The organism is Lutibacter sp. (assembly GCF_021647475.1).
Classification (GTDB): Bacteria; Bacteroidota; Bacteroidia; order Flavobacteriales; family Flavobacteriaceae; genus Lutibacter.
In genome coordinates this window covers 1-57,671 of record NZ_JAKIUR010000009.1, presented here as the reverse complement: position 1 = coordinate 57,671, position 57,671 = coordinate 1, and the positions used below count along the sequence as shown (strand labels likewise).

Annotated in this window: 46 protein-coding genes and 1 pseudogene (1 of these 47 running past the window's edge); 29 read left to right on the top strand and 18 right to left on the bottom strand. The window is 29.3% G+C overall.

The genetic code is table 11. The features are described from left to right. Positions 1-1,654 carry the 5' portion of an endopeptidase La gene (lon, locus tag L3J60_RS03705; RefSeq protein ID WP_291974142.1) on the bottom strand. Its footprint begins 800 nt before the window's first position, so only the first 1,654 of its 2,454 coding nucleotides appear in the window; the start codon lies at positions 1,652-1,654; the stop codon falls past the left edge of the window. Between the two features lie 235 nt (positions 1,655-1,889). Between lon and L3J60_RS03700 the strand changes: the two genes are divergently transcribed. From L3J60_RS03700 to L3J60_RS03690, 3 genes are read left to right on the top strand one after another with little or no spacing between them, the layout of a single operon-like run. Next, the gene (locus L3J60_RS03700; RefSeq protein ID WP_291974141.1) at positions 1,890-2,438 is read left to right on the top strand and encodes an RNA polymerase sigma factor; all 549 of its coding nucleotides are present in this window, start codon (positions 1,890-1,892) and stop codon (positions 2,436-2,438) included. Then, positions 2,428-2,970 carry a hypothetical protein gene (locus L3J60_RS03695; RefSeq protein ID WP_291974140.1) on the top strand — a complete coding sequence of 181 codons (543 nt, stop codon included), beginning with the start codon at positions 2,428-2,430 and terminating at the stop codon, positions 2,968-2,970. Before L3J60_RS03700 ends, L3J60_RS03695 begins: the two co-directional genes overlap by 11 nt. Next, a complete protein-coding gene (locus L3J60_RS03690; protein WP_291974139.1) occupies positions 2,954-4,024 on the top strand; it encodes a hypothetical protein in 1,071 nt (356 codons plus the stop codon). The genes L3J60_RS03695 and L3J60_RS03690 overlap by 17 nt, the downstream gene beginning before the upstream one ends. A gap of 159 nt (positions 4,025-4,183) precedes the next feature. Here L3J60_RS03690 and L3J60_RS03685 read toward each other — a convergent pair whose 3' ends face one another. The 5 genes from L3J60_RS03685 to rpmH all read right to left on the bottom strand — a co-directional run bounded on the left by L3J60_RS03685 (position 4,184) and on the right by rpmH (position 12,913). Next, positions 4,184-5,359: a GlmU family protein gene (locus tag L3J60_RS03685; RefSeq protein ID WP_291974138.1), complete on the bottom strand. Its 1,176-nt coding sequence runs from the start codon at positions 5,357-5,359 to the stop codon at positions 4,184-4,186. Between the two features lie 68 nt (positions 5,360-5,427). Next, positions 5,428-5,802 carry a HEPN domain-containing protein gene (locus tag L3J60_RS03680; RefSeq protein WP_291974137.1) on the bottom strand — a complete coding sequence of 125 codons (375 nt, stop codon included), beginning with the start codon at positions 5,800-5,802 and terminating at the stop codon, positions 5,428-5,430. An 80-nt stretch (positions 5,803-5,882) separates the two neighbouring features. After that, positions 5,883-9,413 (bottom strand): pyruvate:ferredoxin (flavodoxin) oxidoreductase, encoded by a 3,531-nt coding sequence (gene nifJ, locus L3J60_RS03675; protein WP_291974136.1) that lies wholly within the window; start codon positions 9,411-9,413, stop codon positions 5,883-5,885. Between the two features lie 351 nt (positions 9,414-9,764). Beyond that, on the bottom strand, positions 9,765-12,614 hold the full coding sequence (gene carB / locus L3J60_RS03670) for a carbamoyl-phosphate synthase large subunit (RefSeq protein WP_291974135.1): 2,850 nt from the start codon (positions 12,612-12,614) through the stop codon (positions 9,765-9,767). 140 nt (positions 12,615-12,754) lie between these two features. Next, positions 12,755-12,913 (bottom strand): 50S ribosomal protein L34, encoded by a 159-nt coding sequence (gene rpmH / locus L3J60_RS03665; protein WP_291974134.1) that lies wholly within the window; start codon positions 12,911-12,913, stop codon positions 12,755-12,757. Between the two features lie 184 nt (positions 12,914-13,097). Between rpmH and L3J60_RS03660 the strand changes: the two genes are divergently transcribed. The 4 genes from L3J60_RS03660 to L3J60_RS03645 all read left to right on the top strand — a co-directional run bounded on the left by L3J60_RS03660 (position 13,098) and on the right by L3J60_RS03645 (position 20,453). After that, entirely contained in the window at positions 13,098-13,976 is an 879-nt protein-coding gene (locus L3J60_RS03660; protein WP_291974133.1) for an SDR family oxidoreductase, read from the top strand. Between the two features lie 108 nt (positions 13,977-14,084). Next, positions 14,085-15,701, top strand: a complete 1,617-nt coding sequence (locus L3J60_RS03655; RefSeq protein WP_291974132.1) for a CTP synthase — start codon at positions 14,085-14,087, stop codon at positions 15,699-15,701. A gap of 116 nt (positions 15,702-15,817) precedes the next feature. Further along, a complete protein-coding gene (gene yidC / locus L3J60_RS03650; protein WP_291974131.1) occupies positions 15,818-17,710 on the top strand; it encodes a membrane protein insertase YidC in 1,893 nt (630 codons plus the stop codon). Positions 17,711-18,575: 865 nt separating this feature from the next. Continuing rightward, a complete protein-coding gene (locus L3J60_RS03645) occupies positions 18,576-20,453 on the top strand; it encodes a potassium transporter Kup (RefSeq protein ID WP_291974130.1) in 1,878 nt (625 codons plus the stop codon). A gap of 52 nt (positions 20,454-20,505) precedes the next feature. Here L3J60_RS03645 and L3J60_RS03640 read toward each other — a convergent pair whose 3' ends face one another. Next, positions 20,506-22,074 (bottom strand): ABC transporter substrate-binding protein, encoded by a 1,569-nt coding sequence (locus tag L3J60_RS03640; RefSeq protein ID WP_291974160.1) that lies wholly within the window; start codon positions 22,072-22,074, stop codon positions 20,506-20,508. 186 nt (positions 22,075-22,260) lie between these two features. Between L3J60_RS03640 and mtaB the strand changes: the two genes are divergently transcribed. The 6 genes from mtaB to L3J60_RS03610 all read left to right on the top strand — a co-directional run bounded on the left by mtaB (position 22,261) and on the right by L3J60_RS03610 (position 26,587). Then, a complete protein-coding gene (gene mtaB / locus L3J60_RS03635) occupies positions 22,261-23,595 on the top strand; it encodes a tRNA (N(6)-L-threonylcarbamoyladenosine(37)-C(2))-methylthiotransferase MtaB (protein WP_291974129.1) in 1,335 nt (444 codons plus the stop codon). 19 nt (positions 23,596-23,614) lie between these two features. Continuing rightward, positions 23,615-24,256, top strand: a complete 642-nt coding sequence (locus tag L3J60_RS03630; RefSeq protein ID WP_291974128.1) for a MarC family protein — start codon at positions 23,615-23,617, stop codon at positions 24,254-24,256. Continuing rightward, positions 24,256-24,915 (top strand): alpha/beta hydrolase, encoded by a 660-nt coding sequence (locus L3J60_RS03625; RefSeq protein WP_291974127.1) that lies wholly within the window; start codon positions 24,256-24,258, stop codon positions 24,913-24,915. The genes L3J60_RS03630 and L3J60_RS03625 overlap by 1 nt, the downstream gene beginning before the upstream one ends. 71 nt (positions 24,916-24,986) lie before the next feature. After that, entirely contained in the window at positions 24,987-25,901 is a 915-nt protein-coding gene (locus L3J60_RS03620) for a lytic transglycosylase domain-containing protein (protein ID WP_291974126.1), read from the top strand. Between the two features lie 2 nt (positions 25,902-25,903). After that, a complete protein-coding gene (locus L3J60_RS03615; RefSeq protein ID WP_291974125.1) occupies positions 25,904-26,278 on the top strand; it encodes a sulfite exporter TauE/SafE family protein in 375 nt (124 codons plus the stop codon). 54 nt (positions 26,279-26,332) lie between these two features. Continuing rightward, on the top strand, positions 26,333-26,587 hold the full coding sequence (locus L3J60_RS03610; RefSeq protein WP_291974124.1) for a DUF1456 family protein: 255 nt from the start codon (positions 26,333-26,335) through the stop codon (positions 26,585-26,587). 11 nt (positions 26,588-26,598) lie between these two features. Here L3J60_RS03610 and L3J60_RS03605 read toward each other — a convergent pair whose 3' ends face one another. The 7 genes from L3J60_RS03605 to L3J60_RS03575 all read right to left on the bottom strand — a co-directional run bounded on the left by L3J60_RS03605 (position 26,599) and on the right by L3J60_RS03575 (position 33,527). Next, complete coding sequence (locus L3J60_RS03605; RefSeq protein WP_291974123.1) at positions 26,599-27,546, bottom strand: nitronate monooxygenase; 948 nt, start codon at positions 27,544-27,546, stop codon at positions 26,599-26,601. Continuing rightward, positions 27,546-29,171 carry a S8 family serine peptidase gene (locus L3J60_RS03600; RefSeq protein WP_291974122.1) on the bottom strand — a complete coding sequence of 542 codons (1,626 nt, stop codon included), beginning with the start codon at positions 29,169-29,171 and terminating at the stop codon, positions 27,546-27,548. Before L3J60_RS03600 ends, L3J60_RS03605 begins: the two co-directional genes overlap by 1 nt. A gap of 73 nt (positions 29,172-29,244) precedes the next feature. Next, the gene (gene mnmA / locus L3J60_RS03595; protein ID WP_291974121.1) at positions 29,245-30,432 is read right to left on the bottom strand and encodes a tRNA 2-thiouridine(34) synthase MnmA; all 1,188 of its coding nucleotides are present in this window, start codon (positions 30,430-30,432) and stop codon (positions 29,245-29,247) included. Positions 30,433-30,678: 246 nt separating this feature from the next. Next, positions 30,679-31,182 carry a GNAT family N-acetyltransferase gene (locus L3J60_RS03590; RefSeq protein ID WP_291974120.1) on the bottom strand — a complete coding sequence of 168 codons (504 nt, stop codon included), beginning with the start codon at positions 31,180-31,182 and terminating at the stop codon, positions 30,679-30,681. After that, positions 31,183-31,866, bottom strand: coding sequence for a toxin-antitoxin system YwqK family antitoxin (locus L3J60_RS03585; RefSeq protein WP_291974119.1), 684 nt, complete (start codon positions 31,864-31,866; stop codon positions 31,183-31,185). A 231-nt stretch (positions 31,867-32,097) separates the two neighbouring features. Continuing rightward, positions 32,098-32,538 carry a heme-binding domain-containing protein gene (locus L3J60_RS03580; protein ID WP_291974118.1) on the bottom strand — a complete coding sequence of 147 codons (441 nt, stop codon included), beginning with the start codon at positions 32,536-32,538 and terminating at the stop codon, positions 32,098-32,100. 2 nt (positions 32,539-32,540) lie between these two features. Next, positions 32,541-33,527, bottom strand: a complete 987-nt coding sequence (locus L3J60_RS03575; protein WP_291974117.1) for a DUF1028 domain-containing protein — start codon at positions 33,525-33,527, stop codon at positions 32,541-32,543. A 249-nt stretch (positions 33,528-33,776) separates the two neighbouring features. Between L3J60_RS03575 and purB the strand changes: the two genes are divergently transcribed. From purB to L3J60_RS03500, 15 genes and pseudogenes are all read left to right on the top strand, one after another. Next, positions 33,777-35,120, top strand: a complete 1,344-nt coding sequence (gene purB / locus L3J60_RS03570) for an adenylosuccinate lyase (protein WP_291974116.1) — start codon at positions 33,777-33,779, stop codon at positions 35,118-35,120. Next, on the top strand, positions 35,120-35,485 hold the full coding sequence (locus L3J60_RS03565; RefSeq protein WP_291974115.1) for a hypothetical protein: 366 nt from the start codon (positions 35,120-35,122) through the stop codon (positions 35,483-35,485). The genes purB and L3J60_RS03565 overlap by 1 nt, the downstream gene beginning before the upstream one ends. Positions 35,486-35,488: 3 nt before the next feature. Continuing rightward, a pseudogene (locus L3J60_RS03560) lies at positions 35,489-36,321 on the top strand (TerC family protein). 123 nt (positions 36,322-36,444) lie between these two features. Next, the gene (locus L3J60_RS03555) at positions 36,445-37,755 is read left to right on the top strand and encodes a TolC family protein (protein WP_291974114.1); all 1,311 of its coding nucleotides are present in this window, start codon (positions 36,445-36,447) and stop codon (positions 37,753-37,755) included. A 12-nt stretch (positions 37,756-37,767) separates the two neighbouring features. Continuing rightward, on the top strand, positions 37,768-38,850 hold the full coding sequence (locus L3J60_RS03550) for an efflux RND transporter periplasmic adaptor subunit (RefSeq protein WP_291974113.1): 1,083 nt from the start codon (positions 37,768-37,770) through the stop codon (positions 38,848-38,850). A 47-nt stretch (positions 38,851-38,897) separates the two neighbouring features. Continuing rightward, complete coding sequence (locus tag L3J60_RS03545) at positions 38,898-42,092, top strand: efflux RND transporter permease subunit (protein WP_291974112.1); 3,195 nt, start codon at positions 38,898-38,900, stop codon at positions 42,090-42,092. A 27-nt stretch (positions 42,093-42,119) separates the two neighbouring features. Then, a complete protein-coding gene (locus L3J60_RS03540; RefSeq protein ID WP_291974111.1) occupies positions 42,120-42,425 on the top strand; it encodes a hypothetical protein in 306 nt (101 codons plus the stop codon). 11 nt (positions 42,426-42,436) lie between these two features. Further along, on the top strand, positions 42,437-42,622 hold the full coding sequence (locus L3J60_RS03535; RefSeq protein WP_291974110.1) for a DUF2892 domain-containing protein: 186 nt from the start codon (positions 42,437-42,439) through the stop codon (positions 42,620-42,622). 67 nt (positions 42,623-42,689) lie between these two features. Beyond that, positions 42,690-42,977 (top strand): hypothetical protein, encoded by a 288-nt coding sequence (locus L3J60_RS03530; protein WP_291974109.1) that lies wholly within the window; start codon positions 42,690-42,692, stop codon positions 42,975-42,977. Positions 42,978-43,020: 43 nt separating this feature from the next. After that, entirely contained in the window at positions 43,021-45,237 is a 2,217-nt protein-coding gene (locus L3J60_RS03525; RefSeq protein ID WP_291974108.1) for a TonB-dependent receptor, read from the top strand. Positions 45,238-45,504: 267 nt separating this feature from the next. After that, complete coding sequence (locus tag L3J60_RS03520) at positions 45,505-47,229, top strand: NAD(P)H-dependent oxidoreductase subunit E (protein ID WP_291974107.1); 1,725 nt, start codon at positions 45,505-45,507, stop codon at positions 47,227-47,229. A gap of 17 nt (positions 47,230-47,246) precedes the next feature. Continuing rightward, positions 47,247-48,509, top strand: coding sequence for a 2Fe-2S iron-sulfur cluster-binding protein (locus L3J60_RS03515; RefSeq protein ID WP_291974106.1), 1,263 nt, complete (start codon positions 47,247-47,249; stop codon positions 48,507-48,509). 15 nt (positions 48,510-48,524) lie between these two features. Beyond that, the gene (locus tag L3J60_RS03510) at positions 48,525-49,976 is read left to right on the top strand and encodes a Ni/Fe hydrogenase subunit alpha (protein WP_291974105.1); all 1,452 of its coding nucleotides are present in this window, start codon (positions 48,525-48,527) and stop codon (positions 49,974-49,976) included. Further along, positions 49,945-50,403 carry a hydrogenase maturation protease gene (locus L3J60_RS03505; RefSeq protein WP_291974104.1) on the top strand — a complete coding sequence of 153 codons (459 nt, stop codon included), beginning with the start codon at positions 49,945-49,947 and terminating at the stop codon, positions 50,401-50,403. The genes L3J60_RS03510 and L3J60_RS03505 overlap by 32 nt, the downstream gene beginning before the upstream one ends. 103 nt (positions 50,404-50,506) lie before the next feature. Next, positions 50,507-52,138: a M1 family metallopeptidase gene (locus tag L3J60_RS03500; protein ID WP_291974103.1), complete on the top strand. Its 1,632-nt coding sequence runs from the start codon at positions 50,507-50,509 to the stop codon at positions 52,136-52,138. Here the strand turns inward: L3J60_RS03500 and L3J60_RS03495 are convergent. The 4 genes from L3J60_RS03495 to L3J60_RS03480 all read right to left on the bottom strand — a co-directional run bounded on the left by L3J60_RS03495 (position 52,135) and on the right by L3J60_RS03480 (position 56,402). Continuing rightward, positions 52,135-52,557 carry a secondary thiamine-phosphate synthase enzyme YjbQ gene (locus L3J60_RS03495; protein WP_291974102.1) on the bottom strand — a complete coding sequence of 141 codons (423 nt, stop codon included), beginning with the start codon at positions 52,555-52,557 and terminating at the stop codon, positions 52,135-52,137. The two genes, L3J60_RS03500 and L3J60_RS03495, sit on opposite strands and share 4 nt — an antisense overlap. Positions 52,558-53,009: 452 nt before the next feature. Continuing rightward, on the bottom strand, positions 53,010-54,212 hold the full coding sequence (gene lhgO, locus L3J60_RS03490) for an L-2-hydroxyglutarate oxidase (RefSeq protein WP_291974101.1): 1,203 nt from the start codon (positions 54,210-54,212) through the stop codon (positions 53,010-53,012). Beyond that, positions 54,202-55,512 carry an MFS transporter gene (locus tag L3J60_RS03485; protein WP_291974100.1) on the bottom strand — a complete coding sequence of 437 codons (1,311 nt, stop codon included), beginning with the start codon at positions 55,510-55,512 and terminating at the stop codon, positions 54,202-54,204. Before L3J60_RS03485 ends, lhgO begins: the two co-directional genes overlap by 11 nt. 68 nt (positions 55,513-55,580) lie before the next feature. After that, positions 55,581-56,402, bottom strand: a complete 822-nt coding sequence (locus L3J60_RS03480) for a M48 family metallopeptidase (protein ID WP_291974099.1) — start codon at positions 56,400-56,402, stop codon at positions 55,581-55,583. 66 nt (positions 56,403-56,468) lie between these two features. On the opposite strand from L3J60_RS03480, the gene L3J60_RS03475 reads away from it, so the two are divergent. After that, positions 56,469-57,341, top strand: a complete 873-nt coding sequence (locus L3J60_RS03475) for an alpha/beta hydrolase (protein WP_291974098.1) — start codon at positions 56,469-56,471, stop codon at positions 57,339-57,341. Positions 57,342-57,671 lie beyond the last annotated feature (330 nt).

Sequence of the window (57,671 nt, the reverse complement as noted above, 5' to 3'; positions counted from 1 at the left end):
CATGTTCTTTTAATTGTTTTGGCAATAAATGCCGTTTAGCAATTTCTACTTTTTCTTCAATGGTGTAACCTGAAACATTTATAATTTCCATTCTGTCACGCAATGCCCACGGAATTGTAGATAAACTATTTGCAGTAGCAATAAATAATACTTTAGATAAATCGTAATCCAACTCTAAATAATTATCATAAAAAGCAGTATTTTGCTCAGGATCAAGCACTTCTAACATTGCTGAAGAAGGATCTCCATTATGACTTGAAGATGCTAATTTATCGATTTCATCTAATACAAAAACTGGATTAGAAGTTCCTGCTTTTTTAATATCTTTTAAAATTCTACCTGGCATTGCTCCAATATATGTTTTTCTATGTCCACGGATTTCAGCTTCGTCACGTAAACCACCTAACGACATCCTAACATATTTTCTATCTAAAGATTCTGCAATAGATTTTCCTAAAGAAGTTTTACCAACACCTGGAGGTCCATACAAACAAATAATTGGAGATTTCATATCTCCTTTTAATTTTAAAACGGCTAAGTGTTCAATAATGCGTTCTTTCACTTTCTCTAATCCAAAATGATCTCTGTCAAGTATTTTTTGAGCTCGTTTTAAATCAAAATTATCTTTAGAATATTCTCCCCAAGGTAATTCTAATAACAAATCTAAATAATTTCGTTGTACGGAATATTCAGCCATTTGCGGATTCATCCGTTGCAAACGCCCCAATTCTTTATCAAAAGTTTCTTTCACTTCCTTATTCCATTTTTTAGACTTGGATTTTTCACGCATTTCTTCTAATTCTTCATCATAAGAAACACCACCTAATTCTTCTTGAATAGTTTTTAATTGTTGATGCAAATAATATTCACGTTGCTGTTGATCCATATCAGAACGCGTTTTAGAATGGATATCATTTTTCAATTCTAATTTCTGCAACTCAACATCCATTTTCTTCAAGGTAATTAAAGCTCTTTCCTTTAAATTATTAATTTGAAGTAACTCTTGTTTTTCAGCTACTTTCAAATTCATATTTGAAGAAACAAAATTGATTAAAAACGGACTACTTTCGATATTTTTAATAGCAAAAGTTGCTTCAGTTGGTAAATTAGGATTTTCTTTAATAATTTTCATAGCCATATCTTTAATAGATTCTACAATAGCTTCAAATTCAGGAGCTTTTTCATCGGATCTATCTTCTGAAAATGCTTTTGTAGTTGCTTGAAGATATGGCTTTTCTTGAACTACTTGATCAATTTCAAAACGCTTTTTACCTTGAATGATAACCGTAGTATTTCCATCAGGCATTTTAAGCATTCTTAAAATACGAGCAACAGTACCTACTTTATGAATATCATTTATGGTAGGATCTTCAATAGATTCATTTTTTTGAGCTACTACTCCAATTATCTTGTTTCCTTTATTTGCTTCTTTAATTAATTGAATAGATTTATCTCTACCTGCTGTAATTGGAATTACAACACCAGGAAATAAAACTGTGTTCCGTAAAGGTAATATGGGTAGAACATCTGGAACATCTTCTTTATTTATTTCTTCTTCATCTTCTGGCGTCATTAACGGAATTAAATCTGCATCTTCATCTAAAATATTTTGAAGTGACAATTTGTCTATATTTAAAAATTTTGATTTGCTCATACTATTATTTGGGTCATTTTGTCATTTATAGTTTTCATTATTTAAAAAACTAGATTACAAAATTAGTTTATATTTCTTACTATCAATTACTTACATTGATAATATTTTAATTAATCATTTATAAATTTCAATAGTTATGCCAAAAAAGTTTATAACAACAACATTTTTTTATGTATTTTCAGTATAAACTGTAACAATCAAATATTATCCATGTCTTTTGTATAGAATTTAATCATTGAATCTCGATAAACCACATACTAAACAACTTTTAATAAAGTGTAAAGCAGGAGATAAAAAAGCTCAATTTGCTATTTATAAGCAGTATTATAAAGTAATGTATAACTGTGCTTTAAGAATTGTGGTTGATAGCTTTGAAGCAGAAGATATTATGCAGGAAGCTTTTTTAGCAGCTTTTACAAAATTAAATTCTTATAGTGGTGAAGTAACCTTTGGTGCTTGGCTAAAGCGAATAGTAATAAATAAATGTTTAAGTAGTTTGAAAAAATTTGAAAAAATGGAAAAAGTTACCCTTGATAAAGTCCCTTTTGAAAGTTTTATTGATGAGGAAATTGATATTACCAATGTGGATGTAACCTATATTTTGAAACAAATAAAAAATCTTAAAACTAATTATAGAATTGCAATAACTTTAAATTTAATTGAAGGATATGATTGTGAAGAAATGGCTAAAATAATGAATATAAGTTATGGAAATAGTAGAACCATGATTTCTAGAGCAAAAAATAAATTAAGAGAATTATTAACACCTATTTATGAAAGATAATTTAGAAAATATATTCAAAAAGTTTGAAAATCAATTTGATTTAGAAGAACCTACTATTGAGCATTTTAATCGATTTGAAGCAAAACTTAATAAACCTAAGAAAAAGAACTATTTTAGATTGTTTAAAATTACAGGAATACTATCTATGGCAGCCTCTATACTTTTATTTTTTGGAATTTGGATAGGTTCAAATCAGAACAATTCAGGAGCAAAGTTATCGAGTGTATCTCCTAAAATGACTGAAACTGAAAATTACTTTATAACCACCATCAAAAACGAAATTCAACTTGTTGAAAAAGAAAAAAATAGTAGTAATCAACAATTAATAACTGATTCATTTAATCAATTAAAAAAATTAGAAAAAAATTATAAACTACTAGCAATTGACCTAAAAGAAAACAAATCGGATCCAAGAATTATCTATGCAATGATTGCAAATTATCAACAACGAATTATAGTTTTGCAAAGCTTAATTCAACAATTAAATGATATAAAACAATTAAAAACTCAAACTCATGAAAAATATGTTTAAACTCTTATTTATACTTTTTCTACTTCCATTAACTATTGCTGCTAACGGAAAAGAAGGAAAGTACACAAAAAACAAAATTATTAACAAGGAATTTAAAGTTGATAAAAATGCGACTTTAAAAGTTGATAATAAGTATGGGAATATTGAAGTAGTTACTTGGAACGAAAATAAAATTGTTATTAAAGTTACCATCACTACTTCAGGAAATGATGAAGAAAAGGTTCAAAAAAAATTAGATCAAATTAATGTGGAATTTAGTAATTCAGATTCAAAAGTTTCTGCAAAAACAATTATAGACAGAAACTCATCATGGAAACTATGGAGAAACAATAATAATGTAAATATGCAAATTAATTACTTAATTAAAATGCCCGTTACCAATAATGTAGTTTTAACTAACAACTATGGTTCAATTAATTTGGATAAATTAGAAGGAGTTTCTACAATTAATTGTGATTATGGTAGTATAAACATTGGTGAGTTAAGGAATTCTGACAATACCATAAATATTGATTATACTAACAATTCTTTTATAGATTTTATGAAAGATGGTAAAATTAATGCTGATTATTCAACACTATCTGTTAATCGTTCAGGAAGAACAACATTAAATGCAGATTACTCTCATATTACCTTTGGTCAAGTTATAGACTTAAAATACAATTGTGATTATGGAAGTTTAAAAATTGGAGATTCAGGGAATATTACAGGAGTTTGTGATTATATGCATACAACAATTGGAAAATTAAGAGGTAGAGGAGATTTTAATATTGAATATGGCTCATTAAAAATTAAAGAAATTCAAAATCAGTTTAAATCCCTCAAAGTAGTTTCATCTTATACACACTTAAAATTTGGAATTGCCCCTAACACATCATTTAATATATCGGCACATTTAAGTTATAGCGGATTAAAATATAATAATGATAAATTTAATTTTACAAAACAAGAAAACAATTTCTCTCAAAAAAAATATGAAGGATATTATAATGAAGATAATTCCGGAAAAATAATTACAATTAAATCAAGTTATGGAAGTGTAACTTTTTTATAAATGAATAGATAAAAGATAAAAAGAAGCTATCCGAAAATTAAAATTTCGTCAACCTGAACTCGTTTCAGGTTCTTATAACAACTGGTAGTCAGCAAGATGAGATTCTGAATTAAATTCAGAATGACAATTTTCAAGTCTTTTTAGATAGCCTCTTTTTTATTAATAATTTCTGTATTTTTCAGTTATTTCGAATACATGTTTTAGTATTCTTTCTTCCTTTTTATCAAATACTAAGTTTTTTCTTTTGTAAACTAATTTAGCAGTTTCTGATGCTTTATTTAATTGATACGTTGTAAATCCAGCAGCTCCTCCCCAACTAAATGAAGGAATAAAATTTCTCGGAAAATTACTTCCATAAATATTAGTGCTAACACCTATAATCGTACCAGTATTAAACATAGTATTTATAGCACATTTAGAATGATCGCCCATAATTAATCCGCAAAATTGCAATCCAGTTTTAGCAAAACTATCTGTTTCATAACTCCATAAACGAACTTCACTATAATTATTTTTTAAGTTTGAATTGTTAGAATCTGCACCAATATTACACCATTCGCCAAGTACAGAATTTCCTAAAAAGCCGTCATGCCCTTTATTGGAATAACCAGATAAAATTGAGTTATTAACTTCACCTCCCACTTTACAAAATGGTCCAATGGTAGTTCCTCCATATATTTTTGCACCCATTTTTACCACAGAATTATTACACATAGCAAAAGGTCCACGAATTAAGCTACCTTCCATAATATTTGTATTTTCACCTATATAAATAGGCCCGTCAATAGCATTTAATACACAAAAATTTAGGTTTGCTCCTTCTTCAATAAAAATATTTTCAGAGTTTAAGGTTTGTATGTTTTCTGGTATAGGTTGTGATTTTCTATTTTTTGTAAGCAATTCAAAATCTGCCTGTATAGCTTTATCATTATAAGAAAATAAATCCCAAGTATTTTTTATTTGAATGATTTCATCTTCAAATTCTATTTGGTAAAAATTATTAAAATCAATAGTTTCTTGAGACTCTTTACTATAAAAAGCAATAACCTCATCATTTTTAAAAATGGCTTGATTTTCTTTTAAATTTTTAATGGTATTTATCAAATTAGCAGTTGGCAAAAACGAAGCGTTAATCATTACATTTTCATCCATTTCAACCATTGGATATTTTTCTTCTAAATATTCTTCAGTTACCGTGGTTGTAGTAGTTTCTAACTGCTTCTCCCATTTTTCACGAATGGTTAAAATACCAATTCTTAAATCTGCAACAGGTTTTGTGTAAGTTAATGGTAATAATGCATTACGTACTGCTCCATCAAATAAAATATAATTCATAAATTTTATTTATTTTTACAAATGTACAGTAAGTTTTTTCTTTGTCAAATGAAATTGAAAGATGATACTTATATAATTTTGTTTTTTCTAAAATAAGTATCTAAGGCATCTGCGGTATCTAAACAAGCCGCTACTTTAGGTATTTCTGAACAGTAACGTGAATCAATAATATGATTTCTGCAACTAATTTCGCTTAAATCTACCTCTTTAAATTTCTCATTAAAAGCAACGCACTTGTCAAATAAAGTAGCTATAGTTTCATCCTGTGAAATTTCAATATGGTTTTTAGTTAAATAACCTTTTAAATAGTTTTCTATAGCAATTTGTGATTTTTTACAAACAGAATAACTAACCATATCTTCTTTTGGCTTAAACATTTCTTCTTTAGCTTCTTGAAGTTTTTTCTCAGCTTCATCTAAAAATGCTTTTGATCTAGATTTCATAATGCTAATATTTCTAATTAATATTCTAAAAAAATAAAGTGCTGAACAACAATGTTGTTCAGCACTTTTATCAAATAAAATTATAAATTTTTATAAAGTTCTAAACGTTCCCATTGTGTTTCAACATTCTCTTGAGCTTCATCTAATAATTTTTTTGCATTTTCTGGGTTATCTTTAACAACCCTTGTAAAACGAGATTCGCTATACATGAAATCGCTTAAAGGAGCAGAAGGTTGTTTAGAATCTAATCTAAATTTCTTTCCTTTTACTTCCATTGGATTGAATCTAAATAATGGCCAGTAACCAGTTTCAACAGCTTTTGCTTGATGATCTGCTGAATATCTTAAATCATATCCGTGGTCAACACAAGGCGAATATGCAATAATTATTGAAGTTCCTGGATAAGCTTCTGCTTCTTGAATTGCTTTTAAAGTTTGATTATCTTTAGCTCCAATTGCTATTTGAGCTACATACACATTACCATAAGATACTGCTTGCAAGCTTAAACTTTTTTTAGGTGTTGTTTTACCTCCAATTGAAAATTTAGCACTTGCCCCCATTTGAGTCGCTTTTGATGCTTGACCACCGGTGTTAGAATATATTTCAGTATCCATAACTAAAATATTTACATTTTCACCAGATGCCAATACATGGTCTAATCCACCAAATCCTATATCATAAGCCCAGCCATCTCCACCAAATATCCAAACTGATTTTTTACGCAAGTATTCAGAAAGGTCTCTTAGGTTTTTAGCATCTTTAGTATCAATAGTATCTAAAATACTGTTTAATTTTTCAATTTGATTTAGTTTTAACTCTTTTTGAGTTTCATCTTCTTCAATATTGCCAATAATTTCATTAACTAACGTACTTCCAATTTGATCTTCTAAAGATTTTAATAAATCAAAAACAATATCTTGTTTTTTAGTTAATGCTAAACGCATTCCTAATCCGTATTCTGCATTATCTTCAAATAATGAATTTGCCCAAGCTGGTCCACGTCCTGCACTATTTTTAGTATATGGTGTTGTTGGTAAGTTTCCTCCATAAATAGATGAACAACCAGTTGCATTAGCAATCATTATACTATCACCATATAATTGTGTAACTAATTTTATATAAGGTGTTTCTCCACAACCAGGACAAGCTCCTGAAAATTCAAATAATGGTTCTAAGAATTGTGATCCTTTTATGGTAGAAATTTTTAATTCTTTTCTATCATAGTTAGGTAAATCAATAAAGTAATCCCAGTTTTTATTTTCTTCTTTATCAACGTCTATTTTTCTAGACATATTAATTGCAAATACGCCTTCAACTTCTTTGCTTTCAGCAGGACAAACTTCAACACATAAATCGCATCCTGTACAATCTTCTGGAGAAACTTGTAACACATAGCTTTCTGTTTCACTATTAAATGGTCTTCCTTTAGCTGGAACATGTTTTAATCCAGCAGGTGCATCTGATATCAATTCATTGGATACCACTTTTGCTCTAATAGCAGCATGTGGACAAATACTAACACATTTATTACATTGTGTACATAAATTAGCATCATCCCAAGTAGGAATATAGTCTGCAATACCTCGTTTTTCAAATTTTGTGCTTCCTGTTGGGAATGTTCCATCAGGAGTAAATGCACTAACTGGCAACGTATCGCCTTTACCTGCTAAAATAGTTCCTAAAATTTCTTTAATAAATTCATCGGCACCTTCACGCATCATTGGTTGTAAACCATCAGTATTTGTAGTGTGACGAGGGTATTCAACTTTTTCTAAGTTTTCTAATGATTTATCAACGGCATTAAAGTTCATCTTAACCACTTTTTCTCCTTTATGAGAATAAGATTTAACAATGGCAGCTTTAATTTTTTTGATAGCTTCATCTTTAGGTAATACTCCTGATATGGCAAAGAAACAAGTTTGTAAAACGGTATTTGTACGTTTTCCTAGGTTTACTTCATGAGCAACTCTTGTAGCATCAACTACATAAAATTCAATATTATTATCAATTATTCTTTGTTGAAGAATGCTTGGAAGTTCTGTCCAAACTTTATATTTTGAATAAGGTGAATTAAGTAAGAAAGTACCTCCTTCTTTAATGTTCTCTAAAACATCATATTTTTGTATAAAGTTAAATTGATGAACCGCAATAAAATTAGCTTTATCTACTAAATAAGAAGCAGTAATTGGATCTGGACCAAATCGTAAATGTGAAATAGTTTGAGCTCCTGCTTTTTTAGAGTCATATACAAAATATCCTTGTACATAATTATCAGTAGTTTCACCAATAATTTTAATAGAGTTTTTGTTTGCTCCAACAGTACCATCTGAACCTAAACCATAAAACATACAATTTACTGTATTTTTAGTTGTTTTAAAATTAGGATTGTAAGTTAAACTTGTATGAGTTACATCATCATTAATACCAATAGTGAAGTGATTTTTAGGTGAATTCTTAATTAATTCATCATAAATACCTTTAACCATTGCTGGTGTAAATTCTTTAGAAGATAAACCGTAACGACCACCAACAATTGTTGGTAAAGTATCTCCCATTTCAACAAATGCATTTACAATATCTAAATATAAAGGTTCTCCTATACTTCCTGGTTCTTTAGTTCTGTCTAAAACAGCTATTTTTTTAACTGTTTTAGGTAATTCTTTAATGAAGTGATAAATTGAGAATGGACGATATAAACGTACATATAATGCTCCTACTTTTTCACCATTGGCAACCATAGCTTCAACAGCTTCACCAACTGCACCTTCACCTGAGCCCATAATAATAATTACACGTTCAGCTTCTGGGTGTCCTACATAATTAAATAAGTCATATCTTCTACCTGTTTGTTTATAAAATTCATCCATAGTTTCTTGAACTATTTCAGGAACTTTTTGATAATAAATATTAGAAGCTTCACTTGCTTGAAAAAATACATCAGGGTTTTGTGATGAACCTCTAAGCACTGGATTATCAGGATCTAATGCACGTTTTCTATGTTCCAAAACTTCTTTTTCTGGCATCATAGCTTTTATTACTTCATCTGGAATTGCATCCATTTTAGTAATTTCATGTGAAGTTCTAAAACCATCAAAAATATTTAAAAATGGTATTCTGGTTTTAAAAGTCGCTACTTGAGATATTAATGCAAAATCTTGTGCCTCTTGACCAGAACCACCGAATAACATTGCAAAACCAGTTGCTCTTGTTGCCATTACATCAGAATGGTCTCCAAAAATAGATAATGCGTGTGTTGCAATAGTACGTGCAGCTACATGAATTACGGTTGGCAATAATTCACCAGCCATTTTATACATATTTGGAATCATTAATAACAAACCTTGAGAAGCTGTAAATGTTGTAGTTACAGCACCACCTTGCAGTGAACCATGAACAGCTCCAGAAGCTCCACCTTCACTCTGCATTTCAATAATTCTAGGTATATTACCCCAAATGTTTTTTAATCCTTCCGCACTATACACTTCTGCGTGTTCTCCCATTGGAGATGCAGGTGTAATTGGATAAATTGCACAAACTTCATTTGTTTTATGTGCAACCTTTGCTACTGCTTCATTAGCATCACAAATTAATTTAGAAATCTCTTCTTTCATTTTTACTTTATTTTAATAATTTTTTTGAATTAAACAGTATTAAATTTAATTTTCAAATTATATAGTTTTCTTATGAATTTTTGCTCTGTAAAATTAGACTAACCCATAAGGACTTACAATGATATATGTCAGCAAAATTTTGTTAATTGTTATTTAGAATAGATAAAAATAGAGTGTTTAATTTGCTTATTTTTAGCTAATTACACTAAAGTGAAATTTAAAAATATTGAATACTGTAACAATAAAGACAAATAAACCTAGGCGTATTTGGTTTATTTTTTTAAACTTTTTTATTACAAATATGATAAATGTTAGGTTTTAAAAAAATGAAGAAAACATTATTTTTACCTATTACTTAGTCAAATACATTTTTCTTCGAGAATACAATTCGTAAAATTGATCATCTTTTAAATTCTCAATAAATAAAATACTTTCTCCTGTAGATTTCATTTCAGGACCTAAACGTTTATCTACATTAGGAAATTTATTAAAAGAAAAAACTGGTTGCTTAATTGCAAAACCATCAAGTTTAGGCTTAAAGTCAAAATCTTTCAATTTATTTTTACCCAACATTATTTTAGTTGCATAATTTACATAAGGTTCTTTATATGCTTTTGAAATAAATGGAACTGTACGTGAAGCTCTTGGATTAGCTTCAATAATATAAACAACATCATCCTTTATGGCAAACTGAATATTAATTAACCCTACAGTTCTTAAAGCCAATGCTATTTTTTGGGTATGATCTTTAATTTGTTGCATTACAAATTCACCCAAATTAAATGGTGGTAAAGTTGCATTGGAATCTCCTGAATGAACTCCACAAGGCTCAATATGTTCCATTATTCCAATAATATAAACATCTTTTCCATCACATATTGCATCTGCTTCTGCCTCAATAGCCCCATCTAAATAATGATCTAACAACAGTACATTATTCGGAATTTTATGTAGAATATCCACTACATGTTTTTCCAATTCCTCTTTATTTATAACAATTTTCATTCCTTGACCTCCTAATACATAAGAAGGACGAACCAAAATAGGAAAATCTAAATCATCTGCAATGGCTATAGCTTCATCTGCAGTTGAAGCCAAAGCAAATTTTGGAAATGGAATATTTAAATCAACTAGCAATTCAGAAAATCGACCTCTATCTTCGGCTAAATCTAGTGCTTCAAAACTTGTTCCAATTATTTTTATACCGTGTTTTTCTAGTTTTTCAGCGAGTTTCAAGGCTGTTTGTCCACCAAGCTGAACGATAACGCCTTCTGGTTTTTCATGGCGAATAATATCATAAATATGTTCCCAAAATACAGGTTCAAAATATAATTTATCTGCAATATCAAAATCTGTAGAAACGGTTTCAGGATTACAATTTATCATAATAGTTTCATAACCAGATTCTTTAGCCGCTAAAACGCCATGAACACAACAATAATCAAACTCAATTCCTTGCCCAATTCTATTTGGACCAGAACCTAAAACAACAATCTTTTTTTTGTTTGAAACTACACTTTCGTTATCGGCAAAACTACCTTTAGAAGTTATCATTTTATTTTCGAATGTAGAGTAATAATATGGTGTTTGTGCATCAAATTCTGCTGCACAAGTATCTACTAATTTATAAACTCTATGTACACCAAGTGCTTCTCTTTTTTTGTGAACTTCACTTTCCAAACAGCCCAACATGTGGGCAATTTGCCTATCTGCAAAACCTTTTTGTTTGGCTTCTAATAATAAATTATAACTTAAAGTATCTAATTTAAAAGAGGAAATCTCCTTTTCTAAAGTGTATAATTCTTCATATTGTTTTAAAAACCACATATCAATCTTAGTGATTTCGTGAATGGTACTTAACGAAATTCCCATTTGCACAGCATCATAAAGTACAAAAACACGATCCCAACTTGGATATTTTAATTTTTCAATAATTACATCATACTTCCGTTCACCTTTTCCATCAGCTCCTAATCCGTTTCGTTTTATTTCTAGGGATTGTGTAGCTTTATGTAACGCCTCTTGAAACGAACGACCAATTCCCATTACTTCACCTACAGACTTCATTTGTAAACCTAAGGTTCTTTCAGAGCCTTCAAACTTATCAAAGTTCCAACGAGGAATTTTTACAATTACATAATCTAAAGTCGGTTCAAATAACGCTGAAGTAGTTTTAGTAATTTGATTGTTTAATTCATCTAAATGATAACCAATAGCCAATTTTGTAGCAATTTTAGCTATAGGATATCCCGTAGCTTTTGAAGCTAAAGCAGAGGAACGTGACACCCTTGGATTAATTTCAATAGCAATTATATCTTCATTTTTATCAGGACTTACGGCAAATTGCACATTACAACCACCCGCAAAATCACCAATAGAACGCATCATATGGATTGCCATATCACGCATTTTTTGAAAAGTAGTATCACTTAAAGTCATAGCTGGTGCAACGGTAATTGAATCACCTGTATGAATTCCCATTGGATCCATATTTTCAATAGTACAAATAATTACCACATTATCATTTTTATCTCGTAATAACTCTAATTCATATTCTTTCCAACCTAATAATGCTTTATCTATAATTACTTCATGTATTGGTGATGCTTCTAAACCTCTACGCAATAAATTATTTAAATCTTCTTTTTTATAAACAATGGAAGCTCCAAAACCACCCAAAGTAAATGATGGTCTAATTACCAACGGAAATCCGAATTCCTGAGCAATTTCTTTTCCTTCTAAAAAAGAAGCTGCCGTTGCAGAAGGAGCTTGACCTATACCTATATCAATCATTAATTTTCTGAACTGTTCTCTATCTTCCGTAATATTAATTGCGTCAATATCTACACCAATTAAATTGATATTAAAATCATCCCAAATACCTTTATCTTGAGCTTCAATACATAAATTTAAAGCAGTTTGACCACCCATAGTTGGTAATACTGCATCAATATTTGGGTGTAATTTTAAAATTTCAATAATTGATTTGGTAGTCAACGGTTTTAAATACACATAATCTGCCAAAGAAGGATCAGTCATTATGGTTGCCGGATTAGAGTTAATCAAAACAACCTCTATTCCTTCTTCTTTTAAAGATCTAATTGCTTGAGAACCTGAGTAATCAAATTCACAAGCCTGCCCAATAATTATTGGTCCTGAACCTATAATTAAAACCGATTTTATGTTATTATTTTTTGGCATTTTGATGATAGATTATGTACTGGTAAATATCTATAAATTATATTTTTTTTAATAAAATAGTTTTCAAAACTTATTAAAAGGATAAAAAAAAAGGTGTTACTAATAAAAGTAACACCCTGATATACAAAACTATTGTTTCATTATTTCTTTGGTCTCGGATCAGAAGATACACTTAATCTTTTTCTACCTTTAGCTCTTCTTCTTGCCAACACTTTTCTACCTGCAACACTTGCCATACGTTCTCTGAACCCGTGTTTATTTCTTTTTTTTCTTTTTGATGGTTGATAAGTCCTTTTCATTTCTTATATCTTTAAATCGTGTATCTTTAGTTAAATTCCGTCTTTCAAACGCTCTCTGAAAGCGTGGGCAAATATACAATTACTTTTGTGTTTGACAAATAGATTTTAAAAAAAAATAAAAAAAAGATTCAAACTTTAAAAATGAAAAAATTAGTACTTTTATTTCAACTAAAATTTTAAATTCATGTATAAAAATCCAATGCTTAAAGATAATAGTTTAAAAGATTATGTAATTGTGGTTACCGGTGGTGGTAGTGGATTAGGAAAAGCAATGACTACTTATTTTTTGGAACTAGGTGCAAAAGTTGTTATTACTTCAAGAAATATTGAAAAATTAATAGCTACTAAAAAAGAATTAGAAGAAGAAACTGGTGGAATTGTTTTGCCCGTACAATGTGATGTTAGAAATTATGATGAAGTTGAAAATGTACTAGCAGAAACCCTAAAAACTTTTGGTAAAGTTGATGGACTTTTAAATAATGCCGCCGGAAATTTTATAAGTCCAACAGAACGATTATCTGCTAATGCGTTTGATACAGTAATTGATATTGTTTTAAAAGGAAGTAAAAATTGCACCTTAGCTTTTGGAAAACACTGGATTAAAATTAAACAACCAAAAGCTACTATTTTAAATATTGTAACAACGTATGCTTGGACTGGCTCTGCGTATGTTGTGCCTTCAGCAACGGCAAAGGCGGGCGTTTTAGCAATGACACGCTCTTTGGCTGTGGAATGGGCAAAATATGGCATTCGTTCAAATGCAATTGCACCAGGACCATTTCCTACCAAAGGAGCTTGGGATAGATTATTACCTGGAAACTTAAAAGAAAAGTTTGATATGAAAAAGAAAGTTCCTGTTGGCAGAGTTGGTGTTCATCAAGAATTGGCAAATTTAGCTGCTTATTTAATGAGTGATTTTTCGGCTTATGTTAACGGAGAAGTAATTACCATTGATGGTGGAGAATGGCTAAAAGGTGCTGGGGAATTTAACATGCTTGAAGATATTTCTGAAGAAATGTGGGATATGTTAGAAGCTATGATACGAAATAAAAAGAAAAAATAATTTAATTACTCACCTAAATAATTAGAAACCTTCAAAATTTAAAAATTTTGAAGGTTTCTCTTTTGCTAACTAAAATAGAGTTAGTACTTTTGCCCAAACCTAATAACAATGAAAAACACTAAATACGTTTTTGTAACAGGAGGCGTAACATCCTCTCTTGGAAAAGGTATAATTGCTGCATCCTTGGCAAAATTATTACAAGAACGAGGTTATTCTGTAACTATTCAAAAATTAGATCCATACATTAATATTGATCCAGGAACTTTAAATCCTTATGAACATGGGGAATGCTATGTTACTGATGATGGTGCTGAAACTGATTTAGACTTAGGTCATTATGAACGGTTTTTAAATATTCCCACTTCACAAGCTAATAATGTTACCACAGGAAGAATTTATCAATCTGTAATTGATAAAGAACGTAAAGGTGAATTTTTAGGAAAAACAGTTCAAGTAATTCCTCATATTACTGATGAAATAAAACGTCGTATTCAAATTTTAGGGAAAACTGGAAAATTTGACATTATAATTACTGAAATTGGAGGAACTGTTGGCGATATAGAATCTTTACCTTATGTAGAATCTGTTCGTCAATTATTATGGGAATTAGGAGATGAAAATGCTATGGTAATTCATTTAACATTAATTCCATATTTAGCTGCTGCAGGCGAATTAAAAACAAAACCAACCCAACACTCCGTTAAAATGTTAATGCAGAGTGGTGTAATGCCAAATATTTTAGTTTGCAGAACAGAACATAAAATTTCAGATACTATTAAACAAAAATTAGCATTATTTTGCAACGTTAAAAAAGAGAATGTTATTGAATCTATTGATGCAGAAACTATTTATGATGTCCCAAATTTAATGCTTGCTGAAGGTTTAGATACTGCAGTATTAAAAAAATTGAAATTAGCACATAAAAAACAACCAGCATTAAAATCATGGAATCAGTTTTTAACTAATTTTAAAAATCCAAAACACACTATTGAAATTGGATTAGTTGGTAAGTATGTAGAATTACACGACGCATACAAATCTATTTCAGAGGCATTTATACATGCAGGTGCAAAAAACAAAGTAAGTGTTAATATTCATTGGATTCATTCTGAAGATTTAACCGTAAAAAATATTCCTGAAAAATTAAAAAACTTAAATGGCATATTAGTAGCTCCGGGCTTTGGAAATCGTGGTATTGAAGGTAAAATTGAAGCTGTTAAATATGCTCGTGAAAATAACATCCCTTTTTTCGGAATTTGTTTAGGAATGCAAATGGCAGTTATAGAATTTGCCAGAAATGTTTTAGAATTAAAAGATGCCAATTCAACCGAGATGAATCCTAATACAAAATCTCCTGTAATAGCTATTATGGAAGAACAAAAAAACATAACTAATTACGGTGGCACTATGCGTTTAGGAGCTTGGGATTGTAAATTATCAGAGAACAGTAAAGTTGCGAAAATCTATAAAACTAAAAATATAAGTGAACGCCATAGACATCGATATGAATTTAATAATATTTATTTAAACGATTTTGAAAAAGCTGGGATGATTGCCACAGGAAAAAACTTAAAAACCAATTTGGTTGAAGTAATTGAAATTCCTTCACATCCTTGGTTTGTTGGAGTTCAGTATCATCCAGAGTATAAAAGTACCGTTCTAAACCCGCATCCATTGTTTGTTGATTTTGTAAAAGCTGGTTTAAAACACTATTTGAACAAATAAGAACTTATTAATTAACTCATAATATTAACTAAACATCTCATTGATTTTAGTACTTTTGTCGAACTTTTTAAATAATTTTCAGAAAGGAAGTGACAAATTGACATTTTAAATATATCATGGAAGAAAAAAAATTTGATTTAAATTCGATAATAGGATTTGCTTTAATTGGTGCCATTATGCTATGGTGGATGTATAGCAACCAACCTACACCCGAAGAGTTAAAAGCCAAAGCTGAAACAGAACAGGTTCAAAAAGATTCTATAGCTGAACAACATAAAACTAAAGAAATAACAACCGTAACAGAAGTTGCAAACGATTCTCTTTCTTTAAAAGATGCACAAAATGCGTTAGGTAACTTTGCATATTCTGCTTCTTTGCCATCTGCAACAAATGCTGAAACTGTTATAGAAAATAAAGTTTTAAAATTAGTTATCGCAAATAAAGGTGGTTATATTAAAGAAGCACTTATTAAAAAATATGTAACCTATGATTCTTTACCACTATATTTAGTCAAAAATAAAAATGCTTCATTTAATATAAATTTTGGAACTTCAGATAACCGAATTTTAAATACCAAAGATTTATATTTTCAACCAACCTTAACTACAGATGGTGAAAATCAGGTGCTTTCTATGAAGTTGAAAGTATCGGAAAATAAATATTTGGAATATAGATATGAAATTAAACCAGGCAAGTATATGGTTGATTTTTCTATTCATTCTCAAGGATTAAATTCCTCATTAAATACTACAGCTCCAATAACTTTAGATTGGTATTTAAAAGGATATAGACATGAAAAAAGTATAAAATACGAAGATCAACATACCGAATTATATTATGAAAAAGATGATGATAAAATTGAATCTTTATCAATAGGTAGAGATGATGATGCTACAGTAAATGATGTAAATTGGGTAGCTTTTAAACAGCAGTTTTTCTCTTCCATTTTAATATCTAAAGAAGGATTTAACAACGCAAAACTTTCATCAAAAAATCTTATGAAAGACGAAGCAAAAGATACCGTATTCACTAAATCTTTTAATTTAAAAACGCCACTTGTATTAACAAATGGAGAATTAAATTACAATATGAAATGGTATATCGGTCCAACCGATTATAAAATTCTTTCTAAATACAAAAGAAATATTAAAGAGATTGTAAATTTAGGTTGGGGAATTTTCGGCTATATAAACCGATTAATTTTTGTCCCGGTCTTTGGCTTTTTAGAAGGTTTTATTGGTAGCTACGGACTTATTATTATTTTAATGACTATAATAGTACGGATTTTTATGTCGCCGTTAGTATATAAATCCTATTTATCTAGTGCTAAAATGAAGGTGTTAAAACCTGAAATGGATGAATTAAATAAAAAATATCCTGGAAAACCAAATGCAATGAAACGCCAACAAGAAACTATGGCTTTACAACGTAAAGCTGGTGTTAGTCCATTGGCAGGTTGTATTCCAGCATTGTTACAAATGCCTGTTTTCTTTGCTTTATTTAGATTTTTTCCATCTAATTTTGATTTGCGTCAAAAAAGTTTTTTATGGGCGACAGATTTATCTGCTTATGATTCCGTTTACCAATTACCATTTAAAATTCCGTTATATGGAGATCATATTAGTTTATTTCCAATACTAGCCTCTATTGCCATTTTCTTTTATATGAGAATGAGTCAAAGTCAACAAATGAATATGCAAGCACCTGCACAAGAAGGAATGCCTGATATGCAAAAAATGATGAAAATGATGATGTATTTTTCACCATTAATGATGTTGGTTTTCTTTAATATGTATGCAAGTAGTTTAAGTTTGTATTATTTTGTGTCAAATTTACTTACAGTATCAATTATGTTAATTATTAAAAATTACATTATTGATGAAGATAAAATTCATGCTCAAATTCAAGAAAATAAAAAGAAACCTAAAAAAGAAGGCAAGTTTAGACAACGTTTAAATCAGGCAATGAAGCAAGCACAAGATCAACAAACTAAGCAAAAGAAGAAATAAAATAGTAGTATTAATAACCCGTTGTGCATTATGATAAAATTTCGTCAATTCGAGTGAATTTTAATCCTGATAAGGAGGAAAATTAGTATCGAGAATAGAAATTTTATCATAATACACAACGGACCTAATTATAAATTTTATATAGATTTTAATCAAGTTAATTTTAAAATTACAGAAGATGATATTACTACTTATATAAAATTTATAGATGCTAACTTAGTAAGTTTAGGATCAAGACTTAGTGCAGTTGTTACCAACACTCCAAACCAGGTTGTTTCTACAACCATGTATAAAATGCTTCAAAAAAACAGATCTCAAATTGTTGAAATATTCTCTACTAAAGAAAATGCATTAAATTGGCTGGGGCTTGAAATTGAATTATTAAATCATATTGATTTTTAATAAAATTATACATCAAAAAATTATTAAGTCCTTCCCTATTTATCGCTTTAAAAAGCATCGTTTAATAATTATTCTTTATGCATAAATGTAAAAACTAAATTACTATTCACATAAATACAGTTTATTTACAGTTTTAAAATCCTTCATTTTGAATTGCTACAATTTTTATAATAGTTTTATACTTCTGTTAGAGAAGTAAAGAACAAAAAATCATGTAATTTTGTATTGTTTTATTAAACTTTAGTTTATTTAGATTCTGATTGTCCGTAATCTTACATAACGTCCGTCGCCCTGAATCTGCCAGCAGCAGGCGGGCTTATCTCAGTGTCATATTCAATAAAACATTGATTATCAGACGAAAATGAGATGCTGAAACGAGTTCAGCATGACGGTGTTTTTTATTATTACTAATTATGGACACACAATTTAGATATTAACAAAAGTTATAAATTACTTCTATTAGATGAATAGCACAAAAAAAGATAAAAATAAACTAGGATTAGTAACTTTAACAGCATTAGGAATTGTATTTGGAGATATTGGAACAAGCCCTTTATATGCAGTTAGAGAGTGTTTTTATGGAGATTTTAGCGTCCCTATTTCTAATGATAATATTTTTGGAGTTATTTCTTTAATCTTTTACGCTTTAATTATTGTTATAAGTTTAAAATATTTAACTCTTGTGTTTAGAGCTGATAATGAAGGTGAAGGTGGCATTTTGGCTCTTATGTATTTAGTACTTCCTAAAAAAAATAAAAAACTAAAGATTGTAATAATAACATTTATGGGCTTATTTGGAGCAACATTATTATATGGTGATGGTATGATAACTCCCGCTATTTCTGTGTTAAGTGCAATTGAAGGAGTAAATGTAGCCACAAGTAATTTTCAATCTTATGTTATTCCCATTACCATTGCTATCCTGTTTGGCTTGTTCTTTTTTCAAAAATTTGGAACTAAAAAAGTTGGGTTTATCTTTGGCCCTCTAATTTTAATATGGTTTGTAATTATTGCCATACTTGGGTTAAATGCTATTATAAACTACCCAGTAATTTTAAAAGCTGCTAATCCTTATTGGGCCTATAAATTTTTCACAATCCATCATTGGCATGGTATTTTTATATTAGGTGCTATTTTTTTAGTAGTTACTGGAGGTGAAGCATTATATGCTGATATTGGACACTTTGGAAGAAAACCTATTAAATTAGCGTGGTTTTTTATTGTATTTCCTTCTTTAATTTTGAATTATTTTGGACAAGGAGCTTTATTACTTAAAAACCCTTCTTTAGTTGCAAATCCATTTTATCACTTGGCTCCAACTTGGGCTATATATCCTCTAGTTTTTATGGCAACTATTGCAACAGTAATTGCATCACAAGCCGTAATTTCAGGAGCTTTTAGTTTAACCTTTCAAGCATTGCAATTAGGCTATTTTCCTAGAGTAAAAATTACTCATACTTCAAAAGATGAACGTGGTCAAATTTATATTCCACAAATAAATTGGATATTATTTATTGGTACAATTAGTTTAGTTTTATTATTTAAAACATCTGCTAATTTGGCTTCTGCTTATGGTGTAGCAGTATCAACTACAATGGTAATAACAACAATACTCACATTTTTTGCTATGAAAGATTTGTGGAAATGGAAACTTTCAGTTTCAATTACAATAACCATACTTTTACTTTGTGTTGATGTTGCATTTATGACTGCAAATTACACTAAAATTCCATCTGGCGGATGGGTTCCATTAGTTATTGCTAGTTGTATTTATTTAGTGATGACCACTTGGCATAAAGGAAGAGAAATTTTACACAAACAAAGTATAAGAACTAATGGTTTGTTAAGCAATTTTATTAAATCAGTAAATCAAAATCCACCTCAACGTGTTCCGGGTGTTGCCATCTATTTTGTAAGTGATATCAATTATACACCAGCAGCTCTAATCCTTAATTTAAAACATAATAAAATTCTTCATCAACAAGTAATTATTCTTTCCGTTGTATTTAAAAAAGTACCACATGTAAAAAAAGTAGATCGTTTAACGTTTGAAAAAATGTCTGATGAAATATACAAAGCCATTATTAATTATGGTTTTATGGATTATAAAAATATTCCTAAAGCACTTGAATTGCTTAAAAGTGAAGGGATTTCTATTACAAAAGAAAATACAACCTATATTTTAGGAAGAGAAACTTTTATTTTGCAAGAAAACAAAGCAATGCCAATTTGGCGAGAATCTCTATTTTCTTTCCTTTCAAAAAATTCAGTTTTAGCTACAAAATATTTTAATTTACCAAAAGGAAATGTTTTAGAAATTGGTTCTCAAATATCATTATAATAGCATTCTAATTTTCTTAAATTTACAAACGTAAAATTCTTAAGTAAACTATTTAATTGGCTACTTTCCTAACTCTTTTCAAGTTCAATAAATTAATAGGATTAATTCCTAGTCCTATCACATTTTTTTGAGCAAATCGTATTACTTCATCATAATAAAGAGGAACAACAGGAGCTTTTGCAATAACCAAGCTATCCATTTGTTGATAAATTTTATTTCGTTCTTGTCTGTTAGTAATTGTAAAAGATTTTTCAAACATTTCATCAAATTCGGCATTTTTAAAATGCGTATAATTTGGACCGTTAGGTGCAAAATTTTTACTATAAAAAAGCGATAAATAATTTTCAGCATCAGGATAATCGGCAATCCAACTCGCTCTAAAAACACTTAATTTACCATTTGCTTTACTTTGCCTTAATGTTGAAGGTGGAACCACATCAATAGCAACTTCTAATCCAATATTCTGTAATTCACGTTGAATATATTCACATAAATCTACATATTGGCTATTAGTGGTTATGGTAATTTTAGGATAATTATTTCCTGAATTTAATTTATAGTTTTCAATTAATGCCTTTGCTTTTTCAGGTTGATAAGTATATCCTTTAGCATCATTAAATGATGGCAAACCCTTAGGAATAAAACCATTAACAGCCGGCATTCCAATTCCGTTTCTTAGAAATTTAATCATTTTAACTCTATCAAATCCATAATTAATAGCTTTTCTAATTAATTCTGAGTTAGTTACAGATTCCTTTTTATCCATTAAAAATCCTAAATATTCAGTATTTAAATAAGCACCTTTAACCATATTTACCGTATTAACATATTTCTGTTTTAACAATCCATTATCGGTTAAAATATCATCTTTATACGATGGATCAATACTATTTAAAAAATCTAGATTTCCTTGAATAAATTGTAAAAATTCACTTTGTTTGTCTGGCAAAAAAGTAATTGCAATAGCTTCTAAATAAGGTAATTGCACATTGTTTTCTTTTTCATAATAGTTTTTATTTTTTCGCAACACTAATTTGGTATTTTCCACCCATAATTTAAATTTAAAAGGACCTGTACCAATTGGATGTGAACGAAAATCCGTTCCATAATAATCTACAATTTCTTTGGGTACAACGGAACAGTATTTCATAGAAAGCAAACCCAAAAAAGGCGGAAATTCTTTTTTTAGCTGTATGCTAAAAGTAGAATCATTTTCAGCTTTAAAACTTGCCACATTTTTCAACACCCATTTTCCTGGTGAAGCAACTTTTGCATCCAATAATCTATTAAAACTATATTTAAAATCTTGTGCTTTTACAATTCTGGTACTATCTTTTCCAAACAAAATATCTTTATGAAATTTAACATCATTTCTTAAGGTAAAAATATAGGTTTTTCCATCGCCTGAAATAGTCCATTTTTTAGCTATATCTGGTTGTACATGCAAGCTGTCATCCAATTGAACCAATCCGCTAAACAATTGATTTACCGCCCAAATATTTGCTTGATTCTTAGCAAAAGCAGGATCTAAAGATGAAACATTTGCATGCTCATTGTATCTAAAAACTAAATTATCATTCTGCTTTTTCTGATTTGAATTACAAGAAATCAAAAGCAACATTAATACAAAAAAAATACTGCTATTTTTCAATCTCATAATCATCTTTTTAGACATTAAATTATAGTTTTTATCTTCTTTATTTTTTATTGAAGTAAAAATAACGGCATAATAAGGTAGTTTTGGCGTTTTTGAAATCATATTATAAAAATAAAATTCTGTACTTTTGCACCCGATAAATGTACAAGAATGAACGCACAAAAAAAAGTGGCATTTTACACCTTAGGATGTAAATTAAATTTTTCGGAAACCTCTACCATTGCTAGAAATTTTCAAAGTGAAGGATTTGAACGAGTGGATTTTAGCGAAAAAGCAGATATTTACGTAATTAATACATGTTCTGTAACCGATAATGCTGATAAACGTTTTAAAACCATTGTTAAATCAGCTTTAAAACAAAATGAAAACGCTTTTTTAATTGCCATTGGTTGCTATGCTCAGTTAAAACCGTCAGCATTAGCCGCAGTTGATGGTGTCGATTTAGTGCTTGGTGCTACCGAAAAATTTAAAGTTACCGATTATATTAATGATTTATCAAAAAATGATTTAGGTGAAATACATTCCTGTGAAATTGAAGAAGCCAATTTCTACGAAAGTTCTTATTCTTTTGGTGATAGAACTCGTGCTTTCTTAAAAGTTCAAGATGGTTGCGATTATAAATGTACGTATTGTACCATTCCATTAGCTCGTGGAATTTCAAGAAGTGATACTTTAGAAAATGTATTACAAAATGCAAAAGATATTTCTGAAAAAGGAATTAAGGAAATTGTGTTAACGGGAGTTAATATTGGCGATTATGGTAAAGGAGAATTTGGAGATAAAAAACACGAACATACTTTTTTTGAATTAGTGCAAGCCTTAGATAAAGTTGCAGGCATTCATAGGCTACGAATTTCATCTATTGAACCCAATTTACTAACTAATAAAACCATTGAATTTGTAGCAAGTTCAAATAGTTTTGTACCTCATTTTCATATTCCTTTACAAAGCGGAAGTAATAAATTGCTTAAATTAATGAAACGCAGGTATTTACGTGAAACCTACACCAACAGAGTACAATCTATTAAAAAATTAATGCCAAATGCTTGTATTGGAGTTGATGTAATTGTTGGTTTTCCTGGGGAAACTGATGAACTTTTTTTAGAAACTTACAATTATTTAAATGAATTAAATATTTCTTATCTGCACGTTTTTACCTATTCAGAAAGACCAAATACTGAAGCAATTACTATGGATGAAGTTGTTCCGCTAGAAATTCGCCATAAAAGAAGTAAAATGTTACGTGGTTTATCTGTAAAAAAACGAAGAGCTTTCTATGAAAGTCAGCTGAATAATGAGCTTACGGTTTTATTTGAAAGTGATAATAAAAATGGATTTATTCAAGGATTTACAGAAAATTACGTAAAAGTTAAAGCACCTTGGAATCCAGAATTGGTAAATACGCTACATAAAATTAAGCTAACTCATATTGATGATGACGGCATAGTACGTTTTAATTGGATTAAAACTCCATCTTTTGTTTAATATTTTAATTTAAAATACTTTGATTGAATTATACACTTTTGCGTTATTGGTTTTTACTTCATTTTTCACCTTGATAAATCCGCTAGGAACCATGCCAATTTTTATGACCATGACAGCTACATTAAGCAAACAGCGAAAAAAACAAACGGCAAAAAAAGCTACTTTAATTGCATTTTTTACTATTGTAGCCTTTGCTTTTTCTGGTCATATTTTATTTAATTTTTTCGGGATATCTGTTAATAGTTTTCGAATAGTTGGTGGCGTTATTTTCTTTACCATGGGTTGGGATATGCTTCAAGCTCGTTTAGGACATATTAAACATACTGATGACGAAGAAAAAATTGATGCTTATGTAGATGACATCTCCGTGACACCCTTGGCTATACCTATGATTTGCGGACCTGGAGCCATTACCAATGCTATTATTTTAATGGAAGACGCTCACAATTACACTCAAAAAACAGTATTAATTATAGTAATTGCCTTAGTACTTTTTATTACTTATTTAATTCTAATTGGTGCAAGTAAAATAACCGATAAACTTGGCGAAACAGGTAATAAAGTAATGATGCGTTTAATGGGATTAATTGTAATGGTAATTGCCGTAGAATTTTTCTTTAGTGGTTTAAAACCAATAGTTTTAAGTATGTTACACCAATAATGACTACTAATAAAACACATATTTATTTTATTCCTGGATTAGGAGCCAGTTCAAAAATTTATGAATTTATAAAACTCCCAAATGCTGAATTTGAATGTCATTATTTAGAATGGTTACTTCCATTATCCAATAAAGAATCGTTACAAAACTATGCCCAAAGAATGGCTGATTTAGTTACTCATAAAAATGTGATTTTAGTTGGCGTATCATTTGGTGGAATTATGGTTCAAGAAATGAGTAAATTCCTTTCTGTTAAAAAAATAATACTTATTTCTAGTATTAAAAATTTAGATGAATTTCCAAAACGATTAAAATTTTTACAAAAAACAAAAGCTTATAAACTTTTTCCACTTAAAATATTAAATAATTTAGAAACTTTTTCTGAATATGCTTTCGGTAATTATGCTATAAAAAGAATTGAATTGTATAAGAGATATTTATCTGTTAGAGATGAAAATTACTTAAACTGGGCTTTATATAATGTACTAAATTGGGACCCAACTACAACTTCCAAAAATATACTTCATATTCATGGAACTTCAGATAAAATATTTCCAATTAAAAATATTAAAAACTGTATTCCGGTTAAAAATGGAACACATGCTATGATTATTTATAAAGCCAAAACCATCTCTAAAATTATCTTAGAAAATATTTAGTTCTAATAATTAATGTTTTTTCCGAAATTTTCAATTTAATTTGTATTTTAAGCTAACAAATATGAAAAATTATGAAAAATGAAGTCAAAATTTTAAGCCTAGTAGCAATTATATTAGTAAGTTCCTTATTAATTTTTGCATCCAAAAAAAGCAAAACAAATAATGAGAGTGATATAAGTACTAGTGAATTCTATAAAATTAAAGCACTTAAAATTCCTAAAAATTTATCGTTTGCTGGAGAGCGAATTCCGTTAGAAAAACAAGATATTAAAGAACGTATTGATCGCGAATTATTGGTCAACACCTATTGGCAATCTAACGGATTATTATTTTTTAAACGAACTCATAAATATTTCCCTATAATTGAACCTATTTTAAAAAAGAATGGCATTCCTGATGATTTTAAATATTTAGCGGTAATTGAAAGTGGATTGATGAATGTTACTTCCCCTGCTGGAGCAAGAGGATTTTGGCAGTTATTAAAAAATACAGCTAAAGAAAATGGATTAGAAGTAAATGATAACGTTGATGAACGCTATAATTTGGAATTGGCAACCCAGGCTGCTTGTAATTATTTAAAAGAAGCACGCATAAAATTCGGAACTTGGACCTTAGCAGCTGCTGCGTATAATGCTGGAATTAAAGGAATTAGTAAAAAATTAGAAACTCAACAAGTAAAATCGTATTACGATTTATTGGTAGGTGATGAAACTAAACGATATGTACCAAGAATTGTAGCGGTCAAAGAAATTTTAACTCATCCAAAAAAGTATGGTTTCATTTTTGAAACATCTGATTTATATAATTTAGAACCTACAAAAACCATAAAAGTTGATACCGTAATTACAAATATTGCCAGATTTTCAAAAGACTTAGGGATTAATTACAAAACTTTAAAATTATACAATCCATGGTTGCGTGAAAACAAATTAAATAATAAAACAAAAAAAGAATACAGTATTAAAATACCAATAAAAATATTATGAAAATGACAATTTCAACAATTATTTTACTAATTATAATAGGATTAATAGCAGGTTTATTAAGTGGTTTAATTGGCATTGGAGGTGGCGTAATAATGGTACCTTTATTTATATTATTATTAGGTTTAAATCAATACAACTCACAAGGTTTAAGTTTAGCCGTAATGCTTCCTCCAGTAACATCATTAGCGGTTTATAATTATTATAAAGCTGGCGGAGAAATAATTAATTGGAAAATAATTTTAGTAGTTTCTGCTATGTTTGTTATTGGCGGCTATTTTGGTTCCAAAATTGCTTTACATGTAAATCAAAATTTATTAAAAAAAATATTTGGTTTTATAATGTTAATTATTGCTTTTAAATTTATTTTTTCAAAGTAAATTTAAAGGCTCTTATTATTTTAATTACCTTTTAAAATACGCTACCTTTGCCTTATGGGATTAACAAATAATGATATATTAAAAAAACTTAGAGTTGCACTTAAATTAAGAGATGATGATATTGTTAAAATTTGCAAGTTAGTAGATTTTAATATTTCAAAAAGTGAATTAGGAGCACTATTTAGAAGTGAAGATCATCCAAAATATATGGAATGTGGCGACCAAATTTTACGTAATTTTTTAAACGGATTGGTGATACATTTACGTGGACCAATGCCTCCAAAAAAGCAAATTGATAAAAATAAATAATCTTTATTTTCTTAAAACAACGGTTGATTAAAAGTTTGTTTAACTTCTTTAAACTCTGTAATTATCTCATTAACAATTTCTGTAGCTGGTTTTATGTTGTGAATTAATCCGGCAACTTGACCTATTTCTAATTCTCCATCTTCTAAATTTCCTTCAAACATTCCTTTTTTAGCTCTTGCTCTTCCTAATTTTTCTTTAAGTTGTTCAATAGTTGGATTTTGTTGATACAAACTTTGCAATTCAGTATAAAATTTATTTTTAATTAAACGAACCGGAGCTAATTCCTTTAAGGTTAAATGGGTATCTCCATCTTCTGCTTTAACAACTTCATTTTTAAAGTTAATATGAGATGAAGCTTCATTACTTGCTACAAATCTACTTCCAATTTGAACTGCATCAGCACCTAAAACCATTGCAGCTAACATTCCTCTTCCTGTGGCAATTCCACCTGCTGCAATTAAAGGAATTTGCAACTTTTCTTTTACCATAGGAATTAACGTAAAAGTGGTTGTTTCTTCTCGTCCATTATGTCCGCCCGCTTCAAATCCTTCAGCAACAACTGCATCCACACCAGCTAATTCTGATTTTACAGCAAATTTTACACTACTTACTACGTGTACCACTTTAACGCCGTGTTTCTGTAAAAAAGGAGTCCAGGTTTTTGGATTTCCTGCAGAGGTAAATACTATTTTAACTCCTTCATCTACAATTATTTGCATTATTTTTTCAACATTTGGATATAACATAGGAACATTAACTCCAAAAGGTTTGCTAGTAGCTTTTTTACATTTTTTAATATGCTCTTTTAATACTCCAGGATACATGGAACCTGCACCTATTAACCCTAATCCTCCTGCATTACTAACCGCTGAAGCTAATTTCCAACCACTATTCCAAATCATTCCTGCTTGAATTAATGGATACTTAATTTGAAATAATTCAGTAATTCTATTTTTCATTAATTTTTAAGCATTTTTATAGTGGTTACTTTATTATTATATGATAATTGCATCATATACAATCCTGTTGATAAATAGGAAATATTCATAACAGGCCTTCCTTTAAAAATCAATTGATGCACCATGGTTTTTCCTAACAAATTCACAATAGTAATTTCAATTTTATCAGAGTTTTTAGGAAATTTAAAATTGATATTATCTTTTATTGGATTAGGAAAAATAGTTGGGTTGTCAGTTTCATTCTCTAATTGTTCAATATTTAGAATATTATAAACCGACTCAAAATTTGGAATTCCATAACCTTCTTGTGCAGTTGGACTTGAATATAAACTACCTGATTCTTTTACCCTTTGAATAATTTCAGCATTTGTTTTTTGAGGAAATGCCTCCCATAAACAAGTAATTGCTCCTGTCATTATTGGAGAAGCAAACGAAGTTCCGTTAGAAGTGGCAATACTTCCTGTATTACTAATAATGTAAACATTAGCTCCTTGAGCATCAACATCAGGTTTAATTCTACCATCAGAAGTTGGTCCAAATGAGCTAAAACTAGCAATAGTACCTGTAGCATCTACTGCTCCAATACTTAAAACCGAAGTAGCATCTGCTGGTGCACTAATATAATGCCAACTACTACTTCCTTCATTTCCTGCAGCATTTACCAATATCATTCCTCTGGAAAAAGCAATTTCAGCACCACGAGAAATAAATGTAGTTTTGCCATCCATATCGCTATACGTATAATTATAATTTGGATTGTCAAAAGTAGTATAACCTAAAGAAGTATTAATCACATCAACGCCTAAACTATCTGCTTTTTCAGCAGCTTCAACCCACAAACTTTCTTCTAAAGGGGTTTCTTGAGAATCATCTTCTGATATAAATAAATAGAATTTAGCATCTGGTGCAGTACCCACAAACTGATTGTCAACATAACCAGCAATAGTTGATAAAACTGCCATTCCGTGATAATGACCTGTATAAAAATTAGTACTTCTATTTACAAAATCATAACCTCCTAAAATTTGATTATTGTCTCTAATTCGTTGAAAAGCTGCATACGTATCTACATTTGGAAAACCTGCATCAATAATAGCAATTTCCATTCCTTGACCTGTAAAATTATTTTGATGCAACACGTCTCCTTTTATCATTTGAATTTGATTGGTTGCATTTCCATAATTAAAATTAGTAGTAAAATCTAATTTGTCAGTTTTTTGAACTATTTTATTTTTTAATAATCTCTTTCCTCCTGCATTTAAAGATTTATCAGCAAAATCAATTGAAGCAACAAAAGTTAGATTTAACAAATTATTGATATCGACTTGTGTTCCTTGAATATGCAAGGCGTTTAACCATTTAGATTTAGCTAAAACCGTAATACCTGCTTGGCTTTTAATTTGATTTATGTAGGATAATTCAACAGGAACGTCTTTACTGTCAAAAGGAATATTGTAACGTGTTCTTCTATCAATTGAGCGTTGGGTAAGCATTGCTATTGGTGACGCTAAATAGGTGCTTTCGTTTGGTTTATCATTAAAATAAACCCAAGCATCTTCAATGGTTTGGCCTAAAAGAATATTGCTTACTATTAGAAAAAAAAAGGATAGTAGTTTTATTTTCATAGTATTACTATTAAGGGGTTTTGGCTTCTAATTTACAAAAAAATAAACAACTCGTTTTTTAATAGGCTCATTCCTATGAAATTACTCCCGAACCAAGCAATTCATTGTTTTGATACCAAGCTACAAATTGTCCTTCTGTTATGGCAGATTGTGGATTTTTAAATTCAACATATAATCCTGTTTTTACTTTATAGATAGTTGCTTCTTCCAATACTTGACGATATCTTATTTGTGCCTTTACAACTAATGATTCACCTTTGTTTAAAGCTAAATCGGTTCGTAACCAGTGAATTTCATTATTTTTTACAAAAAGAGTATTTCTATATAAACCTTTATGTTGTTTTCCCTCACCTGTATAAATTACATTTTCAACTACATCAGTATCAATTACAAATAACGGTTCTTTTGTCCCACCAACTGCTAATCCTTTTCGTTGTCCTTTAGTAAAATAATGAGCTCCTTGATGTTTACCAACAATTTTTCCGTTAATAATTTTATAAACATATTTAGTTGCATTAAAAACTAATTCTTCTTCTTTGGATTTAAAAATAGGAATTTTTCTATCATAAATTTTAGAATCCGAAGGAATTTGAACAATTACGCCTTCTTTTGGCTTTAGTTTTTGTTGTAAAAATTCAGGTAATCTAACTTTTCCAATAAAACATAAACCTTGTGAATCTTTTTTAGAAGCAGTAATTAAATTTTGCTCAGCAGCAATTTTTCTAACTTCTGGTTTGGTTAATTCGCCTATTGGAAATAAGGTTTTTGATAATTGATATTGAGAAACCTGACATAAAAAATAGGATTGATCTTTATTAGTATCCGTTCCACCAATTAATTTATAAATAGTTTCACCATTAATTACTTCGGATGTTTTACGGCAATAATGACCAGTTGCTACATAATCTGCTCCTAATTCTAAAGCAATTTTTAAAAAAGCATCAAACTTTATTTCTCGGTTACATAAAATATCTGGATTTGGAGTTCTTCCTTTCTCGTATTCGTTAAACATATAATCCACAATCCGATCTTTGTATTCCACACTTAAATCTACTACCTGAAAAGGAATTCCCAATTTTTCGGCTACCAACATTGCATCATTGCTATCTTCTAACCAAGGACATTCATTAGAAATTGTTACAGAATCATCATGCCAATTTTTCATAAAAAGACCAATAACATCGTACCCTTGTTCTTTTAACAAGTATGCTGCTACACTACTATCAACTCCACCCGATAACCCAACAATAACTCGTTTCATTTATAACTATTTCTTATTTTTTCAAAAGTGCAAAGTTACGTATAAGTTTTAGGAAGCGAAAGTTAATTTAGACACAAATTATAGAGTGATAAGAAGTTTTTAATCTATAGAATTCCTCGAGGTTCTACCTCGGGGTTATGCGGAAAGTTTGAAAACCTTAGGTTTTCATCAAATTGAAAAATATTTTTTCCGCTTGATACCTCGATGGCTCTGCCTCGGGGTAATTCATTATAATTAGAAAACAGATTAAAGTGACAACCCATAAATTAAATGACCACAAACTTTATTATTTAAGTAAATCATATTAGGTAAATGTCCCAGTTTTTTAAACTTAAATTTTTCTAAAATTTTATGAGTTGAAGTATTTATATCTAAAACAAAGGCAAGCAAACTTTTCTTTTTTATTCTAGCACAATCCTTAATAACAAAATTTAATAAAGCAGAACCAATCCCTTTTTTTTGATAAGCATAATCTAAATAATAACTAATTTCGGCTATGGATTCCATTGCTTTTCTTCCTGGTCTATAAGGAGATAATGAACAATAACCAACCACTTTATTTTTATACGTTGCTACATATAAAGGATAGGTGTTATTATCAAATTTTTGAAACCAAGATAATCGCTCTTCAACTTTAAATTCTTCAATATCTCCTGTGGCACATTTAGATTTAATTGCTTGATTATAAATGGAAACCAAATATGGTAAATCATTAAGTTGTGCAAATCTAAATTTTAAATCTTCTTCCATTTATTGTTTAATTTTATCCACATTTACCGATTTTCCATTTTCAAAATATTCCCATTTACCAACCTTTACATCATTTTCATAATTACCCGTATAAATTAACTTACCTTTTATATCATAATATTTGGCTAATCCGTTTAACTTACCATCTTTGTAATTCAAATTATTTAATAAAATGCCATTTGCAGCATATCGTTTGGTATTTCCATCTAATTTTCCATTTTTATAAAATAACCTTTCAGCTATTTTACCAGTTTTATAGTAGGTTGCGGATTCTCCTTCTAAAACTCCATTTTTATAATTTTCCTTTGATAGTAATTTTTTCCCTTTATCTTGATAATATTTCCATAAACCTATTCTCTTTTTACCATCCATTTTGCCTTCACTTTCTAAAACTCCTTGAACGTTAAAATAGGTCACTTTAACTAAATTACTTTGATTTTCAAAAGTTTTAATGGCAATTGGATGTATAGAACTTAAAGGACTATAAAATTTAAAAATACCAATTTCTTTTCCGTTTTTAAATTGCCCAACATATCTTATTTTTCCATTACTAAATTTTTTAGTCCAAACCCCTATCCTTTTTCCATTTGCATTTAACTGATTAATTTTTTCCTGAGCCAAAAGTCCTTGAAAACTGAAACCAATTATAAAACAGATTACAAAAAGTTGGTGTGCGTTTTTCACAATTTTAAAGAAATTATATTTTTTAACTCGTTGTGCATTTTGATTCTTTAAACTTACTATTACATCAGCTCGAGCCTGCCTGACAGCAAGGCAGGTAATTTTTGATGAAAAATTGTATCGAGAGCGGTTGTTTTTAAATAAAAAAACCTATTCTCGATACTAATTTTAAGCCTAAAAAGGCTAAAATTTACTCAAATTGACGAAATTTTATCATAATGCACAACGGTTTTTTTAATATTTATTTATGGTTTCTAACCAATTTAAAAAAGCTGCACTTTGCTGATTGGTTAAACTAGTGTTTTTATGAATTAAAGTGTAACTAAATAGTGGCATTTCACCTTCTTTTATTTCTTTCTTCATTTCTTTTATAATATGATTTTTCTGATCTTTATTATACAATGTCCATTCTGAAAAATTTAAATGTTCTTTACCGTCATTTACATGATATGCTAAAAACCATGAAACTGGTGCAATATTATTATACCAAGGATAAGCTGTGTTATTTGAATGACAATCTGCACAAGAAGTTTTAATAATTTCTTGTACTTCTTTTGGTATTTTAATTTCAGTACTTATATCATTGGTGTAATTTTTAGACTGATTTTTTTTAGGTTGAATAAACTGAATTAAAATTAGCACCAAAATAATGATGCCAGCTATTTTTTTTTTCATTTTTAAAGTTGTAATATTTTATCTAAATCATTTTTAGATACTGTTAATAATTTTGCTTCTACTAATCTTGGAGTTAACGTTTTCCAGTTACTATTTATTTTGAAAATAGCTTTAAATATTTTAGAAGCCTCTTCTATTTCTCCATTATTTGCCAAAGTAACTGCGTACCAATATTTCATTTCTAAATTATCTGGATTCAATTTTTGAGCCTTCATATAATATTTTTTTGCCAACTTATTATTACCTGTTTCAACTGCCAAATCTCCTTTATTCATAAATTCATACGCTTCCTGAATGGTTAGTAACCTTCTCATTTCTTTAATAGGATTTGGATTATCTTCAACTCTTAAATCAACCACCTTATCATCCCAACTATTTCCTGTGCTTTTAGCTTTTACTACCAAAATTGCTGCCGATTGTTTTCCTCTAATATCACCACCTTCTTTTTGTGCGGCTTCTAACGCTGCCATTAACCTTTCAGCCAAACTTCCTTTAGTAGTTTTAAAAGCTTCTGCCATTGCTGGCCAAACCGTATTTTTCTCCATTAAATTTGCTTGAACAGAAAAATTATTTCCAACTATATTTCCCGCCTCTGCAATACAATTTTTACCAGTATAGGAAAAAACATTTCCTTTGGAATCCAAAATTGCTAGCTGACGAACGTCTCTTCCTGCATCTAATTTTAACAAATCTTCAACCGCCATTTTAGGAGTTAGTCCATTTTCCAACAAACTTAATCCTCTTGGTCCAAAAGATGGATTAATAAAAGATTGAGTAGCCACTACACCAACGCCTGCTTTTCCCCAAGCCACCAAACTACCTACAGAAAACCAATGTGATTGTACGGCTACACCCATTTCACCCGTAATAGTATCACGAGCAACAATTGAAAATGTGTGTGCAAATGGTTCTTTTTTTGAGTAGACTTGTTGTGCTTGTAGTTGTGTAGTTAAAAAAACAACTATTAAAAGAATTACTTTATATTTCATCTGTTTTAGTTTTAATTTCTAAAGATATTACAAACTTTTATATTTTTAAACTTATTTTTGAACTATGAGAATTTCAAATTTTTGGTATTACGTTATTATTGCGGTAGTTTTACTACATATAATTGTTGGTTTTGGCTATTTAATGTACAAGTTATCTCCTAAGAAAAAGGACAAAGAAAAAAGCTAATTTTTACAATTTTTATTAAGGTTTATTTCCTTAATTTTGTTTTTTAACATCAAACTAAAAAAATGTCCTTAACTAAATTAAATGCTATTTCACCTATTGATGGACGATACCGATCAAAAGTAGAAAACTTAGCTCCTTTTTTTTCTGAAGAAGCTTTAATTAAATACCGAGTAAAAGTAGAAATTGAATATTTTATTGCCTTAGTGGAAATTCCTCTTCCTCAATTAAAAGATTTTGACAAATCACTTTTTACAGAATTAAGAAGCATTTATAATAACTTTTCTACCCAAGATGCTCAACAGATTAAGGATATTGAGAAAGTTACCAACCACGATGTTAAAGCTGTTGAATATTTTATTAAAGAAAAATTTGACCAACTTCAACTTCAAAAATATAAAGAATTTATTCATTTCGGATTAACATCGCAGGACATTAATAACACGGCGATTCCGTTATCCTTACACGATGCTTTTGATGCTGTTTATTATCCTGAATTAGCAAATTTATTATTAAAATTAAAAGAATTGGCTTTGGAATGGAAAGATGTATCAATGTTAGCCAGAACTCACGGACAACCTGCTTCTCCAACACGTTTGGGAAAAGAAATTCAAGTTTTTATTGAACGTATTGAACAACAAGTAACCCAGCTTCAAAACATTCCTTATGCTGCAAAATTTGGTGGTGCAACTGGTAATTACAACGCACATAAAGTTGCTTATCCAAATATAGATTGGAAAGCTTTTGGAACACAATTTGTAGAAAAAGTATTAGGATTATATCATTCTTTTCCAACTACTCAAATTGAACATTATGACCATTTAGCTGGAATTTTTGATGCTTTAAAACGCATTAATACTATTTTAATAGATTTTGATAGAGATATTTGGACTTATGTTTCTATGGAATATTTTAAACAAAAAATTAAAAAGGGTGAAATTGGTTCTTCTGCAATGCCACATAAAGTAAATCCGATTGATTTTGAAAATTCCGAAGGAAATTTAGGAATTGCAAATGCCATTTTTGAACATTTATCTGCAAAATTACCAATTTCAAGATTACAACGCGATTTGACCGATTCAACGGTATTAAGAAATATTGGTGTTCCGTTTGGACATACAATTATTGCCTTTAATTCTACGTTAAAAGGATTAAATAAGTTAATCATTAACAAAGAAAAATTCAAAGCAGATTTAGATAATAATTGGGCGGTTGTAGCAGAAGCTATCCAAACTATTTTAAGAAGAGAAGCCTATCCCAATCCGTATGAAGCTTTAAAAAATTTAACAAGAACCAATACTAAAATCACCCAAAAATCTATTGCCAATTTTATTGATGAATTACAAGTTTCTGATACTATTAAAAATGAATTAAAACAAATAACACCTAATAACTTTACTGGAATCTAATGAAAAAGATAACTTTTCTACTCGTATTTTTTGCAATCTATGCTTGTAACAACAAACCTTTAAATCCTGATAGGTTTAAACATGGAAATTTTGAAATTCCTGAAGGAAAAGGTTATAGTACCACATTTATTACAAGAACCGATACCTTGCAAATTGAAAAATATGATGATAGAATTGATACGCTTTCCATCCTCTGGAAAAACAATTTTAATTACACGTTGAAAATGCTTCACCCAAAAAATGCTATTGATGAAGAACCTATCCATGTTAAAATAACAAGTCTTCATAATAATTCTTATGATTTTGAAGCCATAATTGGACATTCAAATTACATTCAAAAAGGGACTATTTTGATAAAAAAATAAATTATGGAAATATTTTTACAAGCAAACACTTGGATTGCTTTATTAACATTAACATTTTTAGAAATTGATTAGGTATTGATAATATTATTTTCATTTCAATTATTTCAAATAACTTAAAACCTAAAGAGTAACCAAAAGCTAGAAATATTGGGTTATTATTAGCTATGGTTTTTAGAATTGTTTTGCTTTTTGACATTACCTATGTATTAAAGTTACAAAATGCATTATTTTATATAGATATATCTTGGCTAAAAGCTGGAGTTACAGGACAAAGTTTAATAATTATGGGTGGAGGACTTTTCTTACTTTATAAAAGTGTATCCGAAATTCACCATAAATTAGAAGGAGTTGAAGAAAGTAAAACAAAAAACTCAAAAAGTGGTTTGTGGAATGCTATTATCCAAATTTCAGTGTTAAATGTCGTTTTTTCTTTTGATAGTATTTTAACAGCTATTGGACTTGTAAATTTAGATAATCCACCAGCAGGCTTTGGTTATGAAGGTGGAATGCTTATTATGATTTTGGCAGTTATAATCTCCATTTTAATGATGATGTTATTTGCCAGCCCTGTTAGTAAATTTGTAAATGAACACCCAACCATACAAATTTTAGGACTTTCTTTTTTAATTTTAATTAGTGTAATGTTGTTGGCTGAAGTCTCTCATTTAGCAAACGTGGTATTATTAGGTAACGAAGTACACAGTATCCCTAAAGGATATTTATATTTTGCAATTTTCTTTTCATTATTTGTAGAGTTTTTAAATTTAAAAATGAAGAAAGGCAAAAATCCTGTACAACTACATGATTCAACTTTACTTGAAAATGAACAAGATTGAAGTAAAATAATTCAAAACTAAAATTTTATTTTATGTAACATTTATTACAAAAGTGTGTAATTTTTATTACTGTCTGCATTTTTTGCTTGACTTAGTTTTGCATCAAACTAAAAATCAGAAACTATGCGAAGTAAAAAAGTAATATTATTTACATTTTTCCTATTTAATTTTGTTATTATTTTAGCACAGAGTAAAGGTGTAATTACTTTAGAAGATGTACTGTTAAAAGTTGCAGATAATAATTATACTATTAAAATTTCAAATGAAGATTTTAAAGCAGCAAAAGCAGATTTTAATCAAACTAGCGCCATTTTGCTTCCAAGTATTTCTATTTCTCATACAGGAATTACTACTACAAATCCTTTAATGGTCTTTGGTTCAAAATTAAATCAGGAAATATTAACTCCTGAAGATTTTGATCCAGCCTTATTAAATAACCCAAAAGAAATTCAAAATTACGCTACAAAAATAGAAGTAAAACAACCTATTTTAAATGTTGATGGTTTACTAATGCGTAAAGCTGCAAAAGCAAAAATGAATGCTTTAAATTTAAGTGCTAATCGCACCAAAAATTATATAAAATTAGAAGTTACCAAAGCATATATGCAATTACAAGTTGCATATAAAGCTGTACAAGTTCTAAATAAAGCAAAGGTAGCAGCTATTGCTAATAAGAAAGTGGCGGAAAATAATTTTAAACAAGGTTATCTTCAAAAAGCAGACATATTATCTGTTGATATTCACGTTACAGAAGTTGAAAATCAATTATTAAGTGCAAAAAGTGCTGTAAAAAATGCTTCAGATTATCTTCATTTTTTAATGGGCGAAAAAACTACTACTACGTTAAAACCTGCTAACAACCTAGAAGCAACAATTGATACAGACATTTATGATCTAACTTTATCTAATACTAGAGATGACATTCAGGCAATGCAAAAAAGTACTGATGCTTATAATTATATGTATAAAGCTTCTAAAAATACCTATTTACCAACACTAAATGCTTTTGGAAGTTATGAAATGTATGACAATCATTTATTTGGTACACGAGCTAAAGGATATGTAGTTGGAGCACAACTTTCTTGGAATGTATTTGAAGGATTTAAACGAATTGGAAAAATTCAAAAAGGAAAAGCAACCTATGATAAGGCACAAATTAGTCTTGAGCAATACAAAAACAAAAGTTCACTTGAATTTAATAAAGCAAAACGACAATTAAAAGATGCCGAAAATAAATTAAAACTAACCGCTTTAGCTGTTAAACAATCTAAAGAAGAATTACGAATTAGAACAAACCGATTTAAACAAGGATTAGAAAAAACTTCTGATCTATTAATTACCGAAACTAAATATTTACAAAAACAATTAGAAAATTTACAAACAGTTTTTAGTTACAATTACTCAAAAGCTTATGTTAAATTTTTACTTAACTAAAAAAAACTATTCATGAAAAATATAACTATAATTTTATCTTTATTTACGCTAGTATTTGCTAGCAGTTGTGGGAATAACAAAAAAGAATTGGCAACTACACCAACAATAAATGTTAAGTTAGGCACACCAATAATAGAAAATGAAACCTATATTTTGGCCAGCGGAAAAATTGAAGCGGTTCAAAATGCCAATTTAAGCACACGAATGATGGGTTTTGTAAATCAAGTTTACGTAAAACTTGGACAAAAAGTTAATAAAGGACAATTATTACTAAGTATTAATAGTACGGATATAACCGCTAAAAAAGCTCAAGTAGAAGCTTCAATTACTGAAGCAACTGCAGCATTTAATAATGCTAAAAAAGATTTTGACAGATATACTGCTTTATACAAAGAAAAAAGTGTTTCGCAAAAAGAAATAGATGATATTACTACTAATTATCAAATGGCAAAAGCACGATTAGATGCTGCTACTCAAATAAAAAATCAAGTAAATTCACAATTATCTTACGCTAATATTACGGCTCCTTTTTCAGGAATAATAACAGGAAAATACATCAATAAAGGAGATATGGCAAATCCCGGCGTACCACTTATTAGTATTGAAACTCCTGGGAAATACCAAGTAATTGCTTTAGTAACTGAATCCGAAATTACTGCTATAATTCCGAAAGAAAAAGTTAAAGTCCTTATAAAATCTAGTAATGAAATTGTTAATGGTACGGTTGCCGAAGTTAGCTCTTCTGCAAAAAATAGCGGAGGACAATATTTAGTTAAGGTATTATTAGATAAAACTAATACAAAAATTTTATCAGGAATGTTTACATCAGTCCAATTTCCAGTTAAAAATACACCAAAATCTTTAAACTCAACTAATGCCATATTAATCCCTATAAGTTCACTGATGCACAAAGGTCAATTATCTGGTATTTATACTGTTAGCGACACAAACATTGCTATTTTGAGATGGCTTCGTTTAGGGAAAACTTACGGAGATAATATAGAAGTTTTATCAGGATTAAATGCTAATGAACAATACATAGCTTCTGCCGATGGAAAATTATTTAACGGAGAAAAAGTTATCATTCAAAAATAATTTTATCAAAATTAATCTGATACTAATTACTAAAAAAATCAAGAAGCATGCAAGAAGGAATTTCAGGTAAAATTGCAAACATATTCATCAATTCTAAATTAACCATTTTATTGATGATTGCATTAATGGCAATAGGAATATATAGTTCTTTTTTAATACCACGAGAAGAAGAACCTCAAATTATTGTTCCTATGGCCGATATTATGGTTGGTTATCCAGGTGCAAGCCCAAAAGAAATGGAAAGTAAAGTGGTTATGCCACTTGAAAAAGTGATTTCAAATATAAAAGGAGTTGAACATATCCATAGCATTGTTATGGATGGTAAAGCAATGATGGTAATTCAATTTTATGTTGGAGAAAACACCGAAGACTCCTATTTAAAATTATATGATGAATTAATGCACCATCAAGGTATGCTTCCAAAAAAAGCTACACAACCGTTAGTTAAAACGCGTGCTATTGATGATGTGCCAATGCTCGGACTTACTTTATGGAGTAAAAATTATAGTGATTTTGATCTTCGGAAATTAGCAGAAGAAGTTTCTTCGGAAATTAAAAAAGTAAAAGATGTCTCTATAACCAAAGTTATTGGCGGACGAAATAGAGTGCTTAAAATTATTTTGGATAAGGATAAAATGGCAGAACAAGGTATTGATCCGCTAACTATTATGCAAATGATTAAAGCCAATAACAGTAGTTCTCAATCAGGAAGTTTTAATAAAAATGATAAAGAATATTTAATAACTACTGGAAAATTTTTAAGCACTGCTGATGATGTAAAAAACTTAGTAATAGGTATTTACAAAAACACACCTGTTTACTTAAAACAAGTAGCCACCGTTATAGATGGTCCTGAAACACCAAAAAGTTATGTTGCGTTTGGTTATGGAAAAGCCAACAATAAGTTCAAAAATAGTCCAAGTGACTATCCTGCAGTAACCATTTCCATAGCAAAAGTAAAAGGTGCTGATGCCATGAAAATTTCCGAAAAAATATTAAAACAAATTAAATACTTAAAACAAAGCTTAATTCCAAATGATGTTCATGTAACTATCACCAGAAATTATGGTGAAACTGCTTCGCATAAAGTAGGAGAATTACTACTTCATTTAGGAATTGCCATTTTAGCAGTAACTATTTTAGTAATGTTAGCTATGGGCTGGCGTGGTGGATTAGTAGTTTTCTTTTCTGTTCCGTTAACTTTTGCACTAACCTTGTTTAGCTACTATTTATTAGGTTATACCTTAAATAGGATTACATTATTTGCCTTAGTTTTTGTGGTTGGTATTGTGGTTGATGACAGTATTATTATTGCAGAAAATATGCATAGGCATTTTAAAATGAAACGGCTACCATTTAAACAAGCCGCTATTTATGCTATTAATGAAGTTGGAAACCCAACTATACTAGCAACTTTTACTGTAATTGCAGCTATTTTACCAATGGCATTTGTATCGGGTATGATGGGCCCTTATATGAGTCCAATGCCAATTGGAGCCTCTATTGCTATGATTTTATCTTTATTTGTAGCCCTTACTATAACACCTTATTTAGGCTATCATTTATTGCGAGAAAAAGATAAGCAAAAAAAGAAAAAAGAAAAAGGAATAAAAACCAATTGGATTTATAAAATTTATGAAAAAATAGAGCTTCCATTATTAAATAATAAAACGCGACGTTGGGCAATGCTTGGTACTATTTTTATATTACTAATTGGTTCAATTCTAATGTTTTTCACAAAATCAGTAGCCGTAAAAATGTTGCCTTTTGATAATAAAAATGAATTTCAGGTAATTATTGATATGCCAGAAGGTACTACCTTAGAACGAACTGCTGTAGTTACTAAAGAAATTGCACAATATGTTAATCAAGTTCCAGAAGTAGTTAATTATCAGACTTATATAGGAACCTCATCTCCAATTACATTTAATGGACTAGTTAGGCATTATGATGTTAGAGGAGGTAGCAATATGGCAGATATTCAAGTAAATTTATTACATAAATCTGAAAGAAAATTACAAAGCCATGATATTGCCAAAATTCTTCGAAATAAAATACAAGAAGTTGCTGCTAAATATAAAGCTAATGTAAAAGTAGTAGAAGTTCCACCAGGACCACCCGTATTATCTACTATTGTAGCTGAAGTCTATGGTCCAAATTATAAAGACCAAATAAAAGTTGCAAAACAAGTAAAAGATATTTTAAAAAATACTAAAAATGTAGTAGATATCGATTGGATGGTTGAAGCCCCCCAAATAAAATACAAATTAGATATAGATGAAGAAAAAGCAATGCTAAATGGTATTGCTCCAAAACAAATTGTAGGTAATCTAACTTATTTATTAGGTGAATATCCTATTTCTGATTTATATGATGAAAATTCGTTTGATCAAGTTCCTATGATTATGGCTTTAGATGATAAAGACAAAACCGATTTACAAGATATTTTAAACTTAAAAATAAGAGGAAAACAAGGAAATGTTGTTCCTGTAAGTGATTTAGTTAACGTTGAAAAAGACACCTTACCAAGAACTATTTTTAGAAAAGATCAAAAACGAGTAGTTTATGTAACTGCAGATATGGCCGGAGGGTTAGAAAGCCCAGTGTATGCCATTTTAGGAATGACTAAAAAACTTCAAAAAATAAAACTACCTAAAGGATATAAACTTAATGAATTATATAGTAAACAACCTGATAATGAAAATAATTTTACGGTTAAATGGGATGGGGAATGGCAAATTACACTTGATGTTTTTAGAGATTTAGGCACTGCATTTTTAATAGTTATTGTTATTATTTATATGTTGATTGTTGGTTGGTTTCAAAACTTTAAAACTCCATTAGTAATGATGGCTGCCATACCACTATCCTTAATTGGAATAGTATTTGGTCATTGGTTATTAGGTGCATTTTTTACAGCAACTTCATTTATTGGAATGATAGCTTTGGCTGGTGTTATGGTCAGAAATTCAGTATTACTTATTGACTTTATAGAAATTAGACTAAATGAAGGAGTACCCATTAAACAAGCAATTATTGATGCAGGTGCCGTTAGAACTACTCCAATTTTATTAACAACAGGAGCTGTTGTTATTGGTGCTTCTATCATATTGTTCGATCCAATTTTTCAAGGATTAGCTATTTCATTAGTGGCAGGAGCAGTAGTTTCAACCTTATTAACATTAATTGTAGTTCCTGTAATTTATTATTTATCAGAAAAAAACAAATGGGATTCAAAATAAAATTGACTAACGCTAAATAAAATAATTATGAAATTAATAGTAATCACTGCCGTTAAGGAATTTGAAAAGGATATTAAGCGAATATTAAAAAATTCAGATATCCCTAATTTTTCCTATCAAAATATTATTGGCTACAGAAACACCTCCAAAGAAGCGAGTTTAGATGATTGGTTTCCAGGAGAACGCCATGAAAATAACTCTATAATGTTTTATGCATTTTTCAAAAAAGAAGATACTGAAGAATTATTTAGTAGAGTTAAAGCTTTTAACGATAAACAAGAATCACTATCAAAAGTTCATGTTGCAGTTTTAAACGTTGAAAAATCAAATTAAAAAATATAAAAATGAAACAAAGATTAATTAGAGCAATTGCAGGAACTTTTATCCTAATCAGCATATTATTAGCTATTAAAATAAATATTAATTGGCTATGGTTTACAGCCTTTGTTGGGGCAAACCTATTACAATCTTCCATTACAAAATGGTGTTTAGTAGAAGTAATATTAGAAAAGTTGGGGGTTAAAGATTAGTTTTCTCTAACTTTGCAATCTAAAAAATAAAGCCATCCATAAAGGAACTAAAAATATAATCTCCTATTTGTTTGTAATTGCTGTGTTGTTTCCAATTACAGCACAGTTTTCTCATGCTTTCACAAAACATCATCACGCACAAAAAATAGGAAATCATCAAGTGCAAATGACAGATTATACTGCCAATTGTGCTATTTTTCATTATCAACTTAACTATAATACCATAGATTTTTCTTCGGATTTTTCTTTTTTAGAAAAAGTCAATATTGAAGATAAAAACTATGTTTATCACTCAATTAGAGTTTTATTTCATTATCATTACAAATCTTCAAGAGCTCCTCCTTATTATTGTTAATATCCGTTTTTACATTTAAAAATTAACAATAAAATTAAAATTCATGAAATACTATTTCTTAATCCTATTTATAGGATTTAGTACGCTTACCCAAGCTCAAAATAAATTAACAGGCAAAATTACAGATACTAAAAATCAACCCTTAAGTGGTGTTGATATTTATATTACAGAACTTCATAAAGGAACTTCTACGGATAGTAACGGAAATTATACGATTACTAATTTACCAAATGCAAATTTTGTAGTTACTGCGGCTTTTATTGGCTACCAATCCCAAAATAAAAATATTCAAATTTCAACAGGAAATAATACAGCTAACTTCACATTAAAGGATGCTGTTTTTAAAATGGATGAAGTCATAATTTCAACTCCTTTTAATAAATTACAATCTCAAAATGTAATGAAAGTTGAAAGAGCAAGTATTCAACAATTAAAAAATAGAGGTGCTGCAACTTTGATTGAAGGGATAACTTCCTTGCCTGGCGTATCGCAAGTATCTACTGGTGTTGCCATTGGAAAACCAGTAATTAGAGGTTTACGTGGAAACAGAGTTTTAGTATATTCACAAGGATTACGACTTGAAAATCAGCAATTTGGAGCAGAACACGGTTTAGGTGTAGATGAATCTAGTGTAGAAAGTGTTGAAGTAATTAAAGGACCTGCTTCGTTACTATATGGCTCAGATGCAATGGGTGGTGTGCTATTTTTTAATCCACTAAAATTTGCTGAAGACAATTCATTTAAACTAAATATCAACCAAAAATATTTTTCCAATACCGATGGATATAGCACTTCATTTGGATACAGAAAATCTTATGAATCTTGGAAATTTTTAGTTAATGGTACACATAGACTTCAAAGTGACTATAAAATACCAAATAAGATGAGAGTTACTGATTCTCGTTTTAATGAAACTATATTTAACGCCGCTACAAATTACAACAATAAACTAATTTCTAGCACTCTACGATTTAATTTTGATCATACTTTAGTAGGTATTCCAGAAGAAATTGGTGCTCAAACAAAACAAAAAACACATACCTATCCGTATCAAGATTTAACGAACAAAATGATAAGTTTCAACAACATTATTTTTCTACCAAATTCTAAAATAACCTCCACATTTGGTTTTACCTCTAATGATAGAAAAGAAATTGAAGCACCTAATACAAATGCCAATACAATACCGGCTTTACATTTAAAACTTAAAACTTATAGTTATGATATTAAATGGCATCTGCCAAAACTAAAAAACTTTGAATCTATTTTAGGAATTCAAGGTATGCATCAAAAAAACAAAACTTTAGGTGTGGATGTACTAATACCAAATGCTCAAATTAATGATATTGGTGTTTTTGTAACGGGTAATTATACCATAAATGAAAATAGTTTTCAAGGAGGAATTCGTTTTGATAACAGAAACCTATCTACTAAAAAAAGTATTGACACAGAACAACATGTATTTAATGCTATTGATAAATCCTTTAAAAACGTAACTGCTTCTTTTGGGTATAAAACCACTTTATTTGGTGCTGTAACCAGCCGATTTAATTTTGCAGCAGGCTTTAGATCTCCAAACTTAGCAGAATTAACATCAAATGGAGTACATGAAGGTTCTAATAGATACGAAATTGGAAACAATAATTTACAAAGTGAACATAATTTTCAATCAGATGTTGCCTTAGAATATAAATCTACCCACTTTGAAATTTTCGCAAACGGATTTTATAACGGCATTAATAAATACATTTACATTGCTCCTACTGGTGAAATGCTCGATAATAATGTTGTTTACAATTACATTCAAAATAATGCAGAATTGTATGGTGGAGAATTTGGATTTCATATTCATCCACATCCAATAGATTGGTTACATTTTAATAGTAGTTATGAAACGGTTATTGGCAAACAAAGTAATGGAACTTATTTACCTTTAATTCCTGCAAATAAACTTACAAATACCTTACGTATTGAGCTAAACGAAAAAGAATGGTTGAATAATGGTTTCGCTGCAATAACATATGAAAGTCATTTTAAACAAAATAATGTAAGTGCTTTTGAAACATCAACAAACTCATATAATTTAATAAATGTTGGTGTTGGTGGAACTATTAAACTAAAAAAAATAGATTTCACTATTAATTTTAACGTGAATAATTTAGCAAATACTTCTTATGTTTCTCACCTATCTCGATTAAAAATAGATGGGATACCAAATATTGGAAGAAATTTTATTACAAGTGTAAAATTTACATTATAAATCCATCATTTTAAGCAACTTATCTTTAAAATTCATTAATTATAAATTTTATTTAATATTATTCTTAAAAAAACAGGCAAAATATCCTCAAATAAATACATAAATAATTAAACTGTTTACAATTTTTTAGATTATATAATTAATTATTTTATTGTTTTATTTTAAACTTTTGAATTAAATGCAATTCAACTTTAGTAAGCAAAAAGTCAAGAATTTAATTTGTTTATTTCGTAACTTTAGTTACAATTAATTCAAAAGTTTTTCCGTATGGAAAGAACACATCTTCTTAACTTGTTGTGGAATCAACAAAATGCTCAAGGCTTTATTTCCCAAAGTGCTATAACTGAAATAGCCAAATTGTTAAAAATATCAACTATTGAAGTTGAAGGGGTCATTACCTTTTATCATTTTTTTCATCAAAAACCCACAGGAAAATATATTATTTATTTAAATAATAGTATAATTTCTGAGTTTAAAGGTTTTAGGGAAGTTAAAACAACTTTTGAAAAAGAAACAGGTTGCGTTTTTGGAAAATATGACAACAATCCACTGTTTTCACTTTTTGAAACTTCTTGTATAGGTTTAAGCGATCAAGAACCAGCAGCTTTAATTAATTTTTATCCTTTTACAGATTTAACTCCTGAAAAAGTGATTTCAATAATTAAGGATTTAAAAAATAATATACCTATTAAAACTATTGCTGATAACCCTAAAAGTAAAATACAATACATTCCTGAAGATGATAAAACTGTATTTTTTAAGGATTATACTCCTGGAAATTCAATAAACAAATTGAAAGAAAATAATGCGGATTCAATTTTAAAAACTATTGCTGATGTTAATTTAAAAGGTCGTGGCGGTGCATTTTTCCCTACAGCCTTAAAATGGCAAGCCTGTAAAAAAAATTCAGCTAAAACTAAATACATTATTTGCAATGCTGATGAGGGAGAACCTGGAACATTTAAGGATAAAATCTTACTTATGGAATTTCCTGATCTTGTTATTGAAGGAATGATTATTGCAGCTTTTGTTGTAGGTGCCAAAGAAGGTATTATCTATTTAAGAGCAGAATATAAATATTTATTGCCAAAACTTAAAGAAACAATCCATAACTTCTATAATAACAATTATTTAGGTGATAAAATTTTAGGCATTAATAACTTCACCTTCAATTTAAAAATACAATTAGGTGCTGGAGCCTATGTTTGTGGTGAAGAAACTGCTTTAATTGAATCGCTAGAGGGTAAACGAGGAGAACCTAGAATTAGAAAATATTTTCCAACAGATGTTGGATATCTAGGAAAACCAACCATTGTTAACAATGTTGAAACCTTTGCTAACGCAGCAAGAATTATTGAATTAGGAGCTGATTATTTTAAAAACATTGGAACTGAAAAAAGTAAAGGAACAAAATTAATAAGTGTTTCTGGTGATGTAGCAAAACCTGGAATCTACGAGATTGAATGGGGAATGACCGTTAAAGAACTTCTTCAATTATGTCAAGCTACTGCTCCAAATTATGTTCAAATTACTGGTCCTTCTGGTGAATGTATTAACGAAACTGAATTCAATAGAAAAATTTGCAATGAAGATTTAACCTGTGGTGGAGCCATTATGGTTTTTAACAAATTCAGAGGCATCATTAAAATTTTAGAAAACTTTACTAAATTTTTCAGGTCAGAATCTTGCGGTGTCTGTACTCCTTGCCGTGCAGGAAATCAAATTTTATTTGAAAAAATTAAAAAACTTAAAAAAGGTTTATGCACCTCAACAGATTTACAAGAAATAAAGGATTGGGGAAACATAATGAAATTAACTAGTCGCTGTGGTTTAGGTAAAACTGCTTCAAACACTTTTTCAACCGCAACAGAAAAGTTTAGCGACTATTTTAAATTTAAAATTTTAAGTGAAAACGAAAATCAAAACGTTGAATTTGATATGGAAAGTGCTATTCAAGATTTTGATAGTATTATTAAAGATAATCATCATTAATTTAAAACTCAACAATTATGAAAACTGTAACTTTTAAAATTGATGGTAGAGTTTGCACTACAAAAAAAGGAAAAAATTTAATTGAAGCCGCAAAACAAAACGGAGTCTTTATTCCAACATTATGCCATTTCAAAAATAGAAACCCATTAGGAACTTGCCGAATTTGCTCCATAAAATTAAATGGCAGAAGTATTGCAGGTTGCACTATTCAGGTAGATGAAGGCATGGATTTTGAAGTAAACTCTACTGAAATGTTAGATGCAAGAAAAGCTATATTAGAAATGATGTTTGTAGAAGGTAATCACTTCTGTCCCTCTTGTGAAAAAAGTGGCGATTGTGCCATGCAAAATTTAGGATACGAAATGGGTATTAGATATACTCGTTTTCCTCATTTATTTGTGGATCGATTGGTAGATGCAAGACCCGAACGTATTGTAGTAAATCAAAACCGGTGTATTAGATGTAAACGCTGTGTTGAAGAAGTAAAAACTAAAGATGGTTATACTGTTTTTAACGCTACCAATAGAGGAAATGAAACTGTTATTGGAATTGATTATAAACAAGAAGCAAAATTATCTGAAGTTGAGGCAGAACGTGCAATGGAAATTTGTCCTACTGGCTCTATTTTAGTAAAAGGAAAATCTGTGGCAAAACCTTTTGGTCAACGAAAATATGATTATGGACAATTAGGAGAAACTATTCCATTTAATAAAACTAAAATTAACCACACAAATGGAAATAAAAAAATAGTTGCTACCACTTCTTTAGCTGGTTGCTTTGGTTGCCACATGTCTCTGTTAGATGTAGATTTAGGTCTTTTAGATTTACTAGAAGTAATAGAATTCAATAAATCACCTATTACAGATATTAAAAAATTTAGCAAACACTGTGATATTGGTTTAATTGAAGGTGGTTGCTGTAATACTGATAATATTGAAGTATTAAGAGCCTTCCGCAAAAATTGTGACATTTTAGTTTCGGTTGGTGAATGTGCTATTTGGGGCGGTTTACCTGCCAATAGAAATACAATTCCTCTAGAAGAATGTTTAAAAGAAGCCTATTTAAATTCTATGACTAGTGAAGATAATGAAACTTGTATTCCCAATCATGAAGATATTCCTAAAATTTTAAACAAAGTATATCCAAATCACGAAATAGTTAAAATTGATTATCATATTCCTGGCTGCCCACCAAATGCTAACCATATTTGGAGTGTTGTTAAAAATATTTTATTCGATGAAGAATTTTCAATTGCATATCCTGAATTTAAATATGATTAATCAAAAATTGATCAAATGAAAACAAAAAAAATAATAATAGATCCTATTACTCGTGTTGAAGGCCACGGAAAAGTTACCATTAAAATTGATGAAAATGGCAAAGTAACTAATGCTTATTTACACATTGTTGAGTTTAGAGGTTTTGAAAAATTTATTCAAGGACATCCTTATTGGGAAGCTCCTGTACTAGTACAAAGATTATGTGGTATTTGCCCAGTAAGTCATCATTTAGCAGCAGCAAAAGCCATTGACCAATTAGTTGGTGTTGATCCTGAAAATTTATCTCCAGCCGCAACTAAATTAAGAAGATTATTACATTACGGACAAGTTTTTCAATCACACGCATTACATTTCTTTTATCTAGCATCGCCAGATTTGTTGTTTGGAATTAATGCTCCTGCCGAAAAAAGAAATATTGTTGCTGTCGCTGAAGCCAATAGAGAACTTGCCAAAAAAGGAATTTTAATGCGAAAATTTGGACAAGAAATTATCAAGGCAATTGCGGGTAAAAAAATTCATGGAATTATGGCAACACCTGGCGGAGTTCAAAAAACATTTACCAAAAATAAACGCTCCTATTTTTTAGATGGTACACAAATTCCAAATATTGATACTATGATTGAATGGTCACAAGAAATTATTGACTTTATAAAATCGTATCACGCCAAAAACAGTAATTGGATTAACCATTTTGCTGCATATCCATCAAATCATCTAAGTTTAGTTAATAAAGAAAATGGTGCTTTAGAATTTTATGATGGCAGACTTCGCTCTATAGATTTTGCAGGTAATGAATTATTAAACATTGAAGATATTGAATATAAATATCATTTTAAGGAAGCTGTTGAGCCTTGGTCATATCTTAAATTTCCATATATGTTAAAATACGGTAGAGAAAATGGTTGGAATAGAGTCGGTCCATTGGCACGTTTAAATACTTGTGCTTTTATTCCCACACCATTAGCTGAAGCTGAACGAATTATTTTTAAACAACAAAGTAATAATTCAGTTAATAATATGACCATGCACACACACTGGGCTCGTTTAATTGAAATGTTACATTGTGCTGAATTGATGAAAGAACTTCTATTAGATGATGAATTATTATCTGATGATTTAATTAGAGAAGGTATCTCTAGAAATAGAGGAATTGGAATTATTGAAGCACCAAGAGGCACACTAATCCACGAATACCACACAGATAATCAAGGGATTATTACCAAATGTAATTTAATAGTTTCTACAACACATAACAATGAAGCAATGAATAAAGCAGTTAGGCAAGTAGCTGAAAATATTTTAACAGATGTTCCTGAAATTACAGAACCTATGTTAAATCAAATAGAAATTGCTATAAGAGCTTATGATCCTTGCTTAAGTTGTGCCACTCACGCTTTAGGGGAAATGCCTTTAATTGTTGAAATAGAAGATAACAATGGAAACCTTATTGACAAAAAAATTAGATAAAACACTTATAATTGGTATTGGAAATAACACCAGACAAGACGATGGACTTGGCTGGTGTTTTTTAGACGCTTTAGAAAAAGAAGGTTACAATACCGATAATTTATTGTATAAATATCAATTAATGGTAGAAGATGCCGAAACTATATCCTATTATGATACTGTAATTTTTGTTGATGCTAGTAAAGATAACCTCAAAAATGGATTCTCAATTGAGCCTTTAAAAGCATCTTCAAAATTTGAATTTACAACGCATTCCGTTCCTCCAAATCAAATTTTAAATTTGTGTGAAACTGTATATCATAAAACACCCAAAGCATTTGTGATAAAAATTGAAGGTTTTAAATGGAATTATAAAATTTTGTTATCAAAACAGGCCAAACTAAATTTGAAAAAAGCACTTTTATCATTTAAAAAATTAAGCAAATAATTTATTTTCATTCAAAAAAATGATAAATACAAGTTTTCGACTTTCTTAGATAACACCTCTAAAATTATTAGTATATTCATATTATAGAAAATAAATCTATTTTATGAAAAAAATATTAATAACTATATTCTTATTATTAATTATAACTCCAGCTTTTGCACAAGTAAATAAATTCACACATCAAGATACGCTTAGAGGTTCTATTACAAAAGAACGTATTTGGTGGGATTTAAAACATTATAATTTAAACATAAAAGTAAATCCTAAAACAAAATCTATCTCAGGAAAAAATATTATAACCTACAAGGTGCTTAATAGCAATCAAATTATGCAAATAGAGTTACAAAAACCTATGAAAATTACCAAAGTAACTCAAAACAACACTACTCTTAATTATAAAAAAGATGGTTATTCTTATTTTATTGAATTAAAAAACAAACAACTGATAGGTGATAAAAATGAAGTAACTATATTTTTTAAAGGAAAACCCAAAATTGCTGTACTACCACCTTGGGACGGAGGTTTAACTTGGGAAAAAGATAGTAATGGCACAGATTTTATAGCAACTTCTTGTCAAGGTGATGGTGCTAGTCTTTGGTGGCCTTGTAAAGATCATATGTACGACGAGCCTGATAGTATGAATATAAATATTACAACCCCAAATAATTTAATGGATGTTTCAAATGGTAGATTAAAAAAAGTAACTATAAATAATGATAACACAAAAACATATCATTGGGTGGTAAGCAATCCAATTAGTAATTACGGAGTTAATATGAATATTGGTGATTATGCCCACTTTTCAGAAAAATATAAAGGTGAAAAAGGCATATTAGATTGTGATTATTATGTGCTGAAAGAAAACCTAATTAAAGCAAAAAAACAGTTCAAACAAGTTCCAAAAATGTTAGAAGCCTTTGAGTATTGGTTTGGGCCTTATCCTTTTTATGAAGACAGTTATAAATTGGTTGAAGTACCTTATTTAGGAATGGAACACCAAAGCTCTATAACTTATGGAAATCACTATCAAAACGGCTATTTAGGAAGAGATTTAAGCGGTACAGGTTGGGGATTAAAATTTGATTATATTATTATTCATGAATCTGGTCACGAATGGTTTGCAAATAATATAACCTATAAAGATATTGCTGATATGTGGATTCATGAAAGTTTTACAACCTATTCTGAAAGCTTATTTTTAGATTATTACTATGGTAAAAATGCAAGTAGTGAATATATTATTGGTCTAAGAAAAAATATTAGAAATGATAAACCAATAATTGGCAGTTATAATGTAAATAATTCTGGTTCTGGAGATATGTATTCTAAAGGTGCAAATATGCTACACACCTTAAGACAATTAGTGAATAATGATGCCAAGTGGAGAGAAATTCTTAGAGGTTTAAATAAAGAATTTTACCACCAAACAGTAACCACCAAACAAATTGAAAACTATTTAAGTGAACATACAAAAATTGATTTATCAGCCTTTTTTAATCAATACTTGCGAGATATTCAAATTCCAGCATTAGCCTATAAAATTTCTGATAACACATTAACTTATAAATGGATTAACATCGTTGACCATTTTGATATGCCTTTAAAAGTGAAGATAAATGATTCTGAAAAATGGATATTCCCAACAAATAAATGGAAGAAATTAAAACTAGATTCACCAGTATCAACATTTAAAATTGATAAAAACTTTTATGTAAAATCAAAAAGAATAGATTAGTTACCAAAAGCAGTCAACACTAACTTACGAGAGCCTCCACTATTTCTATGTTCACATAAAAAAATACCTTGCCAAGTTCCTATATTTAATTTACCATTTGTAATAGGTATTTGCAAAGAACTACTTAAAATAGAGGATTTAATATGTGCAGGCATATCATCAGCCCCTTCCATTATATGAGTAAAATTATTATTAATTTCTGGAACAAGCTGATTAAAATAATTTTCAAAATCTGTACGAACTGATGCATCAGCATTTTCATTAATAGTTAAACTTGCTGAAGTATGTTTTATAAAAACTTGTAATTGCCCAGTTTTAATATTTTTAATCTCTTCAAATTGATTTAAAATAGTAGCTGTAATTAAATGAAATCCTCTTTTGTAAGGATTTAGTCTAATTTCTTTTTGGTAAAATTCCATGTGATTAATTTTTATAACAATTTAGTAATTTAATACTTTTAAAGTAATTGTATAAAAAACTGCCTTTAAATTTCCTAACTTTTACAGTAATTACAAAACTACACGTCATAACGAGACCTGCGTAGCAGGGCGTGGTTATCTCTCCCTAAAAAAACAGATTGCTTCGTTGCACTCGCAAGGACGTCATAACAAGGAGCAACGCAATGAAGTTATTTCTTAAGGTTCTGTTGTAAGATAATGTGGAACTATCTTTCACGCTTATAGTCAGTACGTTATAGTCTTTAAAATAATTGAAAATTTATGCAATGTGTGATTTTCTGCACTTTTTCCTTGTACTGACCTGAAAATTCCACAATCTTCTAAAACAGAACCTTTCTTAATAAGAAATTAATATCATAAGATTGCCACAGTTTTTTCAAAACTTCGCAATGATAAAATCATATTCTAAAATGCTAATTCAATACATGTCCCACTATTTCATCGGCAATGGCTAAACAAGAAGTTGCTGCTGGTGAAGGTGCATTTAATACGTGAATATTACCATTATGTTTCATAATTTTAAAATCATCCACCATATTTCCATCATAATCAATAGCTTGAGCACGAACTCCTGCACGTGATGGTTGTACATCATCAGGTGTAATACTTGGCATCATATGTTTTAGTGCATTTACAAATAATCGTTTAGAAAAAGCTCTTTTATATTCATCAATTCCTTTATGCCAGTTTTTAAAAAATAATTTCCAAGTTCCTCCAAAAGTCAAAGCTTCAAAAGTATCTCTAAAACTAAAACTTGTTCGCTTATAACCTTCTCGTTTAAAGGTGAATACCGCATTTGGTCCACATTCTACTCCGCCATTAATCATCCGTGTAAAATGAACTCCTAAAAATGGATATTTTGGATCAGGAACCGGATACACTAAATTGTTTATTTTATGGGAGGCTTTATCAGTTAATTCAAAATAATCACCTCTAAAACCAACAATATGCATATCTAATTTTAAGTTATCTTTTTCAGCAGTTCTATCTGATTGCAAACCTGTACAAAAAATTACTTTTTCAGCAGTAAAGTTCCCTAAAGAAGTTTCTAATTCGGTTATATTTTCTTTTGAAGAAATCTTTTTAACTTTACAATCAGTAAAAAGTTTACTGTTAGGGTTAATATTTTCAACTAATTCTACAAATTTATTTGAAACCCCAACATAATCAATAATTCCTGTAGTAGGAACCCAAATAGCTTTTATGGCTTCAATAAATGGTTCTTTTTCTTTGATTTCATCTGCTGATAAAAACTGAATTCCTTCTGTTTTATTTTCTAATCCTTTTGCGTATATATCTTCTAGAATTGGTAGGTCTTCTTGTTTTGTAGCAACAATTATTTTCCCACAAATATCATATTTAATAGCATATTTTTTAGCAAATTCTACTAATTGGGCTCTTCCATTTTTACAATTTTTTGCTTTATAAGAACCTGGAGTATAGTAAATTCCTGAATGCATAACTCCTGAATTTCTACCCGTTTGATGCATTCCTACTTTAGATTCTTTTTCAAGTATCGCTATTTTTTTTTGAGGAAATTTTAATTGCAATTTATACGCTGTTGCTAAACCAACAATACCTGCTCCAACAACAATAAAATCATATTTATTGGACATACTTTGTTTTTCTAACAAAGGTCAGCAAAACAAAAGATAAAACAAAGAAAATACCTAAAAACAATACACTATATTGCATAGATCCAGTTAAAGAAACCAACATGCCAAAAATAATCATTCCAAATACAATAGCTAATTTTTCGGTAACATCATAAAAACTAAAAAAAGTAGCATGATCTTCAGTTTTTGGCAATAATTTTGAATAAGTTGAACGTGATAAAGATTGAATAGCTCCTAAAACCAATCCAATTAATGCTCCTAAGCCATAAAAATAATAAACTACATTTTCTTGATTTTTATCTAATGAGAAAGCGGAAACACAAACTACTGCCCAAATAGTAATTGTGATTTTTAAAGTAGCTAAATTTCCTATTTTATCTGATAATCTAGAAAATAAAAAAGCACCAACAATAGCAACTATTTGTACCAATAAAATAACTATAATTAAGTTTAAGGTTGGTAAATTCAATTCTTTACTACCAAAAATACCTGCCATTAAAATTATAGTTTGTACACCAACGCTAAACATAAAAAACGCTAACAAAAAGAATTTCAATTCATTATGCTTGAAAACTTCTTTGGCCACTACTTTTAATTCTTTTAAACCTTTCCAAATAAAATCTTTTTTAGGTTTTCTATTGTACACATTATTTGGCAATCGTTTATAGGTAATTTGTGCAAAACCAAACCACCAAATACCAACCAATAAAAAAGTGATACGAGAAGCCATTCCTGCATCTGGAATACCAAATAATTCGGGTTTATTAATCATTACTAAACTAAAAAGCAATAGAAATATAGAGCCTGTATAACCAAATATAAATCCTTTGGCACTAACATCATCTTGTTGTTCAGGATAAGCAACTTCGGGTAAATACGCATTGTAAAAAACAATACTTCCCCAAAAACCGATACTTGCCAAAATGGTAAAAACAATACCTACCCAAAGGGTTTCTTCTCCTTTAAAAAAGAATAAGCTCATAACTGATAAAGAACCAATTAAACAAAATGCTTTTAAAAATTTTAATTTATTTCCCGTATAATCTGCAATACCTGATAATATTGGAGAGATAAAAGCAACTACCAAAAATGAAAATGCTAGCGTGTAATCATACAATGTTGTTGGAGTCCATAGTGTTCCTAAAAACGAAATTTTCCCATCTATATTTTCAAAAGAATCTGTTAAACTACTGTAATAAATAGGAAAAATTGCCGTACTAATTACTAAAGAATATACTGAATTTGCCCAATCGTAAAATGCCCAAGCATTTATTAATTTTTTATCTCCTTTTTGTAACATAAAATAAAAACCGCTCTAATTTTTAGAACGGTTTACAATATACTATAAATATTTTTTATATGGATTGCTTATTGATTTGTGTTTAACTGTTGAGCATTATATTTTTTTGCCAAGGCTATGGCTGTTGGCAAATAAGCTTTCAGATTTTTAATCCTTGTTTGATCAGATGGATGCGTACTTAAAAATTCTGGCGGTTTATTTCCTTTGGATTGCTGACTCATTCTAATCCATAAATTAATCGCTTCTTTTGGATTATATCCTGCCATGGTCATAAAAACCATTCCTAATTTATCTGCTTCAGTTTCATGAGTTCTACTAAATGCTAATAAACCAACACCTGAACCAACACCAAAAGCTGTATTCCAAATTTGTCTAGTTTTTGGATCTTTATTAGAAGTACTCAACGCAACTGCAAGTCCCCCAGCTTGTTGTAATATTCCAGAAGTCATACGTTCTTGTCCGTGTTTAGCAAATGCATGAGCAATTTCGTGTCCCATTACCGCAGCAATACCATCTTTATTTTTACAAATTGGTAAAATACCTGTGTAAAAAACTACTTTTCCACCAGGCATGCACCAAGCATTTACTGTTTTATCTTCAATTAAATTGAATTCCCATTTATAACTATTCGCTTCCTTTACCATGCCATTTGCACGCATAAACCGATCTACAGCTTGAGAAATATTTTTTCCAACTTCTTTAATTTCATTGGTTTCCTTTACATTTTTAGAAATTTTATTTTCTTTTAAAAACCCTTGATATTGTGCAAAACTGGCAGGTAGCACTTGTTCATCACCTACAAAATTTAATCGTTTTCTACCAGTTATAGGAACCGTACTACAACTATACATAAATAAAAACAGTACGGATAAAGAGGTGATTTTTTTCATTTTTTAGTTTTTTTTAGAGAATTCTAAAATTACAAATTCTATATTTACATTCAAAATAAACTTTTTATGAACCGCCAAAAACCAGAAGAATTTAAACCACAAATTAATTATACCAAAATACCTAAACCCATTTTAATTATAGGTAAAGTGTTACAAGCTATTTCTACAAATTTAGCGACTAAATTTGCTATAAAAATATTTAGTACTCCTATAAAATTCAAAACTCCTGAACGTGAAAAGATAATGGAGAAAAGTGCTAAAAAGGAAATGGTTTTAATTCCTGAGTTACAAAAAAAAATCATGGTGTATTCTTACGGATATTCAAAAAGGAAAGTTTTATTGGTTCACGGTTGGTCTGGAAGAGGAACTCAATTGTATAAAATTGCCGATAAATTATTAGAAAATGGATTTATGACTATTAGTTTTGATGGCCCAGCTCACGGACACTCCACGGGTAAAACCACTATGATGAGTGAATTTATAACCTCCATAATACATCTTGAAAAAATATACGGCCCGTTTGAAATTGCTATTGGACATTCATTAGGCGGAATGGCGGTTTTAAATAGTATTAAACAAGGCTTGCAGGTGAAAAAAGCTATTAGCATTAGTGCAGGATGTGTAATTACGGATATTATTAAAGATTTTGTTGCCAAATTAGAATTAAAACCAATTATGGTTTCAAAAATTAAAGAAAATTTTTTTAAGAAATTTGGTGAAGATATTGATAATTATTCGGCTAATGTAGCTGCAAAAAAAGTTACTATTCCTGTCTTAATAATTCATGACACCAATGATAATGATGTTCATGTAAGTTGTGCACATAACATTCGTCAAAATTTACAACAAAATGAATTACTAATTACTAATAACTTAGGACATAGGCGTATTTTAAAAGATGACTTTGTTATTAAACAAATTATAAAATTTATTAAATAAACCTGTTGTGCATTATGATAAAATTTCGTCAATTCCTTTAGATTAGCAAACTGATAAAAACATTTAAATTTGTTAAAAGAAAAAGAATGGGGTGAACTAGGTCAGTTCGTAGTTTTTGATAACTAACACTCGTATTAGTCCCCATTCTTTTAAATCCGGTTACAAGGACCAAATAGAATTTAAGATCCGATGGGATATCGGACTACCTTATAAAGGTTTTAGTCAACGTAACCATTTTAATAAACTTAAATACAAAGTTATGAGAATTAAACAAACAATTGGTATTGACATCAGTAAATTAACATTTGATGTTCGTATACACAGTAATCA

Coding starts and splice junctions, on each gene's coding strand:
- L3J60_RS03695 (WP_291974140.1), top strand. CDS start 2,428: ATGAAAGATAATTTAGAAAATATATTCAAAAAGTTTGAAAATCAATTT.
- L3J60_RS03600 (WP_291974122.1), bottom strand. CDS start 29,171: ATGAAAATAAAACTACTATCCTTTTTTTTTCTAATAGTAAGCAATATT.
- L3J60_RS03655 (WP_291974132.1), top strand. CDS start 14,085: ATGAAAAACACTAAATACGTTTTTGTAACAGGAGGCGTAACATCCTCT.
- L3J60_RS03525 (WP_291974108.1), top strand. CDS start 43,021: ATGAAATACTATTTCTTAATCCTATTTATAGGATTTAGTACGCTTACC.
- L3J60_RS03615 (WP_291974125.1), top strand. CDS start 25,904: ATGACAATTTCAACAATTATTTTACTAATTATAATAGGATTAATAGCA.
- L3J60_RS03640 (WP_291974160.1), bottom strand. CDS start 22,074: ATGTTGCTTTTGATTTCTTGTAATTCAAATCAGAAAAAGCAGAATGAT.
- L3J60_RS03555 (WP_291974114.1), top strand. CDS start 36,445: ATGCGAAGTAAAAAAGTAATATTATTTACATTTTTCCTATTTAATTTT.
- L3J60_RS03535 (WP_291974110.1), top strand. CDS start 42,437: ATGAAACAAAGATTAATTAGAGCAATTGCAGGAACTTTTATCCTAATC.
- carB (WP_291974135.1), bottom strand. CDS start 12,614: ATGCCAAAAAATAATAACATAAAATCGGTTTTAATTATAGGTTCAGGA.
- L3J60_RS03550 (WP_291974113.1), top strand. CDS start 37,768: ATGAAAAATATAACTATAATTTTATCTTTATTTACGCTAGTATTTGCT.
- L3J60_RS03485 (WP_291974100.1), bottom strand. CDS start 55,512: ATGTTACAAAAAGGAGATAAAAAATTAATAAATGCTTGGGCATTTTAC.
- L3J60_RS03605 (WP_291974123.1), bottom strand. CDS start 27,546: ATGAAAAATAGAATTACTGAATTATTTCAAATTAAGTATCCATTAATT.
- L3J60_RS03685 (WP_291974138.1), bottom strand. CDS start 5,359: ATGAATTATATTTTATTTGATGGAGCAGTACGTAATGCATTATTACCA.
- mtaB (WP_291974129.1), top strand. CDS start 22,261: ATGAACGCACAAAAAAAAGTGGCATTTTACACCTTAGGATGTAAATTA.
- L3J60_RS03690 (WP_291974139.1), top strand. CDS start 2,954: ATGAAAAATATGTTTAAACTCTTATTTATACTTTTTCTACTTCCATTA.
- L3J60_RS03545 (WP_291974112.1), top strand. CDS start 38,898: ATGCAAGAAGGAATTTCAGGTAAAATTGCAAACATATTCATCAATTCT.
- L3J60_RS03660 (WP_291974133.1), top strand. CDS start 13,098: ATGTATAAAAATCCAATGCTTAAAGATAATAGTTTAAAAGATTATGTA.
- L3J60_RS03620 (WP_291974126.1), top strand. CDS start 24,987: ATGAAAAATGAAGTCAAAATTTTAAGCCTAGTAGCAATTATATTAGTA.
- L3J60_RS03475 (WP_291974098.1), top strand. CDS start 56,469: ATGAACCGCCAAAAACCAGAAGAATTTAAACCACAAATTAATTATACC.
- L3J60_RS03625 (WP_291974127.1), top strand. CDS start 24,256: ATGACTACTAATAAAACACATATTTATTTTATTCCTGGATTAGGAGCC.
- rpmH (WP_291974134.1), bottom strand. CDS start 12,913: ATGAAAAGGACTTATCAACCATCAAAAAGAAAAAAAAGAAATAAACAC.
- L3J60_RS03565 (WP_291974115.1), top strand. CDS start 35,120: ATGAAAAAGATAACTTTTCTACTCGTATTTTTTGCAATCTATGCTTGT.
- L3J60_RS03680 (WP_291974137.1), bottom strand. CDS start 5,802: ATGAAATCTAGATCAAAAGCATTTTTAGATGAAGCTGAGAAAAAACTT.
- L3J60_RS03645 (WP_291974130.1), top strand. CDS start 18,576: ATGAATAGCACAAAAAAAGATAAAAATAAACTAGGATTAGTAACTTTA.
- L3J60_RS03505 (WP_291974104.1), top strand. CDS start 49,945: ATGGAAACCTTATTGACAAAAAAATTAGATAAAACACTTATAATTGGT.
- yidC (WP_291974131.1), top strand. CDS start 15,818: ATGGAAGAAAAAAAATTTGATTTAAATTCGATAATAGGATTTGCTTTA.
- L3J60_RS03515 (WP_291974106.1), top strand. CDS start 47,247: ATGAAAACTGTAACTTTTAAAATTGATGGTAGAGTTTGCACTACAAAA.
- nifJ (WP_291974136.1), bottom strand. CDS start 9,413: ATGAAAGAAGAGATTTCTAAATTAATTTGTGATGCTAATGAAGCAGTA.
- L3J60_RS03590 (WP_291974120.1), bottom strand. CDS start 31,182: ATGGAAGAAGATTTAAAATTTAGATTTGCACAACTTAATGATTTACCA.
- L3J60_RS03495 (WP_291974102.1), bottom strand. CDS start 52,557: ATGGAATTTTACCAAAAAGAAATTAGACTAAATCCTTACAAAAGAGGA.
- L3J60_RS03510 (WP_291974105.1), top strand. CDS start 48,525: ATGAAAACAAAAAAAATAATAATAGATCCTATTACTCGTGTTGAAGGC.
- L3J60_RS03520 (WP_291974107.1), top strand. CDS start 45,505: ATGGAAAGAACACATCTTCTTAACTTGTTGTGGAATCAACAAAATGCT.
- L3J60_RS03610 (WP_291974124.1), top strand. CDS start 26,333: ATGGGATTAACAAATAATGATATATTAAAAAAACTTAGAGTTGCACTT.
- mnmA (WP_291974121.1), bottom strand. CDS start 30,432: ATGAAACGAGTTATTGTTGGGTTATCGGGTGGAGTTGATAGTAGTGTA.
- lhgO (WP_291974101.1), bottom strand. CDS start 54,212: ATGTCCAATAAATATGATTTTATTGTTGTTGGAGCAGGTATTGTTGGT.
- L3J60_RS03480 (WP_291974099.1), bottom strand. CDS start 56,402: ATGAAAAAAATCACCTCTTTATCCGTACTGTTTTTATTTATGTATAGT.
- L3J60_RS03580 (WP_291974118.1), bottom strand. CDS start 32,538: ATGAAAAAAAAAATAGCTGGCATCATTATTTTGGTGCTAATTTTAATT.
- purB (WP_291974116.1), top strand. CDS start 33,777: ATGTCCTTAACTAAATTAAATGCTATTTCACCTATTGATGGACGATAC.
- L3J60_RS03575 (WP_291974117.1), bottom strand. CDS start 33,527: ATGAAATATAAAGTAATTCTTTTAATAGTTGTTTTTTTAACTACACAA.
- L3J60_RS03500 (WP_291974103.1), top strand. CDS start 50,507: ATGAAAAAAATATTAATAACTATATTCTTATTATTAATTATAACTCCA.
- L3J60_RS03540 (WP_291974111.1), top strand. CDS start 42,120: ATGAAATTAATAGTAATCACTGCCGTTAAGGAATTTGAAAAGGATATT.